Here is a 55,992-nt window from a genome sequence, read left to right on the forward strand (position 1 = left end):
AGTGCTCCGTGAGCGCCCCATCTTCACAACCTTCTGCCTCGCTTTGGCTTCCAATCACTCTCGCCAGCGTGATCCTGATGATCACGATGGGTATCCGTCAGACTGTGGGGCTATTTGTGCACCCTATCGTGATGGAAACGTCGATGAGCATCGCCGAAATCAGCATGGCGCTGGCGATTGGCCAATTGATGTGGGGGGCGTTCCAGCCGCTGTTTGGCGCTTGGGCGGATAAACGCGGCGCGTTCAGCGTACTGGTGCTTGGCGCGCTGATGATTGCGCTGGGTCAGCTTGGCACACTGTGGGCTGCGTCGTTTCTGCCCTTAACCCTGGCGCAAGGTCTGCTCAGCCCAGCAGGCGCCGCTGCGGGCAGCTTCTCGGTACTGATTGGGGTAGTTGCTAGCCGACTGCCTACCGATAAGGGTTCCATGGCAAGCGGCCTAATCAACGCCGGTGGTTCGGTTGGACAGTTTATCTTTGCCCCACTGGTGCAGTTGATTATCGGCCTGCGCGGCATGGCCTCCGGGCTGGTGTTTCTGGCGATTGCCGCCCTTGCAACCATCTTTCCGTCCTGGATGCTGTGCCGTGGTGATAAACGCCAGTTGGCACATGCGCCTGCGTCATCGTCGGCCGACCCTGGGCTTAAGCAGCAGATCGCCCTCGCCTTTCGTAACCCAAGCTATCTGTTGCTGCACGCAGGTTTTCTCACCTGCGGTTTTCACGTCGCATTTCTGACCACCCATCTGCCATCTGAAGCCGCGCTCTGCGGACACGATGCCACCGTTCCGGCTGTCAGCCTGTCGCTGATTGGCTTATGCAACATTGCGGGCAGCATCATGGCGGGCTTTCTCGGCAAGCGTTATCCGATGAAGTACATTCTAGCGGTGTTGTATGCCTCCCGTGCGGTGATGATTGCGCTATTCCTGGTTTCCTCGAAATCAGAAGCGGCCTTTTATCTCTTCGCCTGCGCAATCGGCTTTACCTGGCTTGCTACCGTGCCGCCGACGGCGGGCATCATCGGCAAGCTCTTCGGTACCCGCTATCTGGCAACGCTGTTTGGCTTCACGCTGTTTACCCACCAGATTGGCGCCTTTTTCGGTGCCTGGCTGGGCGGCGTGGCGATGCAGTACGAAGGGAATCTTACGTGGGTGTGGTTCGCGGATATTGCGCTGGCGCTGCTGGCCGCGCTGGTGAATCTGCCGATTAAAGAAAAAAGCGTCGCCGTTCGCGTCTGCGATATGGCATAAAAAAGCGGGCTATCAGAGCCCGCTTTTTACTTTATAACAGCCTGTTACTGCTGCTTGCTTTGATTACGCAGCACCTGCAGGCAGCGCTTGAGCTGGTCATCCAGCGGCGCTTCAATACGCAGCACCTCACCGGTACCCGGGTGAGTAAACTTCAGTGCGGCAGCATGCAGGAACAGACGGTTCAGACCAGTGCCTGCGAGCTGTTTATCAAACTCGCGGTCACCATAGCGGTCATCAAAGGCAATCGGGTGACCGGCATGCAGCGTGTGTACGCGGATCTGGTGCGTACGTCCGGTCACCGGGCTGCAGCGCACCAGCGTGGCGTGGGTGTAACGCTCTTCCACCTTAAAGCGGGTTTCAGACGGCTTCCCTTCCTGGCTCACACGCACGATACGTTCGCCGCTTTGCAGAATATTTTTCAGCAGCGGTGCCTGCACCACTTTAACGTGGGACTGCCACTGCCCGCGCACCAGCGCCAGGTAATCTTTTTGCATCCCCTTCTCGCGCAGCTGTTCGTGCAGCGAACGCAGCGCTGAACGCTTCTTCGCCACCAGCAGGACGCCGGAGGTATCGCGGTCCAGGCGGTGCACCAGCTCAAGGAAGCGGGCTTCCGGGCGCAGAGCACGCAGCCCTTCAATCACGCCAAAGCTCAGGCCGCTGCCACCGTGCACGGCGGTACCAGAAGGCTTGTTCAGCACGAGGATATGATCGTCTTCATAGAGGATCACGTCGCTTAGCGCCGCCACTTTTTGCAGATGCGGCGACACCGCCTCTTCTTCACGTTCGGCGACGCGTACCGGTGGGACACGCACTTCATCACCGGCTTCCAGCTTATATTCTGGTTTGATGCGTTTTTTGTTTACCCGCACTTCACCCTTACGCAGGATGCGGTAAATCATGCTCTTCGGCACGCCCTTCAGCTGGGTGCGCAAAAAGTTGTCAATTCGTTGCCCGGCTTCATCAGCGCTAATGGCAATCATTTTTACGGTCGGAGTCTCAGTTTTCATGGTGCGCGATTCTAAATATCCCGGCTCAATAGCGCCACTCATTTTTCTATGCTTATATTTATCATTACCCATTTCTGACGTTGCTTCACCCCATGAGTTGTTTGTTATTAGAACAATCTCATCGGACAGGTGAAAAAACTGTGAGTAACCGGGTGATAAAAGGTGAAAGTCATCTTGCTATAACCAGGTTAGCAAGGAATAATGAATCTGTTTTCCGTGTTGAACCTGGAATAACAAGGATATTTACGGAATGACCAGTTTTGTCCGTCCGATCATCCACGCAGCAATGGCGTAAGACGTATTGATCGTTCAGACAGTTAGCGGGCTGCGAGTTGCAGTCCTTACCGGTACATATACTGTATGAATTTTAGATGGCAGACAGAAAACGCAACGGGAAACATCCGTGCAGACCTCTACCTTCTGAAAGATAACGAGTATAAATGGAATCTTCTCTGGAGAGTTATCCCAGGCTGTTCCCCAAATAATTGCGCTGTGTTTCCGCTTGAAACACAGGCTACCGACACTCTGCGCCTCTTAAGCGAGCGACAACCGTGAGGTTGGCGACGTGAATAGTCACGAGGCCATCGGTTTACCCCGGAAAGGCAACACTCTGCTCGCAGCTTAGTCGTCAATGTAAGAATAATGAGTAAGTTACGATGAAAAGAATGTTAATCAACGCAACTCAGCAGGAAGAGTTGCGTGTCGCCCTCGTTGATGGGCAGCGTCTGTACGATCTGGATATTGAAAGCCCAGGACACGAACAGAAAAAAGCGAACATCTACAAAGGCAAAATTACCCGTATTGAACCAAGTCTCGAGGCCGCATTTGTTGATTACGGCGCCGAACGTCATGGTTTCCTCCCCCTCAAAGAAATCGCTCGCGAATACTTCCCTGCTAATTACAACGCTCATGGCCGTCCGAACATCAAAGACGTCCTGCGCGAAGGTCAGGAAGTTATCGTTCAGATTGATAAAGAAGAGCGCGGCAACAAAGGCGCTGCACTGACCACCTTTATCAGCCTTGCGGGCAGCTACCTGGTGCTGATGCCGAATAACCCACGTGCTGGCGGTATCTCCCGTCGCATCGAAGGTGACGATCGCACCGAACTGAAAGAAGCGCTGGCTAGCCTTGAGCTGCCGGACGGCATGGGCTTAATCGTACGTACCGCTGGCGTGGGTAAATCCGCCGAAGCGCTGCAGTGGGATTTAAGCTTCCGTCTGAAGCACTGGGAAGCTATCCAGAAAGCCGCTGACAGCCGCCCTGCGCCGTTCCTGATTCACCAGGAAAGCAACGTGATTGTTCGCGCTTTCCGCGACTATCTGCGCCAGGACATCGGCGAAATCCTGATCGACAACCCGAAAGTGATGGAGATGGCGCGTCAGCACATTTCTGCACTGGGCCGCCCGGATTTCAGCAGCAAAATCAAACTGTACACCGGTGAAATCCCGCTGTTCAGCCACTACCAGATCGAATCGCAGATTGAATCCGCTTTCCAGCGTGAAGTGCGTCTGCCGTCAGGCGGCTCTATCGTTATCGATAGCACCGAAGCCCTGACCGCTATCGATATCAACTCCGCGCGTGCCACCCGCGGCGGCGACATCGAAGAAACCGCCTTCAACACCAACCTGGAAGCGGCCGATGAAATCGCCCGTCAGCTCCGTCTGCGTGACCTCGGCGGCCTGATCGTTATCGACTTTATCGACATGACCCCGGTACGCCACCAGCGCGCGGTAGAAAACCGTCTGCGTGAAGCGGTGCGTCAGGACCGTGCGCGTATCCAGATCAGCCACATTTCTCGTTTCGGCCTGCTGGAGATGTCCCGTCAGCGTCTGAGCCCTTCTCTGGGTGAGTCCAGCCACCACGTCTGCCCACGCTGTTCCGGCACCGGTACCGTGCGTGACAACGAATCGCTGTCGCTCTCCATTCTGCGTCTGATTGAAGAAGAAGCGCTGAAAGAGAACACCAAAGAAGTTCATGCGATTGTCCCAGTGCCAATTGCCTCTTACCTGCTGAACGAAAAGCGCGCCGCTATCAGCGCCATCGAATCCCGTCAGGGCGATGTTCGCTGCATCATCGTGCCAAACGATCAGATGGAAACCCCGCACTACTCCGTACTGCGCGTGCGTAAAGGTGAAGAGACCACCACCCTGAGCTACCTGCTGCCGAAGCTGCATGAAGAAGCCATGGCGCTGCCGGTAGAAGAAGAGTTCGTTGAGCGTAAGCTGCCTGAACAGCCTGCGCTGGCAACCTTCGTGATGCCTGAAGTGCCAGAGCCGACTGCTGTCAAAACTGCTGCTGTTGCCGCTGCGCCACAGGCTAAAGCGACCGCTGCTGCCGCACCTGCCGCACCAGGCCTGATCTCCCGTTTCTTCGGCGCGCTGAAAAACCTGTTTGCCGGTACCCCGGAAACGCCGGTTGAAGCTCAGCCTCAGAAGCAAGAAGCCAAACCTGAACGTCAGCAGGAACGCCGCAAGCCGCGACAGAACAACCGTCGCGACCGTAATGACCGCGGTGACCGTAACGACCGTCGTGGCGATCGCAACGAACGTAACGACCGTGGTGAAAACGCCGAAGGCCGTGAACCGCGCGAAAACCGTGAAGGCCGCGAGGACAACCGTCGTAACCGTCGTGAGAAGCCACAGCAGACCGGTGAAGCACGTGAAAACCGTCAGGTCGCTGCCGTAGACGACAGCGAGAAAGCGAAATCCCGTGACGAGCAGCAGCAGTCCCGCCGCGAACGTAACCGCCGCCGCAACGACGAAAAACGTCAGCAGCCGCAGGAAGCTAAGCCGCAGAGCCGCGAAGAGCAGCCGGTCATTGCCGAGGAAGCCGCAGCGGAAGAGCGCGTTCAGAACATGCCGCGTCGCAAGCCGCGTCAGCTGTCGCAGAAAGTACGTATCGAAACCGCTGAGCAGACTGCAGCACGTGAACTGATTGCTGATGAACCGCAGCAGGAAGAAGCTCCGCGTACCGCTCTGGCGAAAGTTGACCTGCCAGCCGTCGTTGATGTTCCGGCACAAGCCGAGCAGGACGATAGCGCAGAAGGTCGTGATAACAACGGCATGCCACGTCGCTCCCGTCGTTCTCCACGTCACCTGCGCGTCAGCGGCCAGCGTCGCCGTCGCTACCGTGATGAGCGTTACCCGACCCAATCACCAATGCCACTGACCGTCGCCTGTGCGTCGCCAGAACTGGCATCCGGTAAAGTGTGGATCCGTTACCCGGTTGCACAGGTTCAGGATCAGGCCATCGCTGATGCACCGGTTGAGCAGAAAGAGATTGCACAGCCAATCGTGGCAGAAACCGTTGAGCAAACCGTAGCGCCTATCGCTGCTGCTGAGCCAGTTGCACCAGCAACTGTTGAAGCGCCGGTACAGGCTGCGGAAGTGATTGAGCCAGAAGCCGTGGTTGAACCTGTTGCGGTCGTTGCTGAAGCAGCAGCGCCTGCGCAGGAAGAAGCCCCTGCTCCGCTCGTTGTAGACGCGGTAGCTGAAGAGCCAGTCGTTGTTGAAGAAGCGCCGGTACAGCCGGTTGCCGAAACCGCAGCGCCGGTTGAAGAAGCCAACGTGGAAGCCGAACCAGCCGCCGCAGAGCCTGTAGTTGAAGCTCCAGCAGCGGTAACGCCTGAAGTGGAAGCGCCAGTTGTCGCGGCGGCTCCGGTCGTTGAAGCGCCAGTGGCTGCCCCGGCACCGGTTGTTGAAGCGCCTGTTGTCGCAGAGCCAGTACCAGCTGCCGCTCATCACGCCACCGCACCAATGACTCGCGCACCTGCACCAACCTACGTGCCTGAAGCGCCGCGTCACAGCGACTGGGTTCGCCCTGCCTTTGACTTCGACGGTAAAGGTTCCGCCGGTGGTCACAGCGCAACGCATACCGCGACCTCGGGTCCAACCCGCCCGCAGCCGGTTGAATAACCGCCGCGAGTAACATGAAAAATCGGCCCTGGTGGCCGATTTTTTTTACTCTTTTTTTGGCTGCTGCATGCCGGCAATTTGCGGCATCACTTCCCGCATCAGGTCGAGAAACTTACGCAGCCGCGTCGGGTAGTACCGCGCCCACGGATACACCAGATGCACCGGCAGCGGTGCGGCTTGCCACTGCGGCAATAGCTCAATCAGCTCCCCGCTCGCCAATTCCGCCTCCACCGTCCAGCTTGAGACAATCGCCACGCCTACATGTGCCAACGCGGCGTTCTTCGCTACGTACAGGCTGTCAGTGCTGAGCCGTGCCGCCACCGCGACATTCCTCGTCTGGTCATTCTCTGTATGGCGTAGCGCGACTTCATGCTGATAGAAGGTGCTGATAGCAATCCACGGCAGCGCGGAGAGCGAGTCAGGGCTTTCCACCGCCGGATAGCGCGCAAGGAGTTCGGGCGAGGCCACGATACAGCGCGGCACTTCCGCCAGCAGCACCGATACCGTTGCCGGATCAACATCCGCCCCCACGCGGATCGCACAGTCGATATTATCGCTGATAAAGTCCACCGCTTTATCATGCAGCATCCACTCCACCGACAGCTGCGGATAGCGTGCCAGAAAGCCCACCAGCGGCATCAGCAGCTGTTGCTGACCGAAGGCATGCGGCGCACGCACCCGCAGTGTGCCCACCGGCTGGTCGTCAGAAAACTGTAGCGCATCTTCCAGCGCCAGCCAGGACTCCACCACCTGACGCGCATGCTGATAGCAGCGCTCACCGTCGTCGGTTAGCTTCATCGCATGCGTAGAGCGCTGCAGCAGCCTCGCGCCCAGCATCTCCTCCAGCGATTGCAGGCGACGGCTGACGGTGGCCTGAGTGGTCTGTAGCTGCCGGGCAGCAGCGGAGAGCGAACCGGACTCCACAATGCGAATAAAGGTCCGCATCAGCTCCACGCGATCTATACGCTCATTTCTTTTCATTTTCGATTTGCCTATACGCCAAACGTATAACTGTTTTACCACTTTGCCGGCTACCGCTCTACCCCAAAGACACGGAAAATGCGCCTCATACACCGTTGAGGACAACAACATCATGAACAATCACACCGCATCAACACAGGCAAACGGCCTGCTTATTTTTATCCTCGCGCTGGGCGCTGGGTTCAGCGTCGCCGCCATTTATTACGCCCAGCCGCTGCTGCCGCTGATGGGCTCAACCTTAAACCTGAGCGTGGAAGGTATGGGGCTGATTCCTACCCTGACCCAGGCCGGCTACGCGTTGGGGATTCTGTTTCTGCTGCCGCTCGGTGACCGCTACGACCGCCGGATGCTCATTCTGCTGAAAAGCCTATCGCTGGCGGTACTGTTGCTGGTTTACAGCCTGACCCAGCAGTTTCACTCGCTGCTGGCAGTGAGTTTGCTTATCGGCATGGCGGCCACTATGGCGCAGGATATTGTCCCGGCAGCGGCGATCCTCGCTCCGGCTGGCAAGCAGGGGAAAATGGTGGGTACGGTGATGACCGGTCTGCTGTTGGGGATCCTGCTGTCGCGTACCGTAAGCGGCGTGGTGGGCGAGCTGTTTGGCTGGCGCGTGATGTACCAGGCTGCCGCCGTCAGCATTGCGCTGATTGGTGCCCTGCTGTGGCGTGTACTGCCGAACTTTACCGCCCACTCAGAGCTGCACTATCCGGCGCTGATGGCTTCAATGGCGCACCTGTGGCGTCGCTACCCAACGCTGCGTCGCGCCGCCATGGCACAGGGTTTTCTCTCTATCGCCTTTAGCGCCTTCTGGTCTACCCTTGCCGTGATGCTGGCCGAGCACTACCACATGGGCAGCGCCGTTGCAGGTGGGTTCGGTATCGCCGGTGCCGCCGGGGCATTAGCCGCACCGCTGGCAGGTGGTCTGGCGGATAAAGTCGGTGCCGAGAAGGTGACTCAACTGGGCGCTTTGCTGGTCAGCGTCTCATTCGCCCTGATGCTGCTGCTCCCGGTTCTGCCGCCGATGGCGCAGCTGGCGCTGATTGCCGTCTCCGCCGTGGGCTTCGATCTGGGCCTGCAGTCAAGCCTGGTGGCGCATCAGAACCTGGTCTATAGCCTTGAGCCGCAGGCTCGTGGCCGCCTGAACGCGCTGCTGTTCACCGGGGTGTTTATCGGGATGTCCGTGGGTTCAGTGCTGGGTACGCAGGTTTATGCGATGGCCGGTTGGGAAGGCGTGGTCGTACTGGCGACGGTAGCCGGTCTGGTAGCGCTCGCCATTCGCATCAGCGAAACCTGGCGTCTGCGTAACGCCGCGCTGAACGCGCAGTAAGCGATGAAAAAAAGCCCGCGACGGGGTAGTGACGCGGGCGATAAAAACATATCCAGTTTCCAGATATGTCAAAACCTACATGTTTTATTTATTCAGTTGGAACAGCGACATTCCCTGCATATCCGTAAACGCTTTGTACGCTGCCTGTAGTGCGGTTTGCTGCATGGTGTAATTCGAAATCGTTTCGTTCCAGTCTACGTCAACCAGGTTGCTCATCTGCTGGGTTTGCGCCAGCGCACGGTCATCGCCCAGCGAATCGAGCTTATCGAGTTCGTTAAGCTGGGTACCCAGTTCGGCGCGGACGGTCAACACGTTGTTCAGCGAGTTGCTGAGGCTACGGTTGGTGCGGTCAATCACTACCTGAGCCGCGTCTTTCTTGGTGTCGTCATCGCCCACCGGATCTTTGAGCGCGGCAATCGCTGAATCCAGCGACTTTAAGATATTAGTGTCCGCATCAGGCTTAGCATTGCTGGTCGCGCTGTCAAACACGAGGTTACCGGTATGACCAATCACCATCGTGCGCGAAGAGTCAACCTGCTGCTCAACGTTGAGCGTCCCACCCACATAGTTGCCCTGATCGTCAAACGGCGCTACATCCGTTTTATAACCGGCGAAAATATAGCGCCCGTTACCGTCGGTGCTGTTAGCCAGGTTGAGTATCTGATCGCGGATGCCCTGCAGGTCGGTAGCCAGAGAGGCGCGGTCATCATCGCTCAGCGTGCCGTTTCCAGCGTAAACGATCTTCTCCTGTGCCGACTGGATAGCCGTCGTTACCTGAGCCAGCGTTTTCTCTTCAATCGATACACGCTGAGTGGCAAAGGTTCTCGCGCTCGCATACTGACTGTTCTGCGCCTGAGCCTGCGACAGCACGACGGCCTGAGAAGCGGCCACCGGGTCGTCCGACGCGCGGTTAACCCGCTTGCCGGTCGACATCTGTTCACCGTACTTCATCCATGCAGACTGAGAATCGGTAATGCCTCTCATGTTCTGCTGGTACATCATTAAGGTACTAACGCGCATGATGGTCCCTCTTCTTAGCGAATATTAATTAATGCGTCGAAGATGGTGCTTGCAGTTTGCAGCACCTGCGCATTGGCCAGGTAATACTGTTGATAGAGCTGCAGGTTGCCATACTCTTCATCGAGGTTGACCCCGGAGATTGACTGCTGCTGCTGAGTTAATTCGGTGACCACGCTCGCCTGCGTAGTGTTGCTGCTCTTCAGCGTGGCGGTTTTCGTCCCGATGGTACTCACCAGCGACGCATAGGCGTCGTTGAAGGTCTTCGAGCCGCCCACCACTTTACTGTTTTGCAGATCCAGCAGCTTTTGGCCGTTACGGTTATCACTCTCACCGCCGTCTTTCGCGCCAGCGACCGCAAGCTCTGATTCGCTGCTAACCCCCACGCTCATATTAACGATCGCATCGCTCACGGGTTTGACAATAAAGCTGTCCCCTTCCGTCAGCGGCTTCGTTCCTGCCGCTACGTTGACGGTCAGACCGTCAAATTGCAGGCTCGTGGCAGTACTCGTGCTATCCAGCGTCACGGAGGTGTTGTCCGACATGCGCGTCACCTGCCAGTCACCGTTGACGTAGGCGACTTTGTAGTCGGTTGCCTGCACTTTAGACGGCGTGTCGATACTGACACTCAGGGTCGATGAGCCTTTGTTATTCGTATTGCTTACCGCTCTTGGGTCACCCAGTTTGAAAAATTCGTCGCTGCCCTGGTTGCCCTTAGCATCAAACCCCTGGCTGTGAATGTCGTTAAACGCTTTCGCGAATGACATCGCCATCTGGTTGAGGCTATTACGCGTCTGGTCCAGATCCTGAGAGCGGAAGGTCAGCATGCCGCCCAGTGACCCGGTGGTCAGCAGCTTTTCCGGGATCTCAACGTTGCCCGCCACGTTATCGACATATGCCACAGTGGTACGCGTTGGATCGGCACTGCTCGGTACTGCCGCCAGCTGGTTCGACTTCGTCCCCGCCACCAGCGTATAGCCGTTAGCCATGGTGATGTTATAGGTGCTGCCGTCCTGGACATTGACCTCAACGCCCACCAGCTTGTTCAGATCGCTCACCAGTTGATCGCGCTGATCCAGCAGATCGTTTGGCGATGCCCCCGCCCCCACGCCGGTCAGACGTGAAATCTTGTCGTTCAGGCTGGCAATCTGCGAGGTGTAGTTGTTGATCTGCTCAACGGTCGAGGTGATGCTCAGGTTGACCTGCTTGTCCTGATCGCGCAGATACTGATCGGCAACCTTGAACTGGTTAACGACGCCATCGGCTTTGCCAAGTACGGTCTGACGTGCCGCCGGGTCTTCGGCGTTGCTGACCAACGTTTGCAGGCTGCTGAAGAAGTCCTGCAGGGTGGTCGAGATATTATTGGTCGTGCTCGCGAACATATTGTCGAGCTTAGAGACCTGCTCGTAACGCGTTGCCAGACCGCTGCTCTGGTTTTGCGCAGAACGGAGCTGATTGGTGATGAACGCGTTGTACTCACGCTGAATGCTGGAGACATTAACGCCATTGCCCACCCAACCGCCCGCGCCCAGCGTGCTGTTGGCAGAAGCCAGCACCGTCGTCTGACGGGTGTATCCCGCTACGTTATAGCTGGAGATGTTGTTACTGGTGGTATTCAGCGCCGACTGTGCGGCGCTCAGCCCGCTCATCGCGCTGTTAATTAAACTGGACATGAACGCTCCTTCTTAAGACCATGGTATTACTTATCGGATGGCGGACGGCAAACTTGAGGCTCATCAGAACAGATTTTCGATGTCGTTACGGTAGGTGTTGCTAACCTTGTCGCTCATCGCTTTTAGCTGCTGAATCATGCTGGTTAATTTGCGCGCATACTGCGGGTCGGTTGCATAGCCAGCGTTCTGTAACGCCTGTGCGCCCTGCTCTGCCGTTGAGGCGGAGGTCACCGCCGCATAGCGCGGGTTGCGGGTCAGCAGGCTCACGTAGTCCGACAGCGCTTCCAGATACGAGCTGTAGACGCGGAATTTGGCCTTCACCTTCTTCGCTTCGCCGTTTTCAAATTCAGTGGTGGTGATTTCCGTCACCTTGCCCTTCCAGTCACCGGACGCCTTCACGCCAAACAGGTTAAAGCTCGGCTCGCCGTTTTCCCGGCGAATCTGCCGCTGCCCCCAGCCGGACTCCAGCGCGGCCTGCGCCAGAATCAGGTGGTGAGGAATGCCGCTTTGCTCGCTCGCCAGCCGCGCCGGAAGCGACAGCTGGGCGAGGAAGTCTTTGCTGTCGCCGGAGAGCGGCGTATCGCTGCTGTCCGGCGCCTTCGGCAGCGCTTTTCGTACCATCTGCGTCAGCGCGGCGTTCTGGTAGCTGGTGACCGTCTGCATATCGAACTTCATCGGTACCTGGCCGACGTTGTCGGCCGGTTCCTGCTGCTGCGTCGACAGCTGTTTGACCATCTCTTCCGCCAGGCCCAGACCTTTTCCTGCGGTCATCTGCTGGGCGATTTGTTGGTCATACATACTGGTGTAAAGCCGCGTCTGGTCGCTGCTGAAAAGACCATCTTTCGGCAGCGTTTCACGCATGCTTTTCAGCATCATCTGCACGAACATCCCTTCCACCTGACGCGCCACCGGCCGCAGGTTGGCCTGCGGGTCCTGCCCGGCCTTGGTTTTCAGTTCATTCAACGACTGCGCGTCCCACGCGGCGCTCGCCAGTAATTTGCTGTCGGTCAGCATTAGACAATCTCCACCTTGGCACGCAGGCAGCCTGCGCTTTGCATCGCCTGGATAATCGACATCAGATCGATTGGCGTTGCTCCCAGCGCGTTCAGCGCACGCACCACGTTGTTCAGGTTGGCGCTGGCGCGAATGCTCTGCAGCGACCCGCCGCTCTGGCGAAGGTCAATTTGCGTTTGCGGCGTGACCACGGTACGGCCGCCAGCAAACGGCGTATCCGGCTGGTTCACCTGCGCGGAGCGGTTAACGGTAACGGACAGGTTACCTTGCGCCACCGCACAGCTATCCAACGTCACTTCGCGGTTCATCACCACCGAGCCGGTACGGGAGTTGATAATAATCTTCGCATCCTGCGGCGTGGTACCCACTTCCAGGTTCTGGATATCTGCCAACAGACGCACCTGACCGCTGCCGCCCACCGGCGCACGCACCTGTACGGTACGCGCATCCAGCGCGGTGGCGTTACCGAGGCTGCTGCGACGGTTGATAGTGTCGGCAATCTGCTGCGCCATGGTGAAGTCATCGTCGTTCAGCTGCAGATTGATGGTGTTACCTGCGCCAAACTGCGTTGGCAGTTCGCGTTCGATGGTCGCCCCACCGGTAATACGCCCGCCGTTCAGCTGGTTCACCTGCACGCTGCTGCCACCAGCGGCCGCACCTGCACCGCCCACCAGAATGTTGCCCTGCGCCAGCGCATACACCTGACTGTCCACGCCTTTCAGCGGGGTCATCAGCAGCGTACCGCCGCGCAGGCTTTTGGCGTTACCCATTGAAGAGACCACCACGTCGATGTTCTGCCCCTGACGGCCAAATGCCGGAAGCTGCGCAGTGACCATCACCGCCGCCACGTTTTTCAGCTGCATATTGGTGCCCGCTGGCACGGTGATCCCTAACTGAGAGAGCATGTTGTTAAGGCTCTGGGTGGTAAACGGCGTTTGCGTCGTCTGGTCACCCGTGCCATCAAGGCCTACCACCAGACCATAGCCAATCAGCGAGTTTTCCCTCACCCCCTGCACGCTGGTGAGATCGCGGATGCGTTCGGCATGCGCGAGGCTGGTCATCAGCACCAGCGTCAGGGTTAGCAGAGTTTTAAACATGGTTCACCTCGTTACATCGGCGATAAGTTAAGGAAGAAACGCTGCAGCCAGCCCATATTCTGCGCTTCGTTGATATAGCCGTTGCCGACATATTCGATGCGTGCATCCGCCACCTGGGTGGACGGTACGGTGTTGCTGCCGCTGATAGTGCGCGGGTTAACCACCCCGGAGAAGCGGATAAATTCAGTGCCCTGATTGATGGCAATCTGTTTTTCGCCCACCACGTGCAGGTTACCGTTGACCAGTACCTGATCGACGGTCACCGTCAGCGTGCCGCTAAAGGTGTTGCTGGCGTTAGCACCGCCCTTGCCGTTAAAGGTGTTGCCACCGGAGGCGTCGACATCGGCGCGCGCATTGCCAAACAAGCCCTGCAGGTAGCGCGGTACGGTGTCGAAGCCGAAATTGGTTTTGCCATCGCGGCTGGCGTTCGCCGACGAGCTTTTACTCGCACTGACGTTTTCTTGCAGCACGATAGTCAGCGTATCGCCGATATTGCGTGGACGACGGTCTTCAAACAGCGGTTGGTAGCCGTAGTTAATCGGCTGCGCGGTCTGGAAAATAGAGCCATTCGCCACCGGAACCGGGCCAGGAATCGGCTGGGCGGTCGTCGCCCCTTCCACCAGCGGCTTGGACGGCACGAGGGCGCACCCTGCCACGCTGAGTGCGACAACGGTTAAAAGCGGATAACGAAACGCTGCGGATTTTTGCATTGCTTTCTTCTTCTGAATCTCAATGTTATCCCGGGAGATCCCGGAGCCGCTTCGCTCGTCCGGGCTACCGGTTGCCGGATGGCGGCTGTCGCCTTATCCGGCCTACGAATTGTAGGCCTGATAAGATGCGTGAGCGTCGCCATCAGGCTTTTGTAGCCCAGACGAGCGAAGCGACTCCGGGGAGTACCCGGCTACGCCTTACAGCTGCGTCAGTTTTTGCAGCATCTGGTCGGTCGTCGATACCGCTTTACTGTTGATTTCGTACGCGCGCTGCACCTGAATCATGTTGACCAACTCTTCCGCCACGTTGACGTTAGAGGTTTCGACATAGCCCTGATACAGCAAACCCGCACCGTTCAGACCCGGCGTGGTGTCGTTTGGCGCCCCGGATGCCTGGGTTTCGATGTACAGGTTTTCACCAATACTCTCGAGCCCGGTGTCGTTCATAAAGGTCGACAGGTTCAGTTGCCCCACCTGCACCGGGTTAGCCTGCCCCTGCTGGGTCACGCTGACAATACCGTCACGGCCGATGGTGATGCTGATGGCGTTCGCCGGAATGGTGATCGCTGGCTGCACCTGATAGCCGCTGGCGGTCACCAGTTGACCATTCTGGTCAACCTGGAATGAACCGTCACGGGTATAGGCCGAGGAGCCGTCCGGCAGCAGGATCTGGAAGAATCCGTCGCCTTTGATCGCCACGTCTTTACTGTTATTGGTTTGCGACAGGTTACCCTGGCTGTGCAGACGTTCGGTCGCCACGGGACGCACCCCGGTACCGATCTGCAGGCCTGACGGCAGCGTCGTTTGTTCGGATGACTGTGCACCCGGCTGGCGAACGGTTTGATAGAGCAAGTCTTCAAATACCGCGCGCTGGCGCTTAAAACCATTAGTACTGACGTTCGCCAGGTTGTTGGCGATAACGTCCATATTGGTTTGCTGCGCGTCGAGACCGGTTTTCGCGATCCATAATGAACTGATCATAGTTTTCCTTAGCTCATTGACAGCAACTGGTTAGCTTTCTGCGTGTTTTCATCCACGCTGCTGATAACCTTCATCTGCATTTCAAAGCGGCGCGAGCTGGCAATCATGTCCGCCATTGCCGCCACGGGTTTTACGTTGCTGCCTTCCAGCACGCCGGACTGCAGGCGCAGCGTTGGGTCAGCCTGTAAGGTTGGCCCACGCGTCGCCACCGCCGACGGCGTGAGGTGGAACAGTCCATCATCGCCGCGCGCCACTTCCGTTGCCGTGGCTTTGACGACCTTCAGCTTACCGACCGGGGAAACCGTGTTTGGCGGGTCCCCCGGCGTCAGTGCGGAAATGGTGCCGTCTGAAGCGATAGTTACCTGCGAACCTTCCGGCACGCTCAGCGGCCCAGTCTCACCGATCACCGGGTTGCCCTGAATCGTGAGCTGCCCGGTGGAGCTGACCTGGATATTGCCGTTACGGGTGTAGCCTTCGCTCCCGTCCGCCGACTGCACAGCCAGCCATCCGTCTTGCTGAATCGCCACGTCCAGCGGACGCGCGGTGTAGTCCAACTGGCCTGGGGTCATATCCGCGCCCGGCGTGGTGGCAGCCACCAGAGTACGCGTCTCAACGGACGGCCCCACGACCGGCACCGCACGCATGGCGGTGAGCTGGGCACGAAAGCCCGGCGTTGATGTATTGGCAAGGTTGCTCGCCGTGACCGCCTGCTGCTGCATGGTCTGGCTGGCCGCACCCATTGCCGTATATATCGCGTGATCCATGAGGTCACCCTATTAGACGATTAACGCAGGTTAACCAGCGTGTTGAGGATCTGATCCTGGGTTTTGATGGTCTGGGCGTTCGACTGATAGTTACGCTGCGCCACGATCATATTCACCAGCTCTTTACTCAGGTCGACGTTGGAAGCTTCCAGCGCGCCGTTGGTCAGCGAGCCAAAGTTACCGGTCCCCGCCGTACCCAGCAGCGCGACGCCAGAAGACTGGGTCGCAGACCAGACGTTATCGCCTTCAGATTGCAGGCCGCCGGTGTTGGAGAAGTTAGCGAGCACAATCTGGCCCAGCAGCTGGCTTTGACGGTTGGAGTAGTTACCCACCACCGAGCCATCATCGTTGACCTGATAGCTCACCAGGCTGCCCGGCGCATAGCCGTTCTGCGTGGTGGCCACCACATCGCTGGAGCCGGTGTTTTGCTGCATGGAGTTAAGGAAGCTGAGGTTGAAGGTTCCTGCCGTTGAGCCATTCAGTGAGGCAACCTGAATAGCGATTTCAGGAGTCCCGTTCGCCGTTGCGCTAAGATCCCAGGTTACCGGCGTGGTGGTGGTATTTGGGGTGTAATTTTTTACGGTATCCAGCGTCCCGTTATCGGTAAACGCCATCTGCGCCGCTTTCACCGGAGTGGCACCACTGACGCTGGTATCCTGCGTCCACACATCCCACTTATTCGCCGCCGTTTTCACGTAGTACACGTTCAGGTCGTGCGAGTTACCCAGGCTGTCATAAACGGTGACGGTACCTTTTTTGTTATAGGTATCCGGATCGCTTGGGTTGAACGTTACGGTTGACGGAATCGCCGCATCCGTTGAGTTCAGGTTCATCTGCATAGTGCCGGTGGTTGACGCTTTCGCTGACATCAGCGTGTTCGGAATCGACAGCGCCACCGGGTTTGCCCCCTGCTGGATGGTCGGCGGCGTGCCGCTTGCCGGGTAGCCCGTCAGGTTCAGCCCCTGAGAGTTCACCAGGTTGCGGTTCTCGTCGAGTGAGAACTGACCGTTACGGCTGTAGTACACCGCGCCGTTGGTATCGACCAGACGGAAGAAGCCGTTCTGGCTAATCGCCACGTCGAGCGCGCGGCCGGTACTGGTGGTGGTGCCGTCGGTAAAGTCCTGGGTGATCCCCGCAACTTTAACGCCCAGCCCGACTTTGGAACCCGCGAACATATCGGCAAATGAGGCCGACCCGGATTTAAACCCGTAGGTGGCGGAGTTGGCGATGTTGTTGCCGATAACATCGAGGTTGGTGGCAGCCGCGTTTAAACCGCTGACCGCTTGTGAAAAGGCCATAACGTCTCTCCTGAAATTGTTAAAGGCTTAGATAATCTGGCGAACCTGGTCCATCGTGGTGGTGCCGTAGGTTCCCAAATCCAGTTTGTTGCCGTCTTTGCCCAAGGTAACGCCCTGTACCAGCGCAAACTGCAGCGGTTGAACCACCAACTGCGTGGTGCCCTGGCTGGCTGCAAAGCTGATGTTGTAAGCACCGTCCGGTGCCGCCGTACCATCGTCCAGCTTGCCGTCCCAGGTAAAGGTATGAACGCCCGCGGTCTGTGCGCCCATATTTAATGTCCGGATCACTTTGCCGTTCCCATCGGTGATGGTCGCGGTGACCTTATCGGCCGCCTGCGTCAGCTCAATGCCGAATGGCGTGGTGTCCACGCTCTCGTTTTCGCTGCCCGCACTTTTCCCCGCCAGAATGGTGCTGCCGGGGATCATCACGCCATGGCCGACCAGCGAACTGGCCTGCAACGACTGGCTGCTGTCAATCTGTCCGGAGATGGAACCGAGCGTGGTATTGAGTTTCTCAATACCGCTCAGGGTGCTGATCTGCGCCAGCTGTGAGGTTAATTCGTTGTTTTGCAGCGGGTTGGTCGGGTCCTGGTTTTTCAGCTGAGCCACCAGCAGCGTCAGAAAGCTGCTCTGCAGATCGGATGAACTGTTGGTCCCGGTGCTGCTCAGCGCCGAAGAGGCGGAGCTGCTGCTGGAGGTATCATTAATATTGGATACGACAGACATCGGTTATCTCCCTTATTGTCCAAGCGTCAACGTTTTCAGCATCATGCTTTTGACGGTGTTCAGTACTTCGACGTTGGCCTGATAGCTGCGCGATGCCGACATGGTGTTCACCATCTCGCCAACCACGTCCACGTTAGGCATGCGGACATACCCTTTGGCATCCGCCAGCGGGTTACCCGGCTGATAGACCAGCTTGTCCGGCTCCTGACTTTCCACCACGTCGGCCACCTTTACGCCGCCGGTCGCTGCGCCCATCGGCGCATCCACCTGGAAAACCACCTGCTTGGCGCGATACGGCTGACCATCCGGCCCGGCGACGCTGTCGGCGTTGGCGAGGTTACTGGCCGCGACGTTGAGGCGTTTGGACTGCGCCGTCAGCGCCGATCCAGCGACGTCGAAGATATTGAGTAATGCCATGGATTAGTTCCCCTGCAGGACACTCATCATGCCCTTGATTTGTCCGCCCAGAACCGTAAGGCCGGTCTGGTACTGGAGGCTGTTATCGGCGAACTGCGTGCGCTCCCGGTCCATATCGACGGTGTTGCCATCCATCGCTGGCTGATCGGGAATGCGGTACAGCAGATCGGTCTCTGGCGTAGAGAGCGTCTGGGCGGGAATATGACGTTCGGAGGTGAGCGTCAGCGATACGCCGCTGCTTTCCGGCCGCCCGCGCGCCATCACTTTTTTGAGTTCACTGGCAAAATCAATATCGCGCGCCTGAAACCCGGGGGTATCCGCGTTCGCGATATTGGCCGCCAGAATTTCCTGACGTTCGGCGCGCAGGTTGAGCGCTTCTTGCTGAAAACGTAAGGCGGCGTCGAGTTTGTCGAGCATGTCTCCTCCGCTAATGACAAAGTTTCAGCCGACAGCTTAAATCCCCTTACGCGCGCGTCATCGCCGGAATAAACGCAATATGCGTCGCTATTTATTGCGTTGATGTCGCGACAAGATGGGTAAAATGCATGCATTCTTTACTCACTGGAGCGTTCCATGCGTCAGCTCATTGCCCCTCTCACCGCTGCGGCACTGGTCTTTAGCCCATTGGCTCTGGCAGCCGATCTCCAGGCACAGCTCACCGATTTTTTCACTCAGCGTCTGGCCGGCTTTAGCAATGAGGTCAACGTGAAGCTGCGCAACACGCAAAACCTTCAGCTCGCCTGCGAGCAACCCGCGCTGAGTACGCCGGGCAATTCGCGGCTGTGGGGAAATCTGACGGTGGTGGCACAGTGTGGGAACGCGAAACAGTATTTACAGGTCAACGTGCAGGCGATTGGCGACTATGTGGTTGCCGCCGCGCCTATTGTGCGCGGTACGCCCATTGCGGCACAGAACGTTACGCTAAAGCGCGGGAGACTCGATCAGTTGCCGCCGCGTACCATGCTCAATCTCTCACAGGCGCAGGATGCTGTGAGCCTGCGTGATGTCGCCATCGGCCAGCCGCTACAGCTGTCGATGGTGCGCCAGTCGTGGCGCGTTAAGGCCGGACAGAAGGTGATGGTGATTGCCCAGGGTGAAGGTTTTAGTATTAACGGTGAAGGTCAGGCATTGAACAACGCCGCCGTCACGCAGAACGCGCGGGTGCGAATGCCGTCAGGTCAGGTTGTGAGCGGTCAGGTCGATACTGATGGGAATATTCTGATTAATCTATAAACGTTATAAAGAATATGTGTCGCTTGCCGATAGATAATTAACATTTAAGAGAGTCGGCGCCTGCGCCATACAAGAGCCTCAATGAGGAAAGAACCATGAGCATCGATCGTACATCTTCTCTGAAAGCGGTGACCAGCGTCCAGCAACGCGAAACCCCTGAGACCAGCGCCCCGAAAGTGCGTGCGGAAAAAACGGCGACGGCGACCAGCGCCAGCGTCACATTAAGTAACGCTCAGACGGCGTTAACCCGTTCCTCTGCCGGCGATATTAATATGGCGCGCGTTGAAGAGTTGAAAACGGCTATTCGCAACGGCGAGTTAAAAATGGACACCGGCAAAATTGCCGACGCGCTGATCCAGGACACACAAGATTATCTGCAGAGTAAATAAGAGATGAGCGGTTTGTCAGCCATACTGGACCAAATGACCAGCATCCTGAACTCGCTGAAAGCGGTGATGGATGCTGAACAATTGCAGCTCTCCGCAGGTAGCGTAAACGGCCTGCAGCTTGCCAGCATCACCGAAGAGAAAAGCTCTCTGCTGGCAACGTTAGACTATCTGGAGAAGCAGCGCCGCGTCGAACAAGACGCCCAGCGTGAAACGCGCGACGCATATAGCGACCGCTGGCAGGTGATAACCGAAACCACGCAGCAACTGCGTCGTCTTAATCAGCATAACGGCTGGCTGCTGGAAGGACAGATCCTGCGTAACCAGCAGGCGATTGATGTGCTGAAGCCATTCCAGGAAACCGGGCTTTACGGCAAGGATGGTCAAGCCGCGGGTGCCCCGGTGGCGCGCAGCGCGAAGAAATATTCCGTCTGAATTGCGGCGGGGCCACAGAATGTGCCCCGCGCAGTGCCTTTCTATTACGCCGTCCGGCGTGCAAACTCTTTAATCTTAAAGCCCAGAATCGCCAGCGTGGCGAAATAGGCCACGATCCCGGCCACCACCACGCCCACCAGGCGCAGCAGACGGTAAGGCATCGTGCCCTGCGACCATTCAGGCATGACGTGCATCAAGCCGAGCAGCGCCGCCGACATCACCAGCACCGAAATGACCAGACGGACTAAAAACGCGGTCCAGCCCGGCTGTGGCGTAAAGATTTTCTGCTTGCGCAACTGCCAGTAGAGCAGCGCGGCGTTCAGACAGGCCGCCAGACCAATCGACAGCGACAGCCCTGCGTGCTTCAGCGGGCCGATAAACGCCAGGTTCATCACCTGCGTCATAATCAGCGTGACGATAGCGATTTTGACCGGCGTTTTGATGTCCTGACGCGAGTAAAAACCCGGAGCCAGGACTTTAACGATAATCAGTCCCATCAAGCCCACAGAATAGGCCACCAGCGCACGCTGGGTCATGGCGGCATCAAAGGCGGTGAATTTACCGTACTGGAACAGCGCCACGGTCAGTGGTTTCGCCAGAATGCCCAGCGCCACGGCGCTCGGCAGCGCCAGCAGGAAGCACAGGCGCAGACCCCAGTCCATCAGACGGCAATACTCATCATGGTTGCCGCTGGCAAAGCTTTTCGACAGCGATGGCAGCAGGATAGTCCCCAGCGCCACGCCCAGCACGCCGGACGGAAACTCCATCAGACGGTCAGCATAGTACATCCAGGAGACGGAGCCGGAGGCAAGGAAAGAGGCGAAAACGGTATTGATGATAAGCGAAATCTGGCTTACGGAGACGCCCAGGATCGCCGGCCCCATCTGTTTCACCACACGTACCGCGCCGGCATCTTTAAAGTTGATGCGCGGCAGCACCAGCATGCCGATTTTTTTCAGGTGCGGCAACTGATAGGCCAGCTGCAACACGCCGCCGACGGTCACCGCCCACGCCAACGCCAGAACCGGCGGGTGGAAGTGCGGCGCGGCGAACAGCGCAAAGCCAATCATACTGACGTTGAGGAACGTCGGCGCAAACGCCGGTACGGAGAAGCGGTTCCAGGTGTTGAGGATTGCCCCGACCAGCGAGGCCAGCGAAATCAGCAGAATATAAGGGAAGGTGATGCGCAGCAGTTGGGTCGTCAGCGCAAATTTATCCGCCGTGTCAGCAAAGCCCGGTGCGGTGATGGTGATCACCCACGGTGCCGCCAGCATGCCCAACACGGTGACCAGCGCCAGCGCCAGCGTCAGCAGACCCGAGACGTAAGAGACAAACACCCGCGTCGCGTCTTCGCCCTGCTTGCTTTTGTATTCAGCCAGAATCGGTACGAACGCCTGCGAGAAAGCGCCTTCGGCAAAGATACGGCGCAGCAGGTTTGGTAGCTTAAAGGCCACAAAAAAGGCATCGGTCGCCATTCCGGCGCCAAACACCCTCGCCACGATCGCGTCACGCGCAAATCCCAGTACCCGCGAAAACATAGTCATCGAGCTGACGGCAGCCAGCGATTTTAATAGATTCATTAACTTGTGATTCCACAACCCGGATCAAAGCGCCCGATGGATGAGCGCTAAAAAAGTGGCGTTAGTCTACCGGGTTCGGAGTGAATTGCTACTGCCAGATGTTACAGCTGGTTAGTGTCGGATCACTCTGGAGAGTCGTAGGCCGGATAAGCGAAGCGCCATCCGGCATTATTCAGCACATCGCCGGATGGCGCTTCGCTTATCCGGCCTACAGGGCGGTGTTATCTACTCGCGGATCGCCTCTCGCCACAATCCTTCCACAATTCGCTGCGCCGCGATCGCCTGTTCCCCTGCTGTCTCCGGAACCGTCTGATTCTGCACGCACTGAATAAAATGATGTGCACAGCCGGTAAACCCGCGCTGCTCAAGCGTCGTCTGCCAGCCAGGAATCGGCCGGGTCACAATGCCGGACCCGCGCTCTTCGCGCCACTCGCGCATATCCGACACCTCAAACAGCCCGCCGTCGGCCACCGCCTGCACCCACTCGCGCTGGCTGCCTGCCCGGCGGTGCATGCTGGTGGTAATTTGCAGCCCCGGCTGGCTGAAATGGTGCTCGGCATAAAACATATGCCCTTCATCAGTAGTTTGCAGTACCCCATCGCGCAGCGTCGCTTTTCCGTCCGCCAGCCACAGTGCGGTATCAACCACGTGCAGATAATCATCGAGCAGCGTAAAGCGCAGGTCGTGCGGACCAACGCTGTCGGCGCGATGTTTATCCATCCGTAACGACGACATCTCTCCGGCGCGTTTTTTCAGCTCGCGGTAAAGCGGTGCAAAGCGGCGATTGAAGCCGACCATCAGCGTCAGGTTTTTCCGCGCTGCCAGCGCCACTAACCGCTCCGCGTCGTCAAGCTTATCGGCCAGCGGTTTATCCACGCAGACGTGGACGCCAGCATTCAGCAGCTCACTCACCACCGCGTAGTGTGAGGCCGTCGAGCTGTGCACGAAGACCGCATCGCACTGGGCGGCTAATACGCTCAGTGAGTCGGCATAAGGCAGGCGATAGGTTTCGCACACCTTTAGCGCTTTCTCTTTACCCGGTGACCACGCAGCCTGCAGCGTCCAGTCCGTGGCGGCGCTTAATACCGGCAGCCAGGCTTTCTGCGCAATACCGCCGAGCCCCACCACACCAATGCGAATCTTCGCCATACGAATTACTCCCCGAGGTGCGCCAGCAGTGAATCCAGACGCTGTTTAAGTTCGGCAACTTCCCCTTCAAGCATCTCGACGCGGGCCAGCAGGCTATCGTCTGCTGCTGGCGCATCGCTCTGAGCCGCCACCGCCTGAAGATCGACCTCACCGCTGAACAGGTGCATATAGCGACTTTCCCGTTTTCCCGGTTCACGCGGCAGACGCACTACAAACGGGCCATCTTCGCGGTTCGCCAGACGTTCCAGCGTATTTTCCACTTCCGCCATATCAGCAAATTCATGCATGCGCTGCGCACGACCGCGCAGCTCGCCAGGCGTCTGGGCTCCGCGCAGCAAGAGCGTGGTGACCAGCGCCACTTCCGCCGTCGACAGCTTCAGATCGCCAAATTCAGAGTTGCAAAAACGCTGCTCATACTTGGTGACGCGGTTACCAAAACCGCTCACCGTGCGCAGGTAGTGGCGCTTCACCAGCGTATCCAGCTGGTCCTGCACTTCCGCTTCGCTGAGCGTCATAACCGGCTCACGGTTGGTTTTTTGATTACAGGCCGTGACCACGCCGTTTATCGATAGCGGATATTGCTCCGGCGTCGTGACCTGCTTTTCCAGCAAGCAACCAATGACGCGGGCTTCCAGCGGGCTCAGTTGATATTTCATTCGGGTCTCCTTATCGACCTGCAGTCCATTGTGGGGTGGTCAACGCAGTCAGCACGTGATCGCGCCATTCGCCGTCAATCAGTAAATAGTCTTTCGCGTAGCCTTCTTTTTCAAAGCCCAGTCGCGCCAACAGGTCACCGCTGCGCTTATTATGCGGCATGTAGTTGGCCATAATGCGGTGAATATGTTGAGTGCGCTGCATATAGCGAATCGCGCTGGTCAGCGCTTCATACATCATCCCCTGCCCCTGCCATTTCTGGCCGATGGAGTAGCCGAGATAGCAGGCATGAAACGAGCCGCGCACCACGTTGGAAAAGTTCGCCACGCCGATGATCTCTTTCTCTTCCGGGTCGAGCAGCGCGAAATAAAACGCGGTTCCCTGCTTATGAAACTCATTAATCATCGATAGCCGCGCCTGCCAGCCGGACGGATAGCAGTGGCTGTCATCTCGGATGGGTTCCCAGGGTTTTAAAAACTGCCGATTCTCGGCGTAATAATCCGCCAGACGCCAGGCGTCCCGGTCGTGAATCAGACGCACCACCAGCCGGTCGGTGGTCAACCGAACTTTCGGCACATTACTGCGATAGCCAAACATCTCACTACTCCTGTACCCAACGTATACCCTGGTCGTCTCACTCTACCTGCCCACGGCGGTCAATGAAAACAACAATCTGTCATGATGCATTGTGATAAAAAAGCCCTATCGCTGGCAATACATGAAAAAGTGAGATAGTCCGGCAAAATGAAGATGTTACCGCGATCCTCTCTTTATCACGAGTCGTGACATTACGCGCCCTCATGCATAAAGACGAACGGTGCGAAATCAATGCCATTAAGAGACAAATAAATTAATCTTGGGTTTGCGAAAATTCGCATCCCAAATACTCAGGCGACCGGTTCATTACGCCGACGGTTATTCTCTCTGTTTTTTCTATTAAGGTGCCATGATGGGCGAAATTAGCGTCACCAAACTGTTAGTAATTGTCGTTCTTGTTGTGCTGTTATTCGGTACCAAAAAACTTGCCTCTTTGGGCTCCGATTTTGGTGCGGCGCTGAAAGGGTTTAAAAAAGCGATGAACGATGACAATCATGCTGAAAATGATGCCGATTTTCTCAATGAGAAAACCACACAGGGGAATGCTGAGGCCACTGACGCCAAACAAAAACGGGCCTGAGATTACACCGCATAAAGGCCGCTCAATGAAGCTACAGGTAAAGGTTCCGTCGTAAAATCCGCCCACGGTGTGGCCTCCAGCGCCTACGCCACGGCACTTTCAGCATTTTCCGCTGTCAGAGTTCTACTAACAGGGTATGCTGCTTTATGTCAGGATGCACCGAACGCTTTACCTTGAGGAACCTCATGAAAAAATTGTTTGTTATTGCCGCACTGATCGTCAGCGGCCTGGTGGTTGGCTGTAATCAACTCACGCAATATTCCGTTAGCGAGCAGGAGATTAACCAGGCGTTACAGAAGCGGAATAATTTCTCGAAAGATATTGGAGTGCCCGGCGTCGCCGATGCCCATATCGTCCTGAGCAACCTCTCCAGCGCGATTGGTCGCGAAGAGCCGAATAAAGTCACGCTGAGCGGCGATGCCAAGTTGGATATGAACTCCCTCTTCGGCAGCCAGAAAGCGAATATTGCCCTGACGCTGAAAGCACTGCCGGTGTTCAATAAAGAACAAGGCGCCATCTATCTTCAGGAAATGGAGATCCAGGATGCGAAAGTAACGCCGGAGAAAATGCAGACGGTGGTACAGACGCTGATCCCTTACCTCAACCAGTCGTTGCGCACCTACTTCAACAAACAGCCGGCCTACGTGCTGAAAGAAGATGCTAGCCAGGGTGAAGCATTGGCGAAGAAATTCGCCAAGGGCATTGAGGTTAAACCTGGCGAAATTATTATCCCGTTCACGGACTAATTTCCCATCACACATCATTAAGTACCTCTCCCCGCTGGGGAGAGGCCGCACGCCAGCCCTCTTTGCAAACAATTTTTACGGAAAAGGATGCAAAGGAAAACGTTTACGCTTATCCTTAGTGCCCGGCAAAAAATGACTGATATCCCACCAGCCGGAGCCTCAAATGACCGCATTACCGCAAGTTCTGAAAATTCGCCGCCCAGACGACTGGCATATCCATCTTCGTGATGGCGAGATGCTGAAAACGGTTGTCCCGTATACCAGTGAGCTGTATGGCCGCGCAATTATCATGCCGAACCTGGTTCCGCCAATTACCACCGTGGATGCGGCTATCGCCTACCGCCAGCGCATCCTTGACGCTGTGCCAGCCGGGCACAACTTCACGCCGCTGATGACCTGCTACCTGACCGACACCCTCGACCCGAACGAGCTGGAGCGCGGTTTTAACGAAGGCGTATTCACCGCAGCAAAACTGTACCCAGCGAATGCCACCACCAACTCCAGTCACGGCGTGACCAGCACCGATGCGATTATGCCGGTGCTTGAGCGCATGGAAAAACTGGGGATGCCGCTGCTGGTGCACGGCGAAGTGACCCATGCCGAGATTGATATCTTTGACCGCGAAGCGCGCTTTATCGACACCGTGATGGAGCCTTTGCGTAAACGTCTGCCGGGCCTGAAGGTGGTCTTCGAGCACATCACCACCAAAGATGCAGCAGAGTACGTGCGTGACGGCAATGAACTGATTGCCGCCACCATTACGCCTCAGCACCTGATGTTCAACCGCAACCACATGCTGGTTGGCGGCGTGCGCCCGCACCTCTACTGCCTGCCAATCCTTAAGCGTAATATCCATCAGCAGGCGCTGCGTGAACTGGTTGCCAGCGGCTTTACCCGCGCCTTCCTCGGTACCGACTCCGCACCGCACGCCCGTCACCGTAAAGAGGCTAGCTGCGGCTGCGCAGGCTGCTTCAACGCTCCAACAGCGCTGGGAAGCTACGCTACCGTATTTGAAGAGATGAACGCGCTGGAGCACTTCGAAGCTTTCTGCTCGCTGAACGGCCCGCGCTTCTATGGCCTGCCGGTGAACGACGATGTTGTCGAGCTGGTGCGTGAAGAGAGCCAGGTTGCCGAAACCATCGCGCTCAGCGACGATACGCTGGTGCCGTTCCTGGCCGGCGAAACGCTGCGCTGGACGGTGAAAAAATAATTTCGTGCCCCCTGTTGTAAAAAGTCCAAGGTAACTGTATAAATATACAGTATATTACACAGGGGGCAATTATGCGTATTGAAGTTACCGTTGCAAAAACAACTGCACTGCCTGCAGGCGCACTAGACGCGCTGGCAGACGAACTTTCCCGCCGTATTAACGACCAATTCCCGGACAGCGGAGGCACCGTCAGCGTGCGCTACGCGGCCAACAACAACCTCTCCGTCATCGGCGGCATTAAAGAAGATAAAGACCGCATCAGCGAGATCCTCCAGGAGACCTGGGAGAGCGCGGACGACTGGTTCATCACCGATTAATATTTGCTCCCTCATTGTGTTTTTGCCGGGTCGCCCCGGCTTTTTTTCGTTCTTTTCTGCTTGTTATTTCCTCATTTATCCCCATTTTTTAGATTAGCCGCAAAAACAATGAGCAATATGGTTGTTTATTGCGCAAACGACCGGTCTATTCAGGAATTTATGTTGCTTTTGATTTCAATTCTCGAGTATTTATTGAATTGTTGTATACTGATAAAGCTTCACAAAAAATTGCATTGAACCTCGAGAGTTGTTGCCTTTTAACACATGAAGAAGGGGTTATGATGGAAAAGAATAATGAAGTCATCCAGACCCATCCCCTCGTCGGATGGGACATCAGCACCGTTGATAGCTACGATGCCATGATGCTGCGCCTGCACTACCAAGACCCCAATCAATCGAGCAATAAAGAAGCTGAAGTTGGCCAGACCCTATGGCTAACCACCGATGTCGCACGTCAGTTTATTTCCATACTGGAAGCCGGGATTGCCAAGATTGAGTCTGGCGATTACCAGGTCAATGAGTATCGCAGGCATTAACGCTGATACTTTCGTCGTATTAACGACCAACAGGCACCTACGGGTGCCTTAATTATTTTCACCCTTGTATAACAACTATCGGTTAATTACTCTACCAGACTCTGGCTTCGCGCTTTATCATCGTGTCGGGAATCACTATGGAATACGATCTTATTATTATTGGCAGCGGCTCCGTTGGCGCTGCGGCAGGTTATTACGCCCGTAAAGCGGGTTTAAATGTACTGATGACCGATGCCCATATGCCACCTCACCAGCAAGGAAGCCATCACGGCGATACCCGTCTGATGCGCCACGCCTATGGTGAAGGTGAGAAATACGTCCCGCTGGTCCTTCGCGCCCAGGCACTATGGGACGAGCTTGCCGCAACCAGCGGCGAAGCGCTGTTTGAACAAAGCGGCGTCGTTAACCTTGGTCCCGCTGACTCCACCTTCCTGAATACCGTCGCTCAGAGCGCCGAACAGTTTGCCCTGCCGGTTGAACACCTTGATGCGGCGGCGATAATGACCCGTTGGCCCGAAATTCACGTGCCTGCAGACTACCGCGCTATCTTTGAGCCTGGTTCAGGGGTATTGAAAAGCGAACTGGCGGTGAAAACGCTGATTGCAATGGCGAAAGAGGCCGGCTGCGCGCAGCTTTTCAACTGCCCGGTTACTGCTATTCATAGTGACGCGAACGGCGTGACCATTGAGACGTCCGAGGGAAGCTGGCGCGGCAAAAAGCTGCTGCTGACGGCGGGAACCTGGACCAAACAACTCTATCCTGACCTGCCTATCCAGCCGGTGCGCAAAGTATTTGCCTGGTTCCAGGCCGACGGTCGCTACAGCCGCAAAAACAACTTCCCGGCGTTTACCGGTGAGCTGCCGAATGGCGACCAGTTCTACGGTTTCCCGGCGGTGGAGAATGAGCTGAAAATAGGTAAACACAACGGCGGCCAGGTCATCAACAGCCCGGAAGAACGTAAAGCATTTGGCAGCGTCGCCACCGACGGGTCCGAAGCATTCAGCTTCCTGCGGCAGATCCTGCCGGGCATCGGCGGCTGCCTGTACGGTGCAGCCTGTACCTATGACAACACGCCGGATGAAGATTTTATTATCGACACCCTACCCGGCCAGCCCGATGTGCTGTTTATCGGTGGCCTGAGCGGTCACGGCTTTAAGTTCGCCACCGTGCTGGGGGAAATTGCCGCGCAGTTCGCGCAGCATAAAACCCCGGAGTATGATTTATCGCCGTTTGCGCTGTCCCGCTTTAACAGCTGAATCAACGTCATCTAACAATCTGCCACATGGTGCCGGATGGCGCTTTGCTTATCCGGCCTACAAAATAAAACGGCCCCGAGTCACCGGGGCCGTTAAATCGAGAATGCTATGCGTCGCCTGTTTTACTTTCTGCTCAACAACGTCCGCGAACACCTGATGCTGTATCTGATGCTCTGGCTGCTGTTAGCGCTGCTCGACATTGCCTGGCTCTACTTCAATTAATCGTTCTGGGTCTGCGGGTCCGGAATACCTAAACGGGTATTCAGGCGACCGCGCGATTTATTAAAGATCTTATTGCCGTTTTCACGCCCGGCGCGACGCAGACGCTGCTCCTCTTCAGGAAGCTTGTGCTCTTCCTGGCAACTTTCGCTACAGCAGCCTTCGTATTTCTCTGCACAGGTCGGGCACTGAATAAACAGCAGATGGCAGCCATCGTTCAGGCAGTTAGTATGGCTGTCGCACGGCGTACCGCACTGATGACAGTGGGCAATGATATCGTCGGAAATCCGCTCGCCCATGCGTTCATCAAAGACGAAATTCTTACCGACAAAGCGTACCGGTAACCCCTGTTCGCGAGCGCGACGGGCGTACTCAATGATACCGCCTTCGATATGCCAGACCTGATTAAAGCCGTTGTGCTTCATCCAGGCACTGGCTTTTTCACAGCGAATGCCGCCGGTGCAGTACATGACAATTTTCTTGTCTTTATGCTCCTGCATCATCTCAACCGCTTTCGGCAACTGTTCGCGGAAAGTGTCGGCCGGGATCTCCATCGCCTGCTCAAAATGCCCTACTTCGTACTCGTAGTGGTTACGCATATCGATAAACAGTGCGTCGGGGTCATCAAGCATGGCGTTCACTTCCGCCGCTTTCAGGTATTCACCCACGTTGCTGGCATCAAACGTCGGATCGTCAATTCCATCGGCCACAATACGCTCACGAACCTTCATGCGCAGCACCCAGAACGATTTCCCGTCATCATCAAGCGCAATGTTCAGACGCAGACCTTTCAGTGCCGGGTCAAAGCGGTTCAGGCAGTCACGCAGCGCCTCAACCTGGCTCTCCGGTACGCTAATCTGCGCGTTAATCCCCTCGCGAGCCAGGTAAACGCGACCAAAGACATTTAGCGCGGAAAGCGCGACGTACAGCGCATCACGAGTGGCTTTTGGATCAACAATGGTGAAGTATTTATAGAATGAGATTGTGGTGCGTGGCTCTGTTTCTGCCAGCATCTTCGCTTTCAGCGTCTCATTCGAAATGCGGTTATGTAACACTGGCATGGTGTTCTTATCCTGCAAAATAGAATGGATGGGAATAATCGGGGCGCATGATATAGCAATCATCGTTAATTTACATCCCCACATTTTGCGCTACATTCTCTTCATCATTACTAATGCTCTGCAAAATAGTTGTATGAATAGACAACAGTCGTGACGCGGTCGTTTTGGCTGACGGAAAAATAGTGCGACAATAGAGCCAGTTGCTCGGAATAACAGGAAAGACATGACTCAGTTACCTAAATTCACCACTGCGTTGCTGCACCCTCGCTACTGGCCGTCCTGGCTGGGTGTCGGCGTGCTCTGGTTAGTTGTTCAACTGCCGTATCCGGTTATTTATCGCCTCGGGAACGCTATCGGCCGTCTGGCCCTGCTGCTGCTGAAGCGTCGTGCCAAAATTGCATACCGCAATCTTGAGCTCTGCTTCCCGGAAATGAGCGAAGCCGAACGTCATCAGATGGTGGTTAAGAATTTTGAGTCGGTAGGGATGGGCGTGATGGAGACCGGGATCGCCTGGTTCTGGCCGACTAAACGCGTCAACCGCTGGATGGATGCCAGCGGCCTTGAGCATATCCGCGCCGTGCAGGATTCCGGTCGCGGCGTTTTGCTGATCGGTATTCACTTCCTGACGCTGGAAATGGGCGCCCGTATGTTCGGTATTCATAACCCTGGGATTGGCGTCTACCGGCCCAACGATAATCCGGTCATCGACTGGCTGCAAACCTGGGGCCGCATGCGGTCAAACAAAGATATGATTGACCGTAAAGACCTGAAAGGCATGGTACGCGCACTGAAAAACGGCGAAATTATCTGGTATGCGCCAGACCACGACTACGGCCCGCGCGCCAGCGTCTTCGCGCCGCTGTTCGCCGTGAAGGATGCCGCCACCACTTCCGGCACCTGGATGCTGGCAAAAATGTCAAAAGCGTGCGTGGTTCCCTTTGTGCCGCGCCGTAAACCGAACGGCAAAGGCTACGAACTGATTATCCTCGAACCGGAATGCGACCCGCCGCTGGAGAATGCCGAAGCCACCGCCGCGTGGATGAACACCATCGTCGAAAAATGCATCATGATGGCCCCAGAGCAATACATGTGGCTGCATCGGCGCTTTAAAACGCGCCCGGAAGGGGCACCTTCCCTCTACTAACGTTTTCACGCGCAGCTCCGGCTGCGCGTTTTTGTTTTAGCTTTAAAAGCGGACCACATTGCAGTGATATGAACACAGGAGCATAATTAGCAGGCTTATAAATACACTCTCTTTTTGGCGACATTTCGCCTGCGGAACCCTATGCAACCCTCAGATGCCCCCATTAACTGGAAGCGTAACCTCGCTGTCGTTTGGCTCGGCTGTTTTTTAACCGGCGCTGCATTCAGCCTGGTCATGCCTTTCCTGCCGCTTTACGTTGAAGCGCTCGGCGTTACCGGCCACAGCTCGCTGAATATGTGGTCCGGCCTGGTCTTCAGTATCACCTTCCTGTTCTCAGCCATCGCGTCACCGCTATGGGGCGGCCTGGCCGACCGCAAAGGGCGCAAAATCATGCTGCTGCGCTCGGCGCTGGGTATGGCTATCGTCATGCTGTTAATGGGGATGGCGCAGAATATCTGGCAGTTTCTGATTCTGCGCGCACTGCTGGGGCTGCTGGGGGGCTTTATTCCTAACGCCAATGCGTTGATTGCCACCCAAATCCCGCGCCACAAAAGCGGTTGGGCACTGGGCACGCTGTCGACTGGTGCCGTGAGTGGCGCACTGCTGGGGCCGCTGGCAGGCGGTTTTCTTGCCGATAACTACGGCCTGCGCCCGGTGTTCTTTATGACCGCCGCGGTGCTGTTTGTCTGCTTCGTAATGACGCTGTTCTTCATCCGCGAGCAGTTCACGCCGGTTTCGAAGAAAGAGATGCTGCACGTCAAAGAGGTATTTGGCTCGCTGAAAAACCGTGAACTGGTGCTGAGCCTGTTCGTGACCACGCTGATTATCCAGGTTGCCACCGGCTCTATCGCCCCTATTCTGACGCTCTATGTACGCGATCTCGCGGGGAATATCAGCAATATTGCCTTTGTCAGCGGCATGATAGCCTCGGTACCCGGCGTGGCGGCGCTAATTTGCGCGCCGCGTTTAGGTAAGCTCGGTGACCGTATTGGCCCGGAAAAAATTCTTATCGTGGCGCTGGTGGTCTCCGTGCTGCTGCTGATCCCGATGTCGTTTGTGCAAAACCCGCTGCAGCTGGGTATCCTGCGCTTCCTGCTCGGTGCCGCCGACGGCGCGCTGCTGCCTGCGGTGCAAACGCTGCTGGTCTATAACTCCAGCAACCAGATTGCCGGGCGCATTTTCAGCTATAACCAGTCGTTCCGCGATATTGGTAACGTCACCGGGCCGCTGATTGGCGCGGCGGTGTCGGCCAACTACGGCTTCCGCGCGGTCTTCTGCGTAACCGCCGCCGTAGTATTGTTCAACGCCATTTATACCGGTTTTAGCCTGCGTCGCAGCCCCGTTCCTTCCCGTTCTTAAACACATCGTCCGGCGGTTTGCGTTAAATCAAATCACCGGACGTGTACAACTCAAAAGTTCAGCTATTATTTCCCTGAATACCTCATCACATTGCAGGGAGTTGAGATGACTTTATACGCCACACTCGAAGAAGCTATTGATGCGGCACGTGAAACGTTCCTCGCCGATAACCCCGGACTTGAGGAAGATGAAGCGGACGTAGAGCAGTTCAATATGCAAAAGTACGTTCTACAGGATGGTGACATCATGTGGCAGGCCGAGTTCTTCGCCGAAGAGGATGAAGAAGGCGAGTGCGTGCCGATGCTCAGCGGTGAGGCCGCACAAAGCGTGTTTGACGGTGATTTTGACGAGATCGAACTGCGTCAGGAATGGCTGGAAGAAAATACGCTACACGAGTGGGATGAAGGTGAATATCAGCTTGAGCCCTCGCAGGATACCGAAGAGGGCCAGACCGCCGCCGATGAATGGGACGAGCGTTAATTATTCGTAAGGACCATGGCTCGCGTCAATCGGCAGCAGCAGCGTGTCGAAGACCAGCGAAAACGGCAGGTCGAGAATGGTGACGTAGCGCCAGGCAGAGTCGCGCAGATCCCACTTCACGCCCGAATAGTACTGATTCCCGTGGCCCTGGCCCGGGATCGTCCGGCTGATAATGCTACCGCACCCGGTGAGCATTATCGCCATGGCGGCCACCAGTATTATTCTAATCACGTCATTTCCCCTCATTAAACAGACAAAAAAATACCGGCTTGATGGCCGGTATTTCCTTACGGCAAATATTTGTGCTGGGGTTTCCCCGGTGTCGGGGCTTTGCACCTCGTCCGGGCTACAGGTTACGTAGCCCGGCCAAGCGAAGCGCCGCCGGGGAAGCACCGCACTATTTGGCTTTCAGCGCCAGCGGATTCAGCTGCAGCTTATCGTACTCAGCCACCCACGAAGAGTATTTCTCCGGAGCGGCCCACACGCGGTAGTGCAGACGCGACAGCGTTACCGGGTCGCTCAACAGCACCAGACGACGATCGCGGTTCAGCTTGTCCGGCGTTTCGTTCAGCGCCTGCTCGACGTGACGATCGCGGGCAATCTCCAGCACGTGGCTCGCGCGGTGACGCGCGGTGGCCATTGCCGTTGCCAGGGCATTCAGCGATGGGTTAAATACCGCATGCATAAAGCCATCGTCCAGCACGCGTGCACGGTTCTGCTCCAGATACGTTTCGGTATCGGCCAGCACCTTCGGCGTGTTGTACTCTTCCGGGATCAGGAACAGCTTCCAGCGCTTGGTTCGCAGGCCGTTAGTCGAACGGCTGGAGACCACCGAAACGAACGGTGACAGGATCAGCGAGAAGACGATCGGCGCTAGCCAGAACAGGAAGCGCAGGTCGAGCCATGCCATACCGACTGCCCACACCAGACCCAGCAGCAGCTGAGAACCATGGCGCATAAAGGCTTCGCCCCATGGCGTGGAGTCATCGTCACGCTGCGGCGAGTTCCACACCACTTCCCAGCCCAGGAACGCGCTGACCACAAACACGGTGTGGAACAGCATGCGAACCGGTGCCAGCAGCACGGAGAACAGCACTTCCAGCAGCAGGGAGATCGTGACGCGGACAAAACCGCCGTACTCTTTCGACCCTTTGCACCACACCAGAATGATGCTCAGCAGCTTCGGCAGGAACAGCAGCACCATCGTCGAGGCGAACAGTGCAATCGCTAGCTCAGGACGCCACTGCGGCCAAACCGGGAACAGCTGACGCGGCTGCAGGAAGTACTGCGGCTCGGTCAGTGCGTGTACCACCTGCAGCGCGGTCGACAGGGCCAGGAACATAAACCACAGCGGTGCGGAGAGGTAGGACATGACGCCGGTCAGGAACACCGCACGGTGAACAGGGTGCATCCCTTTCACCAGGAACAGGCGGAAGTTCATCAGGTTCCCCTGACACCAGCGACGGTCACGCTTCAGTTCATCCAGCAGGTTCGGCGGCAGCTCTTCATAAGAGCCCGGCAGGTCGTAGGCAATCCAGACGCCCCACCCTGCACGACGCATCAGCGCCGCTTCCACGAAGTCATGCGACAGGATCGAACCGGCAAAGTTACCTTCGCCCGGCAGCGGTGCCAGCGCACAGTGCTCAATAAACGGCTTCACGCGGATAATGGCGTTGTGACCCCAGTAGTGGGATTCACCCAGTTGCCAGAAGTGCAGCCCCGCGGTGAACAGCGGACCGTAAACGCGCGTCGCAAACTGCTGGCAGCGAGCATACAGCGTGTCCATCCCGGAAGCACGTGGGGAAGACTGAATGATACCCGCGTTCGGGTTTGCTTCCATCAGACGCACCAGGTTGGTCAGGCAGTCGCCGGACATCACGGAGTCGGCATCCAGTACCACCATATAGCTGTACTGATTACCCCAACGACGGCAGAAGTCATCGATGTTACCGCTTTTACGCTTCATACGACGACGACGACGACGGTAGAAGATCTGCCCTTCGCCCTGCACCTCGGCAATCAGCTCCATCCAGGCTTTTTGCTCTGCGACGCAGATATCCGGGTTGTAGCTGTCGCTCAGGATGTAGACGTCAAAGTGCTTCTGCTGGCCGGTGGCTTTCACCGACTCCCAGGTCGCACGCAGACCGGCGAACACGCGGGACACGTCTTCATTACAGATAGGCATAATCAGCGCCGTCCGGTGCTCCGGATTTAGCGGCTCATCGCCGACCGTCGAGGCCGAAATGCTGTACTTGTCGCGTCCAATCAGCAGTTGCAGGAAGCCCATTAAGGCCGTCCAGAAACCGGCGGAGACCCAGCAGAAGAGCACGGCAAACAGAATCAGGATCCCAGTTTGCAGCAGGTACGGCAACAGCTGCATAAAGGAGACCCACAGGTTCTGCCCCACCATATCCGCCGGGTTGATCAGCGCCCAGCCCTGATACGGCAGAATGGTCTTCATGTACCAGGTTGCCACCACGGTCTGCGCAATCGTCAGAATCAGCAGGGTATAGCGGCGAAGCGAGCCCACCATACGCCATTTCTGCTCGCGTTCCTGCTCTTCTTTCGTTAGACGAGACAGGTAGCGCGGCGTGACGTCGCGGCCACGAAGACGATCCCAGAAGCGGCCTACCGGGTTGGTACGCCATGGGTCCGGGAACATTGATGAGCGCGTCGCCTTAGGCATGGCCTGCAGCTGAGTGCGCCCTTCGTCGTCTTTGATGAGCTGATCGCCGCCCAGAGAATCTGGCCAGCTCTCTTCCAGACGCGCCTTAACCGAGGCCAGCGGCGTGTCATCATCACGGGCAAACGCCTGGTGCTCGTCATCCAGCGCTTCGTGCACGGCACGGAGCGAACTGTTCGGGAGCGCCGCTTTTTCTGCATCCGTAAGCGACAATGCGTCGATATACTTCGTTGTGTTATTCATTTGCAGGCAGCTGATAGCTCCAGGTTTCGCTCAGCGTCTGGTCAGCGTTGACCAGCGCAGCGCGCATTTCAGTGGTTTTCTTCGGATCTTTCACCTTCACGCGCAGCATCAAACGCCACCCTTTCGTTACCGGGTTGTAACGAACGCTGTTTTCGACGATTTCACCGTTGTCGCCAATGCTGGTTTGCGCCGTAACTGGCGTATCCTGCGGCATTTTGCGCATATCAGCGCCGGTAAAATCAACCACGAAGGCCAGCGTGCCGTCCGGCTGACGAATCAGGTTGGACTGTTTCACATCACCGGTGGAGCGGCGGGTCTGCATCACGTACGCGTTATCGGTCGGGTGCAGTTTGTCTTCGTCACGGGTAAAGGTGATGGTGTACTTGTAGTTCATCTCTTTACCAGCATCCGGCAGTTTGTCCGGCGTCCAGTAAGCGACGATGTTATCGTTGGTTTCGTCGTTGGTTGGAATTTCAACCAGCTCAACGGTACCTTTACCCCAGTCACCTTTCGGCGTAATCCACGCGCTTGGGCGCAGATCGTAGCGGTCATCCAGATCTTCAAAGTGGGAGAACTGGCGGCCACGCTGCAGCAGACCAAAGCCCTGCGGGTTTTCGGTCGCGAAGCTGCTGACAGCAAGGTGCTTAGGATTGTTCAGCGGACGCCAGATCCACTCGTCGTTACCGGCGTGGATAGACAGACCGTTGGAGTCATGCAGTTCTGGACGATAGTTAGTCGTCGCAGAAGGCTGGTTTGGCCCAAACAGGAACATACTGGTCAATGGCGCCACGCCCAGTTTACCCACTTTATCGCGCAGGTAAATTTTGGTCTGAACATCAACAACGGTATCGCGGCCAGGCATAATAACAAAGCGGTATGCCCCGGTCGCACGTGGAGAATCCAGCAGCGCGTAGATAGTCAGACGTTTATCAGTCGCTTTTGGACGCTCAATCCAGTATTCACGGAAGCGAGGGAACTCTTCACCGGACGGCAATGCGGTATCGATAGCCAGACCACGAGCGGACAGACCATAAACCTGCCCCTGACCCAGAACACGGAAATAGCTGGCACCCAGCATGCTGACGATTTCGTCGTTTTTATCTTTGCTGTTAATTGGGTACAGCACTTTAAAACCAGCAAAACCCAGATCCTTCACGGTGTCTTTGTCATGCTGAACGTCACCAAACGTGAAGTAATCCGGGCTGTACTTAATTTTACGCACGGAAGTCGCCGTGACTTCGTTAATGGTCACCGGCGTGTCGAAGTACATACCCTGATGGTAGAACTCGAGTTTGAATGGGGTCTTTATCTTATTCCAGTACGCCTTATCGTGGTTAAACTGGATTTGCTGGTAGTCCGCATATTTCATATCGCGGAAGACGGAAGGCAGGTTGCTTTTTGGTGCTTCATAGCTCTTATCAGCCAGCGATTTAGCCTGCTTTGCAACGTCATCAATAGTGAATGCCCATGCAGATGAAGTACACAGGGACAACATTACGGCTGCGCCTAACCAGCGCAGTTTCATCATCTGTGGTTTATGTTTCATATAACTAAGCACTTCCCCCTTTGTGTGCTTAAATCGATCCGATCCATTTTACTGGAAATTCAAGCAATCCGACAACATAATCCCCGTATTCTTCAGCGCAGTGGCTTATGGAGTAAACAACTGTTAACCGCTGCTTGCACTTTGAGTGCTTATCCTGGAGACAGGTAACCAGAGTTAGTGTAGGGTTGCCAACGAATGTAAACTTTATCGTCTTATCCGGTAAGGCGATTAGTCTGAGAATCGTACCTAACCCTATGAATAACAAACCTGCACAGCGTGAATATTTCCTCGACTCCATTCGAGCCTGGCTGATGCTCCTGGGGATACCCTTTCACATCTCCCTACTCTACTCCAGCCACACCTGGCATATGAACAGCGCGACCCCCTCCTGGTGGTTGACGTTATTCAATGATTTTGTTCATGCTTTCCGCATGCAGGTGTTCTTTGTTATCTCCGGCTACTTTTCCTATATGCTGTATTTGCGGTATCCGATCAAAAAATGGTGGAAAGTGCGCGTGGAGCGCGTCGGTATTCCGATGCTCACCGCCATCCCCCTTCTGACGTTACCGCAATTTCTAATGCTGCAGTACGTTAAGGGTAAGACGGAAAGCTGGCATACGCTCTCTTTCTACGACAAATATAATACGTTGGCGTGGGAGCTGGTGTCGCATCTATGGTTCCTATTAGTTCTGGTGGTGCTGACATCCCTCGGTATTCTGGCGTTCCGCCTGATGCGCCGACGTCAGATTCGTCGGCGTGAAGACCTGTTTGATAATATGTCGATGGCGAAGCTTACTCTGATGTTTTTAGCATTGGGGATCGTTTATGCCGCCATTCGCCGGACAATCTTCCTGCTGTACCCGCCGGTGCTCAGCGATGGGCTATTCAACTTTGTGGTCATGCAGACGCTATTTTATGTGCCTTTCTTTATTCTTGGCGCACTGGCCTTTATTCATCCGAAGCTGAAAACGCTGTTTACTACCCCATCCCCGTGGTGCATTGTCGCAGCACTGTTCGGGTTTATTGCCTATCGCCTGAACCAGCACTTTGGCTCCGGTGACGCATGGATGTATGAGACGGAATATGTGATTACGATGGTGCTGGGAGTATGGATGGTCAACGTAGTGTTCTCGTTTGGGCATCGTATGTTGAACTTCCAGTCTGCCCGCGTGACCTATTTCGTCAATGCTTCTTTATTTATCTACCTGGTGCATCATCCGCTGACGCTGTTCTTTGGTGCCTGGATCATGCCGACCATTAGCTCAAATACGTTGGGCTTCCTGACCGGCCTGATTTTCGTGGTGGGCTGCGCGTTAATTCTCTACGAGATCCACCTGCGTATCCCCTTGCTGCGTTTCCTCTTTTCCGGGAAGTCGCAGCAAAAGGCAACAAAAACACAGGTGGCTAGTCACTAAGTGTTGGCGTCATTAGCCAGGCCTGGGATCCGGGTCTGGCTGAGCAAGTGCTGATACAAATGTGTCGTGGCTTCATCAAAACAGACAAAATAGACAATTTCCGGCAGGCTGCGACGAGTCAGAAATGCCGCAACCGTACTGACGGCAATGTCAGCCGCAGCTTCTGCTGGATATCCGTAGGCTCCCGTTGAGATAGCCGGGAAAGCGATTGTGCGATAGCCGTTATCCAGCGCCAGCTGAAGGCTATTGCGGTAAGCCTCTTGTAACAATGATGCTTCGTGCTCTCCCCCGCCCTGCCAGACCGGCCCGACGGTATGAATTACCGCTTTTGCCTTCAGGTTTCCCGCGTGGGTGATAACCGCATGCCCTGGTGGACAGGTTCCCTGCTGCTGGCGGACAACCGCACAGGCTTCCTGCAGCGTTGGACCGGCAGCACGATGGATGGCGCCGTCTACGCCACCGCCGCCCATTAATGAGGGATTGGCGGCATTGACGATAACATCCACCTCGAGGTGGGTAATATCTCCTTGCAGCACCTGAATTCGTACGGTCATGCTAACTATCCTCTGACTAAGACGAAAATATTGTCTACCATAGACAACGCTGACCGCAACTTCGTTTCAGGCTATTGATACTCTACTGTCAATATTGCCAGATTTTTTTCAGGGTTCACCCAACGTAAGCTGGCGGTTGTTTTTGCATTTGTCAATTTACGCCCTTGAAACAAATCTCTGACATTTATCGTCTCTACGCGCGGCTTTCCCTCTTCAAAACAGCTTACGCTGACCTGCCGGGCATTGGCCTGATAGTCACAAGGAGACTCAACAATTTGTCCAGTAAAATGAATGATGCCGTCAGATGCAGCATGTGATTGAACGCTGCACAACAGTGTCAGCAGCGAAAGAGATAGGCTGAAATAGTGACCGAGTGTTTGCATGACAACGCCCCTCATTCAAGATCGTCCGTGAATTAATGCTCCCTGATCTGAAATCCGCGCCGAATACACATTTTGTAAACATTACAATAACATTAGTGGCCTTACTCGTTGATTTCAAGCATCTTTTATATAGATATTTTGTATATTTAGAAATAATACTATTAGCAACACCCCATTCGCAGAGTGGAAAAGAAACATAAAAAAGGCCGCAACGGATGACATTGCGGCCCCATAAACTTGTCGTTAACGGTTATTACAGCCGTATGGACCCGGTTGGTTACAAGGCGTTACTGTCGAACTCAGGCTCACAAAGCTATCTGATGAACCTGTCTTTGCGCCAGGACTTCCGCTTGTCCGACCGCCTCCATTACCGCCGCCATTACCGCCTCCGATGCCGCCTCCGTTACCGCCTCCGTTACCGCCTCCGTTACCGCCTCCGTTGCCACCGCCGTTGCCGCCTCCGTTACCACCGCCGTTGCCGCCTCCGTTACCACCGCCGTTACCACCGCCGTTACCACCGCCGTTACCACCGCCGTTACCACCGCCGTTGCCGCCTCCGTTACCGCCTCCGTTGCCGCCTCCGTTACCACCGCCGTTGCCGCCTCCATGCCCGTGCCCATGACCACCGTGTCCGCCACCTTCACTGCCGCCGTGACCGCCGCCGTGACCGCCGCCGTGACCGCCACCAATACCGCCGCCCATGCCACCACCGTGACCGCCGCCGATACCGCCGCCCATACCACCGCCGTGACCGCCGCCCATACCGCCGCCCATGCCACCGCCGTGACCGCCACCAATACCTCCGCCCATGCCACCGCCGTGACCGCCACCAATACCGCCGCCCATGCCACCGCCGTGACCGCCGCCTATGCCGCCACCGTGACCACCGCCGTTGCCACCACCGACACCGCCGCCGTTACCGCCTCCGTTGCCACCGCCGTCACCGCCGCCGTTGCCGCCACCATTGCCGCCACCATTGCCACCACCGACACCGCCGCCGTTACCGCCTCCGCTGCCACCGCCATTACCGCCTCCGTTGCCACCGCCGTCACCGCCGCCGTTGCCGCCACCATTGCCGCCGCCATTACCGCCTCCGTTGCCACCGCCGTCACCGCCGCCGTTGCCGCCACCATTGCCACCGCCGTTACCGCCGCCGTTGCCACCGCCGTTGCCACCGCCGTTACCGCCGCCGTTGCCACCGCCGTTACCGCCGCCGTTGCCGCCGCCGTTGCCGCCGCCGTTGCCACCGCCGTTGCCGCCGCCATTGCCGCCGCCGTTGCCACCGCCATTGCTGCCACCATTGCCGCCGCCGTTGCCGCCTCCGTTGCCACCGCCGTTACCGCCTCCGTTGCTGCCGCCGTTACCGTGGTTGCCGCCACCGTTATCGCCGCCGCCACCGTTGCCATTCGCGTTCCCGTTACCATTATTGCCGCTTCCGTTACCACCGCCTCCATTGCCATTTCCATTGCCGTTGTTACCGTTGCCGTTACCGCTCTGACCGCTATTACCACCGCCGTTACCATTCGCCGCTACGGCATATATTGTGGTTGCCGGGTATAAAACGGTGAGCGCCACTATTATGGCGATTTGCTTCATTTTCATGATAAGCCCTTTCACGCGTTATTAGTTGCTGTGTGCTATTGCCGTAATAACCGATCGCTCGCTAATCAATAAATTCAGGTCGGTATTCATCACGACACCGTTTACAAATTACAAATTTTCCAGGCGATAGGAATCGACACTCAAGAAGATGAATGATCAATAAATCAAGAAGTTACAAAATAATAAAAAGCAAATGACACGCGGACGAATAAAACAAACAGCCATCACAAACAATCAAAAAGATTGTGTCTTTTAATAAATGTCAGCGTCAGAACCATGAGTAATTATCACAATTACTTGCGGATTCGTTATTCTGCATTTAGTCGGGATGTGTCGTTCTATAAAATATCGTGAAGATATACCGCCTCACCATGTCAATGGTATCGTCATAGAAATATGTAAAGTTCTTACATCGATATAATGCTGGTCTCGATGCTATATGGATGAGTATGCATATTTGATAAGCATGAGGATCTCATAATAAAGTTTGATTTAATTTTCATAGTATCAACCTTTAGTATTAACACCTCACTATCACCTGCATTTTGATAACTTAACCAGAAAACAAAGCGTTAAAAAATCGCGGGCACAACGAAAGTGTTAAAAACGACAAATATCACGCAATTTCATCATACAAAATTGATAGGAGAAGGCTGATAGACAATTTTAACATGACATAAAAATCTTAAATTACAGTAAATTAAAAACACACACAGGCATTATGTATGATCATTAAGATATGATGTTAAAACCTTAAGAAATATGCTTAATTTACATTTTGCAATTTATTTTTACATCTTGTTTCATGATTATTTCTTGCTTTAGAATTGGTAGCGTCTAAATTTTAAATTAAGCAGACATGCCTTTTAATTATTAATTATTAACATTTGTCAAAACAGCAACCACATTTCAGTAATGCTTAACAAGATACCTTTATAATTTTGCCTGCTGTAAAAATATTAGGGGTCTAATCATGCAAAAAGAGCTCACTACAACGAACCAGACTCTTTCACTCATCACCAGGCCGTCACTTCAGTCCTGTGCCCTTTCTCAGAGCTTGAAAAAGACGTTAAGGATGAATAGTAAAATCATTAATATTCATATGGTTAGCCTGGATAATTTATCGGATGGTATTGTGCTCTTTGACATGATCGAAATCGATAAAAAGATGGTCAAGGCCTGGCAGGAAGAACTTTGTAAAATTAATAGCGGTATAAAACTCTTACTTTTCAATACCCCTGAAGATTACGCTTATCAAGAGATTGAAAGCTGGCCGCATATTAACGGCATCTTTTATGCGCATGATGAAGAACATTTTCTGGTCAAAGGGTTACAGAAGGTGATGGAGGGAGAATGCTACTTTTCGCGTAAGCTTGCGAGCTACCTGATTATGCATTCCGGTAATTACCGTTACGATAACCAGGAGAGTACGATCCTGACGTTCCGGGAGAAAGAGATCCTGAATAAACTGCGCATTGGCGCTTCCAACATCGAAATTGCGCAGTCGCTATTTATTAGCGAAAGCACGGTGAAAACACATCTATATCATCTATTTAAGAAGATCTCGGTCAAGAACCGTACCCAGGCCGTGTCCTGGGCGAACGATAATTTTAAGAACTAATGCACTACCACAGCAATAAAAAAGCGGCGACAGGGTGTTCCCCTGCCGCCGCTTTTCACAATGTGATAGGTCTACTACAGCGCGGTTTCTTTCGATGGTTCCGCTTTAGCTTTAGCTTTACGATTTGCCAGCCACAGCCCGCTGTTTTTCATCGCATAGCCGAAGATCAATCCCACAGCCAGTGACGAAACGACCAAACGCCAGTTTCCCTGCCCCGCAAAAGTGGCACAGGCGCCAATAAAAGTACCTGGCACAAACGAGAGCAGCAGCTGCTTCGCCTGGATACACATCAGGAACGCGACAATACCTGTCACGACGTAACCCAATATTTCCAGATGGGGAGCCAGCGCGCTGCCATAGATAATAACCAGTGCCCAGATGACACCGCTCAATGTCGTACAGGCAGAAATAGCCAACGCTTTCAGCCCATCATGCGGGCAGGCAAAATAAGCCGTACAGCCTAAAAATCCGGCCCAGCTCAGTAAACCCAGAGACACGGCAACCCATCCCCAAAGACCGGAGAGAATGCCTGTTGTGATTGCAATAGCGAAGATAACGTTCATGACGAGCATCTTAGCAGATGCCTGGCTTTTTGATGAGATCATGAGCACACAATGCTCATGTTCTTTATTTCAATTGCATAGAATTCGTGATCTAAATCACTCTTCTTCACTTTCCTGCAGTTCGTCCCACATCGCGGCAATGGCTTCACGCGTTAGCGGCGCCATCGTGCGCCAGAACGCGGTGGCGGCGTGGGCTTCAACCTTACCGAGGAAACTTTCAAACCACGGCAGAATAAACTCACCAAACAAGGTTTCCAGTGCTTCGGTATCATCTTCCTCCGCTTTGTCTTCCAGCCAGGAAGCCGCCAGCAGCAACGTACCGATCTGGTCAGCCGGGCTGTCCCCTAATGGCATTCCGCACTCGGTCAGAAAAGCGCGAACTTCCGCTTCCGTCGCCCCTTCTACCCATGCGCTACGACACGGTGAAACGCTGCAGTCATCACCCACGAACAGCGCATTATAGTCAGCGGCAATCTGCTGAATATCACAGCTTTTTTGCAGACGAGCCAGCAGTTCATTCTGCTCCAGAGGCCAGTCCGCCGCCAGTTTACCGTCGCGAATCACGGTAAACAGCGGCACCAGCAGTGGGTCCTGCGGTTGACGATAGTACAGCGAGCCAAGCACGCGGCAGATGATTGAAAACTCGTTCATTGGTTAATCCATTCAGTCATTAAAATTCAGCAAATTCAGGAATCGGCGGCATACCGCGTGATTCAAGGAAATTCAGGAAACGTCGTGGGGTGACGTTAAGGATCCTATCTTGTGGGAATTCCACGGCGTCGAGGATCTTCTGGCATTCGGTAAATTCACCCAGCGTAAAGGCGGTGTGGGAATCAGAGCCCAGCGCCAGCCAGCCGCCCGCATCACGCACGGCTGCAGCAATAGCGCGGCAGTTGCTCTCACTGCCAATGCGCGAGCTCACAAAGGAAGAGTTATTGATTTCCAGCGCCACATGATACTTCGCCGCTGCAGCAGCGATAGCCGGAATATCAACCGGGAATTTCGGGTTACCCGGGTGACTAATCATATGAACATGGCCACTGGCCATTGCCGCAATCATCGCCTCGGTATGCGTCGCTTTATCCTGCGGCGCAAAAACCGGCTCATGAAAACCAGCAATGATAAAATCCAGCGATGTCAGCATCGGTCCGGTGCAGTCGATCTCGCCCGCTGTGTTTTTGATATTCGACTCGATACCGCGCAGGATCCCGACCCCATCAACAATGCGCGGCCAGATGCGCATGTTCACGAAGTGCCAGTAGTGCGGGGCATCGGCCATATCCGGGCCGTGATCGGTGATGGCGAAGAGTTTAATCCCCTTGCGCTTCGCCTCGGCGATATAGTCGTGCAGCGTACTGTAGGCATGCGTGCTGGCAACGGTGTGCATATGTAGGTCAACAGGATACATCACATTCTCCTTTCTCGTGGTAAGCCAAGAATAGCAGGAAACCCTCGTGTTTATTAGCCTGGGGCATCAATAGCCACGCACGCGATCGACCTGCCCGCTGGGCTGTTCCCCATGTTCAAGCTGTGTGATAGTCCGGGAAATATAGGCAATCGCCTCTTTAGGGCGAGTCACGGCGGCAACGTGAGGCGTCATTGTGACGCGCGGATGCTGCCAGAGCGGGCTTTCCTGCGGCAGCGGTTCACGGCTAAAGACGTCGAGCATCGCCGCCTTCAGCTTGCCGCTGTCGAGCGCTGCCAGCAGATCGTCTTCCACAACGTGAACGCCACGCGCCAGGTTCAGCACATAGCTGTTATCCGGAAGCTGAGATAGACGCTGATGGTTAATAATCCCCACCGTTTCTGCAGTGTTAGGCAGCAGGTTAATCAGCACCCGCGTCCCTTGTAAGAATTCATTCAGCTCGGCTTCCCCGGCAAAGCTCGTCACCTGCGGCCATTCCTTACGGCTACGGCTCCAGCAACGCACCGGGAAGCCCCACGCAAGCAGGCTCTCAGCGACTTTTGAACCCAGTACGCCCGCGCCCATAATGCCGACGGTAAATTCGTCGTGGGTGTAATCCGGCAGCGGCTGCCAGCTGGACTGACGCTGCAGCGCCTGATAGTCATCGAAGCGACGGAACCAGTGCAGCACCTGGCTGACCGCGTACTCCTGCATTTGGATGCCCATACCGGTATCTTCCAGGCGGAAGAGCGGGATAGATTCCGGCAGCATTTCCGGATGCGCCTTGAGCTTGCTGAGGATTGAGTCAACGCCAGCCCCCAGTGCGAACACGGCTTTAAGACTGCGGCCTTGCAACATTTCCACCGGAGGATGCCACACCAGCGCATAGTCGGCAGGTGCATCATCGCCACGCTGCCAGCCACGAATACGGGCATTCGGCAGCAATTTGCTTAGCTCGGCAATCCAATAAGGGGTATCAAACGTGGGGTGATAAAAGATGATCTCCATAATGACTCCTGCTCAGAGCACCGTTACCAGATCGGATGGGCGCTGTTTTTGATTATTTTTGTGATTTAACAGAATAACAAATTTCTTTTGCCTGTCCCCGAAAATGCGGGTGCGATCGCAAAAAATACGATTTATGTCTGTTTAAGAAGCATGTTGGTTGAAGTTTGTGTAAACGCACGATTTTTTTAAAAAGTTTATTGACGGTGAGGAGCCTTTTCCCTACATTAGCGCTCGTCCCAGCAACACGGGACAACAATATGGTGAGGTGTCCGAGTGGCTGAAGGAGCACGCCTGGAAAGTGTGTATACGGCAACGTATCCGGGGTTCGAATCCCCGCCTCACCGCCATATTTAAGAAAGAGCTCGTACGAAAGTACGGGCTTTTTTTTTCGCCTATTGCACTTGGGGGGATTCTGCTCCCTTCCCCATCCAGCACCAAAGCCGCCTGTTTCCCCGGGGTCGGCGTAAACGCCTCGCCCGGCTATATTCAAATCGTAGCCCTGCCAGGCGCAGCGCCGCCGGGAATACTCACCACCCCACCGGACGCACAAAGGCAATACAAACGCTCTGAACGTCATGAGATGGGTCCGTCTGAAAATCGATTGGCACCTTCACATCAATGTGAATCTGCGGCCACTCCTGTAGGGCCGTACCAAAATGTTCCGTGGAGCATGAGCCCCCTACGCGGCCAATCAGCACAACGCCAGCATGCAACAACTGCTCGCGACTAATATCCGCACTGTAGATATTTGGCTGCGTGGTATTGTTCCATTTGGTGATAATTTTTGGCCTGGAAGGAACGTAAAACGTTAACCATTCTGCCAGACGTTCCCCACCGACATACTTCAGCGGAGTACCGTAGCGTTGAAACCAGAGGCGGTTTACCGTATCGCTGAACGGGATAACACCGCTCATCTTCTGCCCCGCATTAGCCACGTTGGTGTACATCACACCGCAGTAACCCACGAGGACCAACAGTGCAGCGCTGAATAAGGCTACAAACGCAGCGCGTGGAATGGTGACGGAAGTTTGGTTGACGCAGCTGACCATTAGCGCCGGTGCCAGAATGAAAAAAGGCTGCAGCCATTCAGTTAATCTGCCGCTGTTGAAGAAGAAAAACCAACAGCAAAGCGCTGTCAGCGGAATCAAGTAGACTCCCAGCGCTACCCGACCTTCCCATGACACAGGCCAGCGTAAGCGCCCGCCACAAAAATAGAGAATAGCGCCAGAAATAAGCAACGGATAAAAAATGGAGATCAAGCAGGTAAAAACTCCCGGATTAATACCTGAGTGCATTTCTGAATTTACCCAATGCAGTGCAGCAAAATTATGTTCCTGTAGCCACAGGATATTAGGGGTAATCAACAGTACGCCTAATGCTAACGCACAATACCAGACAATATGTCGATAGCAGCGACGAATATCCGCCACGACAAGCGTTGAGAGAAAAACAGCCCCGACCAGAATCAACGTAGAATATTTTGACATGGTTGCCAGTCCGGCCAACAGTGCAAAGGCAAGCCACCAATACAGGCTTCGGCTAATAGCCTGTAGATAGCAATACATCATCCACGGCCATAGCATTACCAACAAATAATTATCGTTGTAGCTAATAATATCGAAGTTAATTAACCCTGATAAATTAAGGGTTAACAATGCAATCCAGGCCAGCTTTTCGCTGCCAGTAAGCCTGTGTGCAAATACCCAACTGCCGACCATGCCTATTGCGATGGCGAGAAAATGCGAAGCATACCAGTAAATATGTGCGGGCAGATGGAGTGCAGGCCACATGACCAGGCCGACCAACCACGGATTTTTTGGCGAGCCCCATTCGGCGTTTTGCGCCCAATTCAGCGCCTCTACGGCATCATAGGGAACCGCAGGGTCAAGCGCTACAGTCGCGATAGTCCACAGTACGGCATACAGCGATGCCCAGATTATAACCAACCGTAAATTCATTATGTTTACCGGGCAGAAATTCAACCTATCGAGCTTAGAGTTATCCCTCATAAAAAGTATAAACAGAGATTCAATGAGATGCTTATTTATGACGTATTGAAATAGTAAAAATAACAACACTATCCAGATGGCACATTTTAAAATATGTCATCAAAATAATTAATCACAATTTGTTAGATGTAATAGTACAAACAAAACGACGTAGAATATCGCCTTTAATAATTTCCGCGTTCTGATTACCGCAGCACCTCATCTGCCGGTACCTGCGGCTTGTCTCAGGTCGTCGAAAAAGATCAACAGAGCATCGATAGCACACACCCCGTACGCAATTTTAAATGAAATATAAACTCACTCCTCAATCATCTGCGCATACTCCTCGCTGAGGAAATCCACCAGCGCACGCACCGCAGGCAGCAGCCCTCGCCGTGATGGGAAGACAGCGTGAATCACCTCCCGCTTCGGCTCCCACTCATCGAGCACACGCACCAGCAAGCCACCGGCTAACTGATCTTTCGCCATCAGGATTGGCAACTGCACCACCCCAACACCCGCCACCGCCGCCTCACGAAGCGCCAGCATATCGCTGGTAATCAGCCGTGGCGTAAAGTGCACCTCGGCCTTTGCGCCATCCGGGCCATTTACCGACCAGCGATGGACGTGCTTGCCTGCCGACATGCTTAACCCCGGCCAGCGACTGAGTTCGTCCGGCACCAGCGGCTTGCCCATCTTCGCCACCAGCGACGGGCTGGCGACGAGACAGTGACCGCGGTCCGCCAGTACACGCATCACCAGATCGCTGTCATCAAAAGGACGCGGCCTGACGCGAATCGCCACATCAATACCCTCCGCCACCAGATCCACGCGCCGATTAGTCGCTTCAAGCTGAATCTGCACGCCCGGATAACGCACCATAAAGCGCGCCAGCATCGGCCCAACGTGCACATGCAGCAGCGTGACCGGGCAGGTCAGCTTCACGCAGCCTCGCGGCTCCGCCTGTAACACTGCTATAGCTTCCTGCGCCGCCTCCGCCTCAATCAGCATCGCCTTACAGTGCTGATAAAACGTCTGCCCGACTTCCGTCACCGTGAACTGCCGGGTGGTGCGATGAATCAACCGCACCCCAAGCTGCTCTTCCAGCTGCGCAATGCGTCGGCTGAGCTTTGACTTTGGAATATCCAGCGCGCGGCCCGCCGCGGCAAAACCGCCGTTATCCACCACGTGAACAAACCACGCGAAATCATTGAGATCCTGCATCACCACCTCATCGTTCTATTTTTGCAACAGTGTGGGCTATTTTCGCTATCTACCGAACTATTACATCTGAATATAAGCTAATCCACATCAAAGCTCACTACGCAGGAGAAACAAATGAAACAGATTACGGGTGTTTATACCGCGCCACGTCCGCATTGGGTGGGCGATGGCTTCCCGGTTCGTTCGTTATTTTCCTATCAGTCTCACGGTGAAAGCCTGAGTCCTTTCCTGCTGCTCGACTATGCCGGGCCATACAGCTTCCCGGCAGACGGCGCGAAGCGCGGGGTGGGAGAACATCCGCACCGTGGATTCGAGACGGTCACTATCGTCTACGCCGGAGAGGTGGAGCATCGGGATTCCACCGGTAAAGGCGGTGTGATTGGCCCAGGAGACGTGCAGTGGATGACCGCAGGCTCCGGCATTCTGCATCAGGAATTTCACTCGGCAGAGTTTGCCCGTCGCGGCGGCGAACTGAAGATGATCCAGCTGTGGGTCAATCTGCCAGCGAAGGACAAGATGACCGCACCGGGTTACCAGAGTATTGAAGCAGCCGCTATTCCAACGGTGGAACTGCCGGATAACAGCGGGTCGCTGCGGGTGATTGCCGGTCACTACCAGGAAGCAATGGGCCCGGCCAACACCTTCTCACCGCTGAACGTCTGGGATATGCAGCTTCGGGAAGATAAAGAAGCTTCCTTCGAGCAGCCAGAAGGCTGGAGCACCGCCCTGGTGGTGCTGGAAGGTAGCGTCACGGTGAACGGCGAAACCCACGCTCAGGAAGCACAACTGGTGGTACTCAGCCAGGAAGGTGCGCGCGTTCATTTACACGCCAGCAGCGATGCCAAAGTGCTGGTGCTGGCAGGCGCGCCGCTCAACGAACCAATTGTGGGCTATGGCCCCTTCGTGATGAACAGTAAAACCGAAATCGACGAAGCCATTCGCGATTTTAACTCCGGCCGCTTTGGTCAGATTTGACACTACAGAGGTGAATAACATGTCTACTCCAGCAAATTTCAACGGCGCGCGTCCAGTGATTGATGTTAACGATGCGGTGATGCTGTTAATCGACCATCAGAGCGGTCTGTTCCAGACGGTGGGAGATATGCCGATGCCAGAGTTGCGCGCTCGCGCTGCGGCACTGGCGAAAATGGCGACGCTTGCCGGTCTGCCGGTGATCACCACCGCCTCGGTGCCGCAAGGTCCGAACGGCCCGCTAATCCCAGAGATTCACGAAAATGCACCGCATGCGCACTATATTGCGCGTAAAGGCGAAATTAATGCCTGGGATAACCCGGAGTTTGTGGCTGCCGTAAAGGCCACGGGACGCAAAACGTTAATTATCGCCGGGACGATCACCAGCGTCTGCATGGCCTTCCCGGCCATTGCCGCCGTCGCCGATGGTTATAAAGTGTTTGCGGTCATTGATGCTTCCGGCACCTACAGCAAGATGGCGCAGGAAGTGACGCTGGCCCGCGTGGCGCAGGCAGGCGTAGTGCCAATGGATACCGCCGCCGTAGCCTCTGAACTGCAGCGTACCTGGAACCGCCCGGATGCCGCCGAATGGGCCGAGGTGTATACCAAAATCTTCCCGGCGTATCAGCTGCTGATTGAAAGCTACGCAAAAGCGCAGGACGTCGTGAAAAACAACGAACAGCTTGATTCTCAGCGTTAACCCACCCGCCCCGCCTCTTTTCGGCGGGGCGGTGTTCATTGCTTAACCGAACGATAAATAAATCTGAATTTATGCTTGACCGTTTCAGGTCAACTCCCTATAGTAGCGCCCCGTTGACCACCTACGGTGAGCAGCAAAACAATATGGTGAGGTGTCCGAGTGGCTGAAGGAGCACGCCTGGAAAGTGTGTATACGGCAACGTATCCGGGGTTCGAATCCCCGCCTCACCGCCATATTTAAGAAAGAGCTCGTACGAAAGTACGAGCTTTTTTTTTGCGTGTTGCACAAGGGCCAGCACCAAAGCTGCCGGTTACCCGGGGTCGGCGTAAACGCCTCGCCCGGGCTACAGGTTGTAGCCCGGGCAAGCGCAGCGCCGCCGGGAACCGCTCGGTCTACCTCACCGCCACCCTATCCGCCACCTGTGCCGCCAGCCGTAAAGACTCCGCCGTCAGCGGCGAATCGACGCGAATCCGTAGTTGCCCAACGATCCGCCCCTGAATCGGCTCACAGCTGCTGTATACCAGCTGCGAACGGCTGCCAAGCGCCTGCGCAATCTGCTGCAAATCCGGTTCACGCCCGTTAACGCCATTAAAATGCAGCGTGATCATCTGCTGCCCTTCAACCATGATGTCACGATTCTCCTCGCGCCCGTGATGCAACGTCCCGAGCATCCCGCGCGTCACTTCATGCTGCGGGTCGCCAAAAACCTGCCATACCTCCCCTTGCTCAATCACCTTTCCCTTTTCCAGCACCGCCACCCGGTCACACAGCGTACGAATCACATCCATCTCGTGGGTAATCAGGATAATCGTCAGCCCCAGCCGCTGATTAATCTCTTTGAGCAGGCTAAGTACCGCCAGCGTATTTTCCGGGTCAAGCGCCGAGGTCGCCTCATCGCACAGTAAAATCTCCGGCTGAGTAACCAGCGCCCTCGCTATCCCGGTACGCTGCTTTTGCCCACCGGAAAGCTGCCCGGGGAAGCTATCGCGCAGCGGCTCCAGCCCCACCAGCTGAAGCATCTCGTCAACGCGTCGACGACGTTCAGCGGCGGGGATACCCGCCATACGCAGCGGCAGTTCGACGTTCTCCGCCACCGTTTTGGTGGCGTGCAGATTGAAGTGCTGGAAAATCATCGCCACCCGGCGACGCAGATCCCGCAGTTGCCCGCGTGTGCCTTCACCGATCGGTACGCCGCTTATCGTCATCTCCCCCCTGTCAGCGTTCTCCAGGCGGTTAAACAGTCGCAGCAGCGTCGATTTCCCCGCGCCGCTGCGCCCAATAATGCCAAAGATCTCCCCGGCCTGAATCTCCAGGTTGATATCGTCAAGCGCCTGCACGCCGTTCGGGTATGCCTTGCTAATCCCGCGCAGGCGGATATGTTGCGTCATGGCCGTCACTCCTAAAATCCGGGTGCGATTTTTCCCTTATATCGGGTGAGAATAAACTGGCGCACCGCATCGGAATTCAGCGCCTTTGCCAGTTTCTGAATACCGGGATCGTTGATATTATCCGGGCGAGCGACCAGATATTCGACGTACAGGCTTTTCCCCTTTTCCACAATCAGCGCTTTATCGGTATCAATTCCCGCCTCCAGCGCATAGTTGGCAAAGATAAACGCCAGATCCACCTGGCTCACCGCCCGCGCCAGCATCGCCCCTTCCAGCGGACGAATTTTAAAGTGGTGCGGGTTGGCAGTGATATCTTTCTCCGTCGACTGCGGATCTCCCGGGTTCTTGAGCGTAATAAGCCCGGCCTCGCTGAGCAGCACCAGCGCCCTGCCGGTATTCACCGGATCGTTAGGGATCGCGATGCTCGCACCATCAGGCAGATCCTTAATGCTGGTGTATTTAGTCGAGTACGCACCAAATGGCTCGATATGCACGCCCACCACCGGCACCAGATTGGTATGGCGCGTCTTGTTGTAATCATCGAGGAACGGACGATACTGGTAGTAGTTCGCATCCAGATTCTTCTCGGCAAGCTGCTGGTTTGGCTGAATAAAATCATTAAAGACTTTGATCTTCAGGTCCACCCCTTCTTTTGCCAGCTGCGGCTTTACGAACTCCAGAATTTCAGCATGCGGCACCGGCGTAGCGCCCACCACCAGGGTTTCATTCGCCGCCGCAGACCACGAGAACAGCGCCATCAGACCGGCTATCACGGTTTTTTTCATCATTTCATCCTGTCTATTGTCTTATTTACGGCTCATGCGGCGCACCAGGCGGTCGCCGCTCATTTGTAGAATTTGCACCAGCGCAATCAGCAGTACGACCGTCACCGCCATCACGTCGGTCTGAAAACGCTGATAACCAAAGCGAATCGCCAGGTCGCCTAAACCACCACCACCAATCACCCCGGCCATCGAGGTGTAATCAACCAGTACAATGGCGGTTACCGTTACCGCCGCAATCAGCCCACCGCGCGACTCCGGCAGCAGGGTGTGCCAGATAAGCTGCCAGGTATTGCCACCCATCGCCCAGTTGGCCTCCACCAGCCCGTGGTCTACTTCGCGCAGCGACGTCTCAACAAGGCGAGCAAAGAACGGCGCACAGCCCGCCACCAGCGGCGGAATAGTGCCCTGCACGCCCAGCGAAGTACCGGTAATTAACGTGGTCAGCGGGATCATCACAATCAGCAGAATGATGAACGGCAGCGAACGCATTACGTTCACCAGCAGCGACAGCACGCGGTGCAGCAGCGGTGCGTAGAGCAGCCGGGGCTGCCCGGTCAGATAGAGGATGACCCCCAGCGGCAGCCCAATCAGCACCGTAAACCCCAGCGCGCAGGCGAGCATCACCAGCGTATCCAGCCCTGCCTGCGCCACATCGTTCCAGTCAATTCCGGCCAGAAAAGCGAGCATGCTCTCTCCTCAGTTCCAGTCGTGACGCGCGGGGCGTTTACCGTTCAACACCCAGTTACCCAGCAGGTGATACTTCCAGCGCACCGGGTCATGCAGCGTATGCACGCGTCCGTTACGCCAGTGACGGTCGTAGTTATAGCGAGGGTGCGTTGAGCGGGTGCCTCCCAATTCAAACAGCCTCGAGGCGGCCTCAAGCGCGGCTTCGGTGGTGAAAATCTTGGCCCGCGCTACGGCGATTGACGCCAGCGCCACCGTCTCCTCCGAAAGATCGTGTTTATAGCGATCCAGCACCTTACCGGCCTGCTCCAGCAGCGCATCGGCGGCGGCCAGGCGGCTATCGAGCGTGCCTATCTGGTAGACGGTCAGCGGGTCATCCCCGGCCCGTTCGACGTCAGCATCAATCCACGGTCGGGCAAACTGATTCACAAAACTGACGGTATCGTTCAACGCCGCGCGGGCGATCCCGGCATCTATGGCCGCGGTGGTCAACTGCGCAAACGGCCCAGCGAGCGTTGGCGTGTCGTAGGATTTCCAGGTCGGTATCAGGTTAAACGGCTCCACGCGAAGATTTTCGGCCAGCACCGTGCCGCTTGAGGTGGTGCGTTGCCCCAGGCACGACCAGTCGTTAACCACCGTCAGCCCCCTGGTTCCCCGTGGCACAAAGGCCAGCTGCGCCCGTCCATCGTCGTCCAGTGCCAGCACGCCCAGCCAATGGGCATACAGCGAGCCAGTGCAATAGCCTTTCCGGCCGTTGATCTGCAAGCCATCGGCGGTATGGCTAATCCGCGTCTGGATGTCCTGCACCGTTTTGCCGCCGGTCTCCGACAGCGCGTTGGCAAAGCGATAGCCCTTCAGTGCCAGGTCAAAGAAATAGCGCTGCTGCTCTTCATCCCCTTGCAGACGAATATCCTCAAGCAGGCAGTAGTGGTTCTGTGGAATTTGCCCCAGCGCCGGGTCAGCGGCGGATATAATGGCAATCACTGCCGCGAGGGTCGCTGCCGACACCTCCGCCCCGCCAAAACGGCGCGGCACGGTAATGCCCCACAGCCCACTGTTGGAATAGACGTTAACCACTTCAGGCGGCACCACGCCGCTCAGGTCGCGCTCGGAAGCGCCTGGTTGCAGGAAGGCGGCAATCTCGTGAGCGATACTAATCGCCTCTTCATCGCCGGTAATGACGTGTGCACGGGGTGTCGCGCGGGTGTAGTCGAGGGTGGTTTGAGTCTCTGACATAGCATGGTCTCGGGTGGTTTATCATCACGGCAAAATGCAATATCTGATTGATATTCATACATATCCCATTAAGGAATGAATGATTGCATCTTTTACCTTTTAGGTTATATGTGTTGATAGCAATGTTTATGCCAGCTTTAAGAGCCCCGTTTTTCAGGCCGTTATGCTTAACCATGGGTACCAGAGAGTGGGATTTGCAACACGCCGTTGCTGCAGGTGTTGTATTTGCAACAGACACAAACAACAAAGCCCGGTTTCCCGGGCTTTGCAGACGTTAGAGCGGTTAGTAGTAAGCTTTCAGCGTACGCTGGCACAGCGCCGAGCGTACGCAGTCATCTTTGGTGAAGCGAACAATGCCTATCATCTCATCTTCTTCAAAGCGGGCCAGCGCATCGCTGAGCCCGGACTGAACGCCGCGCGGCAGGTCACACTGGGTGATATCCCCGTTCACGATAACCGTGACGTTCTCCCCGAGGCGGGTTAAAAACATCTTCATTTGCGCCGCGGTGACGTTTTGAGCCTCATCAAGGATCACCACCGCATTTTCAAATGTACGTCCGCGCATATAGGCGAACGGCGCGATCTCTACCTTACCAATTTCCGGGCGCAGGCAATATTGCATAAAGGAGGAGCCCAGTCGTTTCACCAGCACGTCATAGACGGGGCGGAAGTAAGGGGCGAATTTCTCCGAGATGTCTCCGGGCAGGAACCCCAGGTCTTCATCGGCCTGAAGGACGGGGCGCGTCACAATAATCTTATTCACATCCTTATGAATGAGCGCCTCCGCAGCTTTCGCTGCGCTGATCCAGGTCTTGCCGCAGCCCGCTTCGCCGGTGGCGAAGATCAGCTGCTTACTCTCGATAGCATGCAGGTAGTGGGC

General features: G+C 55.7%; 56 protein-coding genes and 2 tRNA genes (1 of these 58 running past the window's edge). 23 read left to right on the plus strand and 35 right to left on the minus strand.

The window, feature by feature from the left end:
- Positions 1–8 precede the first annotated feature (8 nt).
- On the plus strand, positions 9–1,244 hold the full coding sequence (locus ACLGE8_RS14335; protein WP_410999407.1) for an MFS transporter: 1,236 nt from the start codon (positions 9–11) through the stop codon (positions 1,242–1,244).
- 44 nt (positions 1,245–1,288) lie between these two features.
- Here the strand turns inward: ACLGE8_RS14335 and rluC are convergent, their stop codons facing one another.
- Positions 1,289–2,251 (minus strand): 23S rRNA pseudouridine(955/2504/2580) synthase RluC, encoded by a 963-nt coding sequence (gene rluC, locus ACLGE8_RS14340; RefSeq protein ID WP_410999409.1) that lies wholly within the window; start codon positions 2,249–2,251, stop codon positions 1,289–1,291.
- A 656-nt stretch (positions 2,252–2,907) separates the two neighbouring features.
- On the opposite strand from rluC, the gene rne reads away from it, so the two are divergent.
- Positions 2,908–6,165, plus strand: a complete 3,258-nt coding sequence (gene rne, locus ACLGE8_RS14345) for a ribonuclease E (protein ID WP_410999411.1) — start codon at positions 2,908–2,910, stop codon at positions 6,163–6,165.
- 45 nt (positions 6,166–6,210) lie between these two features.
- Here the strand turns inward: rne and ACLGE8_RS14350 are convergent, their stop codons facing one another.
- Complete coding sequence (locus ACLGE8_RS14350) at positions 6,211–7,146, minus strand: LysR family transcriptional regulator (protein WP_410999413.1); 936 nt, start codon at positions 7,144–7,146, stop codon at positions 6,211–6,213.
- 112 nt (positions 7,147–7,258) lie between these two features.
- On the opposite strand from ACLGE8_RS14350, the gene ACLGE8_RS14355 reads away from it, so the two are divergent.
- Positions 7,259–8,473: an MFS transporter gene (locus ACLGE8_RS14355; RefSeq protein WP_410999415.1), complete on the plus strand. Its 1,215-nt coding sequence runs from the start codon at positions 7,259–7,261 to the stop codon at positions 8,471–8,473.
- A gap of 84 nt (positions 8,474–8,557) precedes the next feature.
- Here the strand turns inward: ACLGE8_RS14355 and flgL are convergent, their stop codons facing one another.
- The 11 genes from flgL to flgB all read right to left on the minus strand — a co-directional run bounded on the left by flgL (position 8,558) and on the right by flgB (position 18,587).
- On the minus strand, positions 8,558–9,493 hold the full coding sequence (gene flgL, locus ACLGE8_RS14360; protein ID WP_410999417.1) for a flagellar hook-associated protein FlgL: 936 nt from the start codon (positions 9,491–9,493) through the stop codon (positions 8,558–8,560).
- Between the two features lie 14 nt (positions 9,494–9,507).
- On the minus strand, positions 9,508–11,163 hold the full coding sequence (flgK, locus tag ACLGE8_RS14365; protein WP_410999419.1) for a flagellar hook-associated protein FlgK: 1,656 nt from the start codon (positions 11,161–11,163) through the stop codon (positions 9,508–9,510).
- Positions 11,164–11,226: 63 nt separating this feature from the next.
- Complete coding sequence (gene flgJ / locus ACLGE8_RS14370; protein ID WP_185666421.1) at positions 11,227–12,177, minus strand: flagellar assembly peptidoglycan hydrolase FlgJ; 951 nt, start codon at positions 12,175–12,177, stop codon at positions 11,227–11,229.
- Positions 12,177–13,274, minus strand: a complete 1,098-nt coding sequence (locus tag ACLGE8_RS14375; RefSeq protein WP_185666422.1) for a flagellar basal body P-ring protein FlgI — start codon at positions 13,272–13,274, stop codon at positions 12,177–12,179. The genes flgJ and ACLGE8_RS14375 overlap by 1 nt, the downstream gene beginning before the upstream one ends.
- Before the next feature lie 11 nt (positions 13,275–13,285).
- Positions 13,286–13,984 (minus strand): flagellar basal body L-ring protein FlgH, encoded by a 699-nt coding sequence (gene flgH / locus ACLGE8_RS14380; RefSeq protein ID WP_333495680.1) that lies wholly within the window; start codon positions 13,982–13,984, stop codon positions 13,286–13,288.
- 198 nt (positions 13,985–14,182) lie between these two features.
- Positions 14,183–14,965: a flagellar basal-body rod protein FlgG gene (gene flgG, locus ACLGE8_RS14385; protein WP_035894201.1), complete on the minus strand. Its 783-nt coding sequence runs from the start codon at positions 14,963–14,965 to the stop codon at positions 14,183–14,185.
- Positions 14,966–14,973: 8 nt separating this feature from the next.
- On the minus strand, positions 14,974–15,729 hold the full coding sequence (locus tag ACLGE8_RS14390; RefSeq protein WP_185666425.1) for a flagellar basal body rod protein FlgF: 756 nt from the start codon (positions 15,727–15,729) through the stop codon (positions 14,974–14,976).
- Between the two features lie 20 nt (positions 15,730–15,749).
- The gene (gene flgE, locus ACLGE8_RS14395; protein ID WP_410999422.1) at positions 15,750–17,027 is read right to left on the minus strand and encodes a flagellar hook protein FlgE; all 1,278 of its coding nucleotides are present in this window, start codon (positions 17,025–17,027) and stop codon (positions 15,750–15,752) included.
- A 27-nt stretch (positions 17,028–17,054) separates the two neighbouring features.
- The gene (flgD, locus tag ACLGE8_RS14400; protein WP_185666427.1) at positions 17,055–17,753 is read right to left on the minus strand and encodes a flagellar hook assembly protein FlgD; all 699 of its coding nucleotides are present in this window, start codon (positions 17,751–17,753) and stop codon (positions 17,055–17,057) included.
- Positions 17,754–17,765: 12 nt separating this feature from the next.
- On the minus strand, positions 17,766–18,170 hold the full coding sequence (gene flgC, locus ACLGE8_RS14405; protein ID WP_163448115.1) for a flagellar basal body rod protein FlgC: 405 nt from the start codon (positions 18,168–18,170) through the stop codon (positions 17,766–17,768).
- A 3-nt stretch (positions 18,171–18,173) separates the two neighbouring features.
- Complete coding sequence (flgB, locus tag ACLGE8_RS14410; RefSeq protein ID WP_185666428.1) at positions 18,174–18,587, minus strand: flagellar basal body rod protein FlgB; 414 nt, start codon at positions 18,585–18,587, stop codon at positions 18,174–18,176.
- A gap of 156 nt (positions 18,588–18,743) precedes the next feature.
- Between flgB and flgA the strand changes: the two genes are divergently transcribed.
- The 3 genes from flgA (at position 18,744) to flgN (ending at position 20,224) form a co-directional block, all read left to right on the plus strand.
- Complete coding sequence (flgA, locus tag ACLGE8_RS14415; protein ID WP_410999425.1) at positions 18,744–19,403, plus strand: flagellar basal body P-ring formation chaperone FlgA; 660 nt, start codon at positions 18,744–18,746, stop codon at positions 19,401–19,403.
- 95 nt (positions 19,404–19,498) lie between these two features.
- Entirely contained in the window at positions 19,499–19,792 is a 294-nt protein-coding gene (flgM, locus tag ACLGE8_RS14420) for a flagellar biosynthesis anti-sigma factor FlgM (protein ID WP_035896484.1), read from the plus strand.
- A 3-nt stretch (positions 19,793–19,795) separates the two neighbouring features.
- Complete coding sequence (flgN, locus tag ACLGE8_RS14425) at positions 19,796–20,224, plus strand: flagella biosynthesis chaperone FlgN (protein ID WP_410999427.1); 429 nt, start codon at positions 19,796–19,798, stop codon at positions 20,222–20,224.
- Positions 20,225–20,268: 44 nt separating this feature from the next.
- On the opposite strand, the gene murJ is transcribed toward flgN, so the two are convergent.
- From murJ to rimJ, 4 genes are all read right to left on the minus strand, one after another.
- Positions 20,269–21,804, minus strand: a complete 1,536-nt coding sequence (gene murJ, locus ACLGE8_RS14430) for a murein biosynthesis integral membrane protein MurJ (RefSeq protein WP_410999429.1) — start codon at positions 21,802–21,804, stop codon at positions 20,269–20,271.
- A 225-nt stretch (positions 21,805–22,029) separates the two neighbouring features.
- The gene (locus ACLGE8_RS14435) at positions 22,030–22,944 is read right to left on the minus strand and encodes a Gfo/Idh/MocA family protein (RefSeq protein WP_410999564.1); all 915 of its coding nucleotides are present in this window, start codon (positions 22,942–22,944) and stop codon (positions 22,030–22,032) included.
- A 14-nt stretch (positions 22,945–22,958) separates the two neighbouring features.
- Entirely contained in the window at positions 22,959–23,609 is a 651-nt protein-coding gene (locus tag ACLGE8_RS14440; protein WP_410999431.1) for a YceH family protein, read from the minus strand.
- A gap of 10 nt (positions 23,610–23,619) precedes the next feature.
- Positions 23,620–24,204, minus strand: a complete 585-nt coding sequence (rimJ, locus tag ACLGE8_RS14445; RefSeq protein WP_035896479.1) for a ribosomal protein S5-alanine N-acetyltransferase — start codon at positions 24,202–24,204, stop codon at positions 23,620–23,622.
- A 352-nt stretch (positions 24,205–24,556) separates the two neighbouring features.
- On the opposite strand from rimJ, the gene tatA reads away from it, so the two are divergent.
- The 7 genes from tatA (at position 24,557) to ACLGE8_RS14480 (ending at position 29,071) form a co-directional block, all read left to right on the plus strand.
- Entirely contained in the window at positions 24,557–24,784 is a 228-nt protein-coding gene (gene tatA, locus ACLGE8_RS14450; protein WP_410999566.1) for a Sec-independent protein translocase subunit TatA, read from the plus strand.
- 185 nt (positions 24,785–24,969) lie between these two features.
- Positions 24,970–25,530 (plus strand): lipoprotein, encoded by a 561-nt coding sequence (locus tag ACLGE8_RS14455; RefSeq protein ID WP_035896888.1) that lies wholly within the window; start codon positions 24,970–24,972, stop codon positions 25,528–25,530.
- Between the two features lie 163 nt (positions 25,531–25,693).
- Positions 25,694–26,740, plus strand: a complete 1,047-nt coding sequence (gene pyrC / locus ACLGE8_RS14460) for a dihydroorotase (protein WP_410999433.1) — start codon at positions 25,694–25,696, stop codon at positions 26,738–26,740.
- A gap of 71 nt (positions 26,741–26,811) precedes the next feature.
- Positions 26,812–27,057, plus strand: a complete 246-nt coding sequence (gene dinI, locus ACLGE8_RS14465) for a DNA damage-inducible protein I (protein WP_270501927.1) — start codon at positions 26,812–26,814, stop codon at positions 27,055–27,057.
- A gap of 281 nt (positions 27,058–27,338) precedes the next feature.
- On the plus strand, positions 27,339–27,593 hold the full coding sequence (gene bssS, locus ACLGE8_RS14470; protein WP_035896892.1) for a biofilm formation regulator BssS: 255 nt from the start codon (positions 27,339–27,341) through the stop codon (positions 27,591–27,593).
- Positions 27,594–27,730: 137 nt separating this feature from the next.
- Positions 27,731–28,849, plus strand: coding sequence for an N-methyl-L-tryptophan oxidase (gene solA, locus ACLGE8_RS14475; RefSeq protein WP_410999435.1), 1,119 nt, complete (start codon positions 27,731–27,733; stop codon positions 28,847–28,849).
- Between the two features lie 108 nt (positions 28,850–28,957).
- Complete coding sequence (locus ACLGE8_RS14480) at positions 28,958–29,071, plus strand: DUF2770 family protein (protein WP_185666435.1); 114 nt, start codon at positions 28,958–28,960, stop codon at positions 29,069–29,071.
- Here the strand turns inward: ACLGE8_RS14480 and ACLGE8_RS14485 are convergent.
- Positions 29,068–30,129 (minus strand): rhodanese-related sulfurtransferase, encoded by a 1,062-nt coding sequence (locus ACLGE8_RS14485; protein WP_410999437.1) that lies wholly within the window; start codon positions 30,127–30,129, stop codon positions 29,068–29,070. The genes ACLGE8_RS14480 and ACLGE8_RS14485 overlap by 4 nt on opposite strands.
- 223 nt (positions 30,130–30,352) lie before the next feature.
- Here ACLGE8_RS14485 and ACLGE8_RS14490 point away from each other — a divergent pair, with 223 nt between their 5' ends.
- The 3 genes from ACLGE8_RS14490 to ACLGE8_RS14500 all read left to right on the plus strand — a co-directional run bounded on the left by ACLGE8_RS14490 (position 30,353) and on the right by ACLGE8_RS14500 (position 33,112).
- On the plus strand, positions 30,353–31,273 hold the full coding sequence (locus tag ACLGE8_RS14490) for a Kdo(2)-lipid IV(A) acyltransferase (RefSeq protein WP_410999439.1): 921 nt from the start codon (positions 30,353–30,355) through the stop codon (positions 31,271–31,273).
- A gap of 141 nt (positions 31,274–31,414) precedes the next feature.
- Positions 31,415–32,632 (plus strand): multidrug efflux MFS transporter MdtG, encoded by a 1,218-nt coding sequence (gene mdtG, locus ACLGE8_RS14495; RefSeq protein ID WP_410999441.1) that lies wholly within the window; start codon positions 31,415–31,417, stop codon positions 32,630–32,632.
- A gap of 105 nt (positions 32,633–32,737) precedes the next feature.
- Positions 32,738–33,112, plus strand: a complete 375-nt coding sequence (locus ACLGE8_RS14500; RefSeq protein ID WP_333498598.1) for a MysB family protein — start codon at positions 32,738–32,740, stop codon at positions 33,110–33,112.
- Here the strand turns inward: ACLGE8_RS14500 and ACLGE8_RS14505 are convergent, their stop codons facing one another.
- The 3 genes from ACLGE8_RS14505 to mdoG all read right to left on the minus strand — a co-directional run bounded on the left by ACLGE8_RS14505 (position 33,113) and on the right by mdoG (position 37,584).
- On the minus strand, positions 33,113–33,340 hold the full coding sequence (locus ACLGE8_RS14505) for a YceK/YidQ family lipoprotein (RefSeq protein WP_410999568.1): 228 nt from the start codon (positions 33,338–33,340) through the stop codon (positions 33,113–33,115).
- A gap of 169 nt (positions 33,341–33,509) precedes the next feature.
- Positions 33,510–36,038 carry a glucans biosynthesis glucosyltransferase MdoH gene (mdoH, locus tag ACLGE8_RS14510; protein ID WP_410999443.1) on the minus strand — a complete coding sequence of 843 codons (2,529 nt, stop codon included), beginning with the start codon at positions 36,036–36,038 and terminating at the stop codon, positions 33,510–33,512.
- The gene (gene mdoG / locus ACLGE8_RS14515; RefSeq protein WP_410999445.1) at positions 36,031–37,584 is read right to left on the minus strand and encodes a glucans biosynthesis protein MdoG; all 1,554 of its coding nucleotides are present in this window, start codon (positions 37,582–37,584) and stop codon (positions 36,031–36,033) included. Before mdoG ends, mdoH begins: the two co-directional genes overlap by 8 nt.
- Positions 37,585–37,838: 254 nt before the next feature.
- On the opposite strand from mdoG, the gene mdoC reads away from it, so the two are divergent.
- Positions 37,839–38,999 (plus strand): glucans biosynthesis protein MdoC, encoded by a 1,161-nt coding sequence (mdoC, locus tag ACLGE8_RS14520; RefSeq protein ID WP_410999447.1) that lies wholly within the window; start codon positions 37,839–37,841, stop codon positions 38,997–38,999.
- Here the strand turns inward: mdoC and ymdB are convergent.
- The 3 genes from ymdB to ACLGE8_RS14535 all read right to left on the minus strand — a co-directional run bounded on the left by ymdB (position 38,996) and on the right by ACLGE8_RS14535 (position 40,562).
- On the minus strand, positions 38,996–39,553 hold the full coding sequence (gene ymdB / locus ACLGE8_RS14525) for an O-acetyl-ADP-ribose deacetylase (RefSeq protein ID WP_410999449.1): 558 nt from the start codon (positions 39,551–39,553) through the stop codon (positions 38,996–38,998). The genes mdoC and ymdB overlap by 4 nt on opposite strands.
- A gap of 71 nt (positions 39,554–39,624) precedes the next feature.
- Positions 39,625–39,936, minus strand: a complete 312-nt coding sequence (locus ACLGE8_RS14530) for a hypothetical protein (RefSeq protein WP_410999451.1) — start codon at positions 39,934–39,936, stop codon at positions 39,625–39,627.
- A gap of 305 nt (positions 39,937–40,241) precedes the next feature.
- The gene (locus tag ACLGE8_RS14535; RefSeq protein ID WP_410999453.1) at positions 40,242–40,562 is read right to left on the minus strand and encodes a hypothetical protein; all 321 of its coding nucleotides are present in this window, start codon (positions 40,560–40,562) and stop codon (positions 40,242–40,244) included.
- Here ACLGE8_RS14535 and ACLGE8_RS14540 point away from each other — a divergent pair.
- Both ACLGE8_RS14540 and csgD read left to right on the plus strand, forming a co-directional pair.
- Positions 40,555–41,496, plus strand: a complete 942-nt coding sequence (locus ACLGE8_RS14540) for a hypothetical protein (protein WP_410999455.1) — start codon at positions 40,555–40,557, stop codon at positions 41,494–41,496. The genes ACLGE8_RS14535 and ACLGE8_RS14540 overlap by 8 nt on opposite strands.
- Before the next feature lie 1,015 nt (positions 41,497–42,511).
- The gene (csgD, locus tag ACLGE8_RS14545) at positions 42,512–43,159 is read left to right on the plus strand and encodes a biofilm master transcriptional regulator CsgD (protein ID WP_410999457.1); all 648 of its coding nucleotides are present in this window, start codon (positions 42,512–42,514) and stop codon (positions 43,157–43,159) included.
- 74 nt (positions 43,160–43,233) lie between these two features.
- Here the strand turns inward: csgD and ACLGE8_RS14550 are convergent, their stop codons facing one another.
- The 4 genes from ACLGE8_RS14550 to ghrA all read right to left on the minus strand — a co-directional run bounded on the left by ACLGE8_RS14550 (position 43,234) and on the right by ghrA (position 46,135).
- Positions 43,234–43,722: a DUF1097 domain-containing protein gene (locus tag ACLGE8_RS14550; RefSeq protein ID WP_410999459.1), complete on the minus strand. Its 489-nt coding sequence runs from the start codon at positions 43,720–43,722 to the stop codon at positions 43,234–43,236.
- 96 nt (positions 43,723–43,818) lie between these two features.
- A complete protein-coding gene (locus ACLGE8_RS14555; RefSeq protein ID WP_410999461.1) occupies positions 43,819–44,373 on the minus strand; it encodes a molecular chaperone in 555 nt (184 codons plus the stop codon).
- Between the two features lie 19 nt (positions 44,374–44,392).
- Complete coding sequence (locus ACLGE8_RS14560) at positions 44,393–45,130, minus strand: phosphatase (protein WP_410999463.1); 738 nt, start codon at positions 45,128–45,130, stop codon at positions 44,393–44,395.
- A 66-nt stretch (positions 45,131–45,196) separates the two neighbouring features.
- Positions 45,197–46,135, minus strand: coding sequence for a glyoxylate/hydroxypyruvate reductase GhrA (gene ghrA, locus ACLGE8_RS14565; RefSeq protein WP_410999465.1), 939 nt, complete (start codon positions 46,133–46,135; stop codon positions 45,197–45,199).
- Between the two features lie 259 nt (positions 46,136–46,394).
- On the opposite strand from ghrA, the gene ACLGE8_RS14570 reads away from it, so the two are divergent.
- Positions 46,395–46,482 (plus strand) — tRNA-Ser (locus ACLGE8_RS14570).
- 180 nt (positions 46,483–46,662) lie between these two features.
- On the opposite strand, the gene ACLGE8_RS14575 is transcribed toward ACLGE8_RS14570, so the two are convergent.
- Positions 46,663–48,093 carry a glycosyltransferase family 39 protein gene (locus ACLGE8_RS14575; protein ID WP_410999467.1) on the minus strand — a complete coding sequence of 477 codons (1,431 nt, stop codon included), beginning with the start codon at positions 48,091–48,093 and terminating at the stop codon, positions 46,663–46,665.
- 348 nt (positions 48,094–48,441) lie between these two features.
- Complete coding sequence (locus ACLGE8_RS14580; protein ID WP_410999469.1) at positions 48,442–49,353, minus strand: LysR family transcriptional regulator; 912 nt, start codon at positions 49,351–49,353, stop codon at positions 48,442–48,444.
- 108 nt (positions 49,354–49,461) lie between these two features.
- Between ACLGE8_RS14580 and ACLGE8_RS14585 the strand changes: the two genes are divergently transcribed.
- The 3 genes from ACLGE8_RS14585 (at position 49,462) to ACLGE8_RS14595 (ending at position 51,252) form a co-directional block, all read left to right on the plus strand.
- Positions 49,462–50,322: a pirin family protein gene (locus ACLGE8_RS14585; RefSeq protein ID WP_410999471.1), complete on the plus strand. Its 861-nt coding sequence runs from the start codon at positions 49,462–49,464 to the stop codon at positions 50,320–50,322.
- Between the two features lie 19 nt (positions 50,323–50,341).
- Positions 50,342–51,019 (plus strand): isochorismatase family protein, encoded by a 678-nt coding sequence (locus tag ACLGE8_RS14590; protein ID WP_185666454.1) that lies wholly within the window; start codon positions 50,342–50,344, stop codon positions 51,017–51,019.
- A 145-nt stretch (positions 51,020–51,164) separates the two neighbouring features.
- Positions 51,165–51,252: transfer RNA gene (locus ACLGE8_RS14595), tRNA-Ser, on the plus strand.
- A gap of 159 nt (positions 51,253–51,411) precedes the next feature.
- Here the strand turns inward: ACLGE8_RS14595 and ACLGE8_RS14600 are convergent.
- The 5 genes from ACLGE8_RS14600 to phoH form a co-directional block, all read right to left on the minus strand.
- Positions 51,412–52,407 (minus strand): methionine ABC transporter ATP-binding protein, encoded by a 996-nt coding sequence (locus ACLGE8_RS14600; protein WP_410999473.1) that lies wholly within the window; start codon positions 52,405–52,407, stop codon positions 51,412–51,414.
- A gap of 11 nt (positions 52,408–52,418) precedes the next feature.
- Positions 52,419–53,192 (minus strand): MetQ/NlpA family ABC transporter substrate-binding protein, encoded by a 774-nt coding sequence (locus ACLGE8_RS14605; RefSeq protein ID WP_410999570.1) that lies wholly within the window; start codon positions 53,190–53,192, stop codon positions 52,419–52,421.
- A gap of 21 nt (positions 53,193–53,213) precedes the next feature.
- Complete coding sequence (locus ACLGE8_RS14610) at positions 53,214–53,879, minus strand: methionine ABC transporter permease (protein WP_410999475.1); 666 nt, start codon at positions 53,877–53,879, stop codon at positions 53,214–53,216.
- A 9-nt stretch (positions 53,880–53,888) separates the two neighbouring features.
- Positions 53,889–55,112 (minus strand): SfnB family sulfur acquisition oxidoreductase, encoded by a 1,224-nt coding sequence (locus tag ACLGE8_RS14615; protein ID WP_410999477.1) that lies wholly within the window; start codon positions 55,110–55,112, stop codon positions 53,889–53,891.
- Positions 55,113–55,395: 283 nt separating this feature from the next.
- Positions 55,396–55,992: the 3' portion of a phosphate starvation-inducible protein PhoH gene (gene phoH, locus ACLGE8_RS14620; protein ID WP_035896196.1), read on the minus strand. It continues 195 nt past the right edge of the window; only the last 597 of its 792 coding nucleotides appear in the window; its start codon lies off the right edge, out of view; its stop codon occupies positions 55,396–55,398.

It is taken from the genome of Kluyvera sp. 142486, assembly GCF_046569695.1.
Taxonomy (GTDB): domain Bacteria; phylum Pseudomonadota; class Gammaproteobacteria; order Enterobacterales; family Enterobacteriaceae; genus Kluyvera.

What these genes read in the sequence shown, in the direction of transcription:
- ACLGE8_RS14550 (WP_410999459.1), bottom strand. Translation starts at nt 43,722, where the DNA reads ATGAACGTTATCTTCGCTATTGCAATCACAACAGGCATTCTCTCCGGT.
- ACLGE8_RS14350 (WP_410999413.1), bottom strand. Translation starts at nt 7,146, where the DNA reads ATGAAAAGAAATGAGCGTATAGATCGCGTGGAGCTGATGCGGACCTTT.
- ACLGE8_RS14355 (WP_410999415.1), top strand. Translation starts at nt 7,259, where the DNA reads ATGAACAATCACACCGCATCAACACAGGCAAACGGCCTGCTTATTTTT.
- ghrA (WP_410999465.1), bottom strand. Translation starts at nt 46,135, where the DNA reads ATGGAGATCATCTTTTATCACCCCACGTTTGATACCCCTTATTGGATT.
- ACLGE8_RS14485 (WP_410999437.1), bottom strand. Translation starts at nt 30,129, where the DNA reads ATGCCAGTGTTACATAACCGCATTTCGAATGAGACGCTGAAAGCGAAG.
- solA (WP_410999435.1), top strand. Translation starts at nt 27,731, where the DNA reads ATGGAATACGATCTTATTATTATTGGCAGCGGCTCCGTTGGCGCTGCG.
- ACLGE8_RS14600 (WP_410999473.1), bottom strand. Translation starts at nt 52,407, where the DNA reads ATGACGCAACATATCCGCCTGCGCGGGATTAGCAAGGCATACCCGAAC.
- flgB (WP_185666428.1), bottom strand. Translation starts at nt 18,587, where the DNA reads ATGCTCGACAAACTCGACGCCGCCTTACGTTTTCAGCAAGAAGCGCTC.
- rimJ (WP_035896479.1), bottom strand. Translation starts at nt 24,204, where the DNA reads ATGTTTGGCTATCGCAGTAATGTGCCGAAAGTTCGGTTGACCACCGAC.
- tatA (WP_410999566.1), top strand. Translation starts at nt 24,557, where the DNA reads ATGGGCGAAATTAGCGTCACCAAACTGTTAGTAATTGTCGTTCTTGTT.
- ACLGE8_RS14605 (WP_410999570.1), bottom strand. Translation starts at nt 53,192, where the DNA reads ATGAAAAAAACCGTGATAGCCGGTCTGATGGCGCTGTTCTCGTGGTCT.
- ACLGE8_RS14610 (WP_410999475.1), bottom strand. Translation starts at nt 53,879, where the DNA reads ATGCTCGCTTTTCTGGCCGGAATTGACTGGAACGATGTGGCGCAGGCA.
- flgH (WP_333495680.1), bottom strand. Translation starts at nt 13,984, where the DNA reads ATGCAAAAATCCGCAGCGTTTCGTTATCCGCTTTTAACCGTTGTCGCA.
- bssS (WP_035896892.1), top strand. Translation starts at nt 27,339, where the DNA reads ATGGAAAAGAATAATGAAGTCATCCAGACCCATCCCCTCGTCGGATGG.
- mdoH (WP_410999443.1), bottom strand. Translation starts at nt 36,038, where the DNA reads ATGAATAACACAACGAAGTATATCGACGCATTGTCGCTTACGGATGCA.
- murJ (WP_410999429.1), bottom strand. Translation starts at nt 21,804, where the DNA reads ATGAATCTATTAAAATCGCTGGCTGCCGTCAGCTCGATGACTATGTTT.
- ACLGE8_RS14555 (WP_410999461.1), bottom strand. Translation starts at nt 44,373, where the DNA reads ATGAACGAGTTTTCAATCATCTGCCGCGTGCTTGGCTCGCTGTACTAT.
- ACLGE8_RS14375 (WP_185666422.1), bottom strand. Translation starts at nt 13,274, where the DNA reads ATGTTTAAAACTCTGCTAACCCTGACGCTGGTGCTGATGACCAGCCTC.
- flgM (WP_035896484.1), top strand. Translation starts at nt 19,499, where the DNA reads ATGAGCATCGATCGTACATCTTCTCTGAAAGCGGTGACCAGCGTCCAG.
- mdoC (WP_410999447.1), top strand. Translation starts at nt 37,839, where the DNA reads ATGAATAACAAACCTGCACAGCGTGAATATTTCCTCGACTCCATTCGA.
- rluC (WP_410999409.1), bottom strand. Translation starts at nt 2,251, where the DNA reads ATGAAAACTGAGACTCCGACCGTAAAAATGATTGCCATTAGCGCTGAT.
- csgD (WP_410999457.1), top strand. Translation starts at nt 42,512, where the DNA reads ATGCAAAAAGAGCTCACTACAACGAACCAGACTCTTTCACTCATCACC.
- ACLGE8_RS14615 (WP_410999477.1), bottom strand. Translation starts at nt 55,112, where the DNA reads ATGTCAGAGACTCAAACCACCCTCGACTACACCCGCGCGACACCCCGT.
- ACLGE8_RS14390 (WP_185666425.1), bottom strand. Translation starts at nt 15,729, where the DNA reads ATGGATCACGCGATATATACGGCAATGGGTGCGGCCAGCCAGACCATG.
- ACLGE8_RS14530 (WP_410999451.1), bottom strand. Translation starts at nt 39,936, where the DNA reads ATGCAAACACTCGGTCACTATTTCAGCCTATCTCTTTCGCTGCTGACA.
- ACLGE8_RS14540 (WP_410999455.1), top strand. Translation starts at nt 40,555, where the DNA reads ATGACCACCGTGTCCGCCACCTTCACTGCCGCCGTGACCGCCGCCGTG.
- rne (WP_410999411.1), top strand. Translation starts at nt 2,908, where the DNA reads ATGAAAAGAATGTTAATCAACGCAACTCAGCAGGAAGAGTTGCGTGTC.
- flgL (WP_410999417.1), bottom strand. Translation starts at nt 9,493, where the DNA reads ATGCGCGTTAGTACCTTAATGATGTACCAGCAGAACATGAGAGGCATT.
- ACLGE8_RS14490 (WP_410999439.1), top strand. Translation starts at nt 30,353, where the DNA reads ATGACTCAGTTACCTAAATTCACCACTGCGTTGCTGCACCCTCGCTAC.
- flgC (WP_163448115.1), bottom strand. Translation starts at nt 18,170, where the DNA reads ATGGCATTACTCAATATCTTCGACGTCGCTGGATCGGCGCTGACGGCG.
- flgD (WP_185666427.1), bottom strand. Translation starts at nt 17,753, where the DNA reads ATGTCTGTCGTATCCAATATTAATGATACCTCCAGCAGCAGCTCCGCC.
- ACLGE8_RS14440 (WP_410999431.1), bottom strand. Translation starts at nt 23,609, where the DNA reads ATGAAATATCAACTGAGCCCGCTGGAAGCCCGCGTCATTGGTTGCTTG.
- flgA (WP_410999425.1), top strand. Translation starts at nt 18,744, where the DNA reads ATGCGTCAGCTCATTGCCCCTCTCACCGCTGCGGCACTGGTCTTTAGC.
- dinI (WP_270501927.1), top strand. Translation starts at nt 26,812, where the DNA reads ATGCGTATTGAAGTTACCGTTGCAAAAACAACTGCACTGCCTGCAGGC.
- pyrC (WP_410999433.1), top strand. Translation starts at nt 25,694, where the DNA reads ATGACCGCATTACCGCAAGTTCTGAAAATTCGCCGCCCAGACGACTGG.
- flgK (WP_410999419.1), bottom strand. Translation starts at nt 11,163, where the DNA reads ATGTCCAGTTTAATTAACAGCGCGATGAGCGGGCTGAGCGCCGCACAG.
- ACLGE8_RS14575 (WP_410999467.1), bottom strand. Translation starts at nt 48,093, where the DNA reads ATGAATTTACGGTTGGTTATAATCTGGGCATCGCTGTATGCCGTACTG.
- ACLGE8_RS14585 (WP_410999471.1), top strand. Translation starts at nt 49,462, where the DNA reads ATGAAACAGATTACGGGTGTTTATACCGCGCCACGTCCGCATTGGGTG.
- ACLGE8_RS14480 (WP_185666435.1), top strand. Translation starts at nt 28,958, where the DNA reads ATGCGTCGCCTGTTTTACTTTCTGCTCAACAACGTCCGCGAACACCTG.
- ymdB (WP_410999449.1), bottom strand. Translation starts at nt 39,553, where the DNA reads ATGACCGTACGAATTCAGGTGCTGCAAGGAGATATTACCCACCTCGAG.
- flgJ (WP_185666421.1), bottom strand. Translation starts at nt 12,177, where the DNA reads ATGCTGACCGACAGCAAATTACTGGCGAGCGCCGCGTGGGACGCGCAG.
- ACLGE8_RS14455 (WP_035896888.1), top strand. Translation starts at nt 24,970, where the DNA reads ATGAAAAAATTGTTTGTTATTGCCGCACTGATCGTCAGCGGCCTGGTG.
- ACLGE8_RS14560 (WP_410999463.1), bottom strand. Translation starts at nt 45,130, where the DNA reads ATGTATCCTGTTGACCTACATATGCACACCGTTGCCAGCACGCATGCC.
- ACLGE8_RS14500 (WP_333498598.1), top strand. Translation starts at nt 32,738, where the DNA reads ATGACTTTATACGCCACACTCGAAGAAGCTATTGATGCGGCACGTGAA.
- ACLGE8_RS14590 (WP_185666454.1), top strand. Translation starts at nt 50,342, where the DNA reads ATGTCTACTCCAGCAAATTTCAACGGCGCGCGTCCAGTGATTGATGTT.
- flgN (WP_410999427.1), top strand. Translation starts at nt 19,796, where the DNA reads ATGAGCGGTTTGTCAGCCATACTGGACCAAATGACCAGCATCCTGAAC.
- mdtG (WP_410999441.1), top strand. Translation starts at nt 31,415, where the DNA reads ATGCAACCCTCAGATGCCCCCATTAACTGGAAGCGTAACCTCGCTGTC.
- flgE (WP_410999422.1), bottom strand. Translation starts at nt 17,027, where the DNA reads ATGGCCTTTTCACAAGCGGTCAGCGGTTTAAACGCGGCTGCCACCAAC.
- mdoG (WP_410999445.1), bottom strand. Translation starts at nt 37,584, where the DNA reads ATGAAACATAAACCACAGATGATGAAACTGCGCTGGTTAGGCGCAGCC.
- flgG (WP_035894201.1), bottom strand. Translation starts at nt 14,965, where the DNA reads ATGATCAGTTCATTATGGATCGCGAAAACCGGTCTCGACGCGCAGCAA.